Source organism: Micromonospora sp. CNZ303 (genome assembly GCF_004345505.1).
On sequence record NZ_SLVT01000013.1, the window covers coordinates 1 to 57,671 of the forward strand.

Here is a 57,671-nt window from a genome sequence, read left to right on the forward strand (position 1 = left end):
CTACACCGGCATCACCTACGCCAAGCTGCGCGGCGGCTCCGGCGTCCAGTGGCCCTGCACCGACGAGCACCCCGACGGCACCGAGCGCCTCTACACCGACGGGCGCTTCCACACCGACCCCGACTACTGCGAGACGTACGGCCACGACCTCGCCACCGGCGCCGAGTTCACCGAGCCGGAGTACCGCGCCAAGGAGCCGGGCGGGCGGGCGTTCCTGCACACCGTCGACTACCAGCCCTCCCCCGAGGTGCCCGACGACGAACACCCCATGCTGCTGACCACCGGCCGCACCGTCTACCAGTTCCACACCCGCACCAAGACCGGCCGGGCCCCACAACTCGACCGGGCCGCGCCGGACGTGTGGGTGGAGCTCAACCCGGCCGACGCGGCCCGGCTCGGCATCGCCGAGGGCGATCTGGTCGGCGTCGCCTCGGCGCGCGGCGGCATCCAGGCCCGCGCCCGCCTCTGCGGCATCCGCCCCGGCGTGGTGTTCCTGCCGTTCCACTACGGCTACTTCGACCAGGACCCGCACGAGCGCACACCCCGCGCCGCCAACGAGCTGACCGTCACCGCCTGGGATCCGGTCTCCAAGCAGCCCCTCTTCAAGGTGGCCGCCGTCGCGGTCGAGAAGCTCGCCGACGGCCACGGGGTACCCTCTCCGGCGCCGACGGTGGGCGGCAGCGCGCCGCCCCCGGACGCCGGCATCCCCCCGACCGCGGGCGGACCGGCGGCGCAGGCCACCAGTGGGAAGGAGTGAACCGTGCACCTCGCCCACTACCTCGGCCTGCTGCACCGCGCCCAGGTCAACCTCGCCGACGCGTTCCGGCAGGTCGCCGACGCCCACGCCGAGGAACCCGACATCCGCCACCTGTGTGAGCGGCAGGCGAAGCGCTGCGACGCGCACGCCGAGGGCCTGCGCCCGTTCGCCGCCCGCTACGCCGAGGACGCCCCGACCGAGCCCGACCGGCTGCACTCGCAGCTGTTCACCGGCACCCGCACCGGCGGCATCGGCCTGCTGCGTGACCTCCAGGACCTCTACCTGATGGCCGCCGAGTGCGACATCGCCTGGACCGTCGTCGGCCAGGGCGCCCACGGCGCGCGCGACGAGGACCTGCTCGCGCTCGTACGGCGCTGCGAGGGTGAGACGGCCATCCAGCTCAAGTGGCTGCGCACCCGGATGAAGGCCGCCGCGCCCCAGGCGCTCGTCGTCGCCGACTGACGGTACGGCCGTCGAAGAGAACGGCGCCCGCCGCGTTCCCGGCACCGACCTGGCCTGGCTCGCCGAGGGCTACGCCGCCGTCACCGCGGTCCGGGCCCTGGGCGACCTGCCCGACCTGGTGGTGCCGACGGCGGGAGCCGGAGGCCCTGCCGTCGGCTGATCCGCCCGACACCGGCCACCCGTGACGCCGCCGGATGGGCGGCGGGGCGGGTGGCCGGTGCTCGTCAGGTCGGGTCGCGCCGGTGGTGGGAACCGTCGGTCAGCTGTTCAGCCTGGCCAGCAGCGCGTTGGCCATGCCCTGCTCGCCCCTGGCGTTGGGGTGGAAGGGGGCGGCGGCGTTCTGCGGGACCAGCCCTTCGACCCAGCGGGTGCCGCTGCTCTTGCACGTGTCGCGGCCGACCGACGGGGTGTAGACGTCGGCGTAGGTGGCGTTGTTCGCGGCGGCGGTGCTGGCGAGCATCCCGTTCAGCGACTTGTGGACGCTGCGCAGGTACGGCACGTCCTGGTAGGCGATCGGGACCACCGGCCAGCAGCCGTAGCCGCTGTCCGGCACGATCGCCGGGTAGCCGAGCACCACGACCCGGGCGCCCGGCGCGGCGCGGTGGACGGCCTGCAGCACGGCGGTCACCTTCGGCGCCGTGGCGGCGATCCTGGCCTGCAACTGGTCGACGCCACCGGCGGTGTACCGGTTCTTGCACGGAGAACCGAGCGGGCTGCTCAGGCTCGCCTCGGCGCAGTCGGTGATGATGCCGGAGAAGCCGATGTCGTTGCCGCCGATCTGCACGGTGACCAGCGTCGTGTCCGGGGTGATCGCGCTGAGCTGCGGGGGCAACGAGATGCCCAGTGCGCCGCTGCCGCCGACGAGGATGTCCTCGGTGGTGGCGCCGGAGCAGCTCACGTCGGCGAGCGCCGACGAGCCGACGGAGGCGGCGACCAGCGACGGGTAGTTGCGGTTGGAGCGCAGGCAGTTCAGGTTGACCTGGGTGGGGATCAGCGGGCCGGAGGTGTACGAGTCACCCAGGGCGACGTAGCGCCCGGTGGGCGCGGCGGCGTTGGCCGGTGCGGCGAGGGTGAGCAGCACACCGGCGGTGGCCGCGGCGAACGCGGCCAGCCGGCTGGCGGCCCGGAGGAACGGCAGGCGGGGACGGGTCATGGCATCTCCCAGCGGGGATCATGGTGGGTGCCGTGATTCTGTCCGCGCCGTCGTCGCACGTCAATATCGACGTCCTTTGTTGCCACCGGCCGTCGGGCGGAACGCGGCGACGGCTCGGCCACCCCTTCCGCGCGCGGGAAGGTCCGACGCACTAGCATTGCCGCAGTCCGGGACGGCTCTGCTGAAACGAGGCGAAATGCGTTGGCTCCAGCGACTGCTGGGCGGCGGGCGGGTCCAGCTCGACCCGGAACGGCAGCAGGCTCTGCTCCGCGACGTCCAGCACCGGTACGGCGCCCACGCGCAGCTCCGGTTCCCCGAGCAGGTCCAGGCCGTCGCCGGGATGCTCAACGGCGACGACGACGGCGTGGTGGTGGCGGCCCGGATCGTGAGCCAGGTCGCCGACGAGGCCTACGTGGACCTCCAGGCCCAGGCCCAGGACGTCCACCGACGAACGGGCCGCCGGCTCCTGGTGCACCGCCGCAACTACCGGCCGCTGTGGTTGGAGGCGGGCCGGGCCCTGCGCTGGCCGCTGTTCACGTTGCCGAGCGGCTTGCACCCGTACGCGCAGGTGGCCGCCGCCGTCGCGGTGCTCGGCGGCCAGGCGGACCGGCTCGACCGGGTGACCGACCCGAATCCTCTCGTGACCCGCGTCTTCGAGGTGCTCGACCTCACCACCGCCGGCTGGGAGTACGGCCGGGTGCGGGTGGACACCGACGCCGCCGCCCTCGCCGACGGACTGATCACGAGCGCCGGACAGATCCTCGCTGCCATGGACGACCCGCCCCGGCTGCCGCCTCCGGTGCGTGAGCTCATGCGCCGCAACAACACCCTCGACGTGCACGATCCGGCCAGCCCTCGGGTGGTGGGCGGGTTCAACCCGGGCGCGAGGATGCGCGAGCGACTGCTGGCCTGAGGACATCGTGGCGTGGCCCCGCCCGGGCCCACGCCCCGGGGCCGGGCGAACGCCGATCACCTGTCGGTGCTGGCTCCACCTCGGCCGCAGCGGACGGACGCGCGCGGCGGATCACACGTTGACATCTGACGTCCCTCCACTCCAGACTGGCGCCACAACTCCACCAACGCGCGTACGTGCGGGGGAAGTCCGGTCGAATTCCGGCGCTGGCCCGCAACGGTAGGCCGTCGAGATGCATCTCCGACGGCAAGCCCGAATACCCCACGTACGCGCAGAATCCGCTCCCCACCCGTCGTGGCCCACGGGTCGGAGTCCCGGTCGACACCCGCGCTGCGGCGGTCGTCCGGGCTTCTGACGACCGCCGGGCCGGAAAGGCGCTTCCGATGGTCGTCCGCCTGAGCCGGCACCGCCTGCTCACCCTGTTCTGCGGTGTGCTCGCCGCCCTCACCCTCGCCACCTTCACCCTTGCCGCACCTGCATCCGCCCGCGTCTCCCCCGCCTCGACTGCCGGGGTCGGCCGGTCGGAGGCCGCGGCCGGCTGGCTGGCCCGCCAACTCGTCGACGGCGAACGCCTCGAGGTCGTCTTCGACGGCGTCGCGTACCCCGACCAGGGCCTCACCCTCGACGCGGTGTTCGCCTTCGCCGCCGCCGGCGTCGCCGACGACTCGGGGGCCCGGGCGCTGGCCTGGGTCACCCGGCCGGACATCCGCGACGCCTACCTCGGCGACGGCGCGACCGAGGCGTACGCGGGCGCGACCGCCAAGCTCGCCCTCGCCGTCCAGGTACGCGGCGGCGACCCCACCGACGTCGGCGGCGTGGACCTGGTCGCCCGGCTGCGCTCGCTACAGGCCCCCACCGGCCGGTTCACCGACCGGTCGGCGTACGGGGACTACAGCAACACGTTCAGCCAGTCCTTCGCCCTGCTCGCCCTGGACCGCACCGCGCAGGGCACGCCCCCGGCGGCCGCCGCCTGGCTGGCCGCCACCCGCTGCCCGGACGGCGGCTACCCACTGCTGCCCGCACAACCGGTCTGCACCTCCGACGTGGACGCCACCGCGCTCGCGGTGCAGGCGCTGCGGGTCACCGGCCGCCCGATCGACGCCGCCGCCGGGCTGCGCTGGCTGTTGTCCGTGCAGCGCGCCGACGGCGGTTTCGCCAACGCCGCGGGCGTCCCGAACGCCAACAGCACCGGCCTCGCCGCGCAGGCGCTGCGCGACGGCAACCGGCCGCTGGCCTGGGCCCGCGCGCGGGTGTTCCTCGCCGGACTACAGGTCGGCTGCCCCGGGGCGCCGGCCGACCGGGGCGCGGTCGACTTCGACGGCGGCGCCTTCGACCCCGGTACCGCCCCCCGGGCCACCGGCCAGGCCGTCCTCGGCCTGACCGGCGCCGGGTACGCCCGGCTGTCCGCGGCCGGCGCCACCCCGGGCGCACCGGTTCCCGCCTGCCCGTGACCCGTCCCGTCGCCCCACCGATTCCAGGAGGAACCGTGTTCCGTCACCGATCCACCGTCCGCACCCGGCTCGCCGGCCTGTTGGCAGCCGCCGTCGCCGCCGTCGCCCTCACCGCCGTCGAACCCGCCCCCCGGGCCGGGTACGCCGCGGCCTGCACCGGCACCTCCGGTGTCACCGTCGTGGTCGACTTCGCCGCGCTCGGCGGTGGCGTCCAGGTCGGCTGCGCTCCGGGCGACCCGGCCACCGGGCTGGCCGCCCTCCAAGGCGCCGGCTTCACGGTGACCGGCACCCAGCGCTGGGGGCTGGCGTTCGTCTGCCGGATCAACGGCAAGCCGACCGCCACGGCCGATCCGTGCGTCAACACCCCGCCCGCCACGGCGTACTGGTCGTACTGGCATGCCCCCAGCGGCGGCGCCTGGTCCTACAGCACGTCCGGCGCGAGCAGCTACAACCCGGCCCCGGGCACCGTCGAGGGCTGGTCGTTCGGCGCGGGCGCCCCGCCGAGCATCGCCGCGCCCTGACCGTGACCGCGCACCGGGTGTGACCGCAGTGGTGCACCGGGTGCCGGCCACCTCCCCTGGCGTCGCGTGACGTGCGGGCGGTACGGTGTCGGCACCCGGTGCACGCCGGTCCACAACTGCATACGTCCCGAGTGGGGGGAAGCCGGTGCGAAGCCGGCGCTGACCCGCAACCGTGAGCGAGGCCCCGGCCTCGCGAGCCGGAATGCCTCGCCCGGGACGAGCGGCTTCCACTGTCGAGGTTTACAGGGTGAAGTCCGGGCCACCGAGGTCCGTTCCACCCCGCTCATCGCGTCACGCGAGCGGGGTGTCGCTGTCCCCGGGTGCTTTCCGGAGCTTCCACCGACCGCTCCGCGAAAGGCACCCCTCATGTCCCGGTCCCGTTCCCGGCGTCTCGGCGCCGGCGTCGTCGCCGCCACTGCGACGACGATCGCCGCGCTCACCGCCGTACCCCTGACCGTCGTGGCCGCACCCGCCCCGACCCATGCCACCGCCGCCCGCGACGCCGCCTCCTGGCTGGCCGGCGAGTTCGCCGACGGGGTGCTGCCCGGCCCGTTCGGGGGTCCGGACTGGGGTCTGACCATCGACGGGCTCCTCGCCCTCTCCGCCACCGGGGTGGACGCGCCGGTCCGTCAGGCCGCGACGGCGCAGGTCGCGGCACACGTGCGGTCCTACAACAGCCTCGACGACTGGGGCATCCCCGGCTTCATCGACGGCGGGTCGACCGCGAAGCTGCTGTACGCCGCCTCCGCCGCCGGAGCCGATCCCACCGACTTCGGCGGCTTCGACCTGCGGGCGGAGACCCTGTCGCTGGTCGCCGGGGCGGACGCGGGACACCAGCGGGGGCGGATCACCAGCCGCACCACCGCCGACACCGGTCCGGACGCCAGCAACGCCTTCGACCAGTCCTTCGCCGTGCTGGGCCTGGCTCGCAGCGGCGACGTACCGCAGGACACCGTCGACTTCCTCATCCGCCAGCAGTGCGCGGCCGGTGGGTTCCGGCTCTACCCCGACACCGCCGACGGCCCGTCCCCGTCCTGCGACGAGCAGGCCGGCGCCACCCTCGACGTCGACTCGACCGCGATGGCCGTGCAGGCGCTGCTCGCCGCCGCTGCCGACGGCGCCACCGGCGCCACCGCGGCGGCCGCCAAGGGCGCGGCCTGGCTGGTGGACCAGCAGCGCGCCGACGGTTCGTTCGGCGGCTCCGGACCGACCACCGACGCGAACTCCAACAGCACCGGCCTGGCCGGACAGGCCCTCGCCGCCGCCGGCCGCGACGCCGAGGCCGCGCGGGCCGCCGGCGCGTTGGCCGCACTACAGCTCACCACGGCAAACGGCGGCGCGGCCGCCGCCGACGCGGGCGCCGTCGCCTACAACAGCGACAGCCTGACGAAGGCCGTCGCGTCCGGGATCACCGACACCGACCGGGACCAGTGGCGTCGAGGCACCGCACAGGCCGTGCTCGGCCTCGTCCAGGTGCCGCTGGGACGCATCGGCCTCGACCCGCCGCCGTCGTTGCCCGGGCCGACCCCGACCGGCACGGCCCCGCCCACCGCCTCCCCCAGTGCCACCACCTCCCCCACGCCCACCGGGTCACCGACGCCCACCGGGACGGCCGTGCCGACACCGAGCCCGTCCGCGACCACCGTGCCGTCAACCCCGTCCGCCACGGCATCGACGACCGTCGCCCCGGGCGCGACCCCGACCACCCCGGGCCTGGGCGGGCTGCCGACGACCGGCGCGGCGATCACCAGCTACGTGCTGATCGCGTTCCTGCTGGTCGGCGGCGGGGTGCTGCTCGTCGTCATCGGCCGTCGGCGGGCGGCGTGACCGTCCGGGCCGCCCGCGCCGGACTGGTCGTCGCCCTCACCGCCGCCGGCACGATGGTCGGACCGGGCACCCCCGCGAGGGCCGCCGGATCGGCCGGCTACTGCCCGGACGCCTCCGGTGTGACCGTGGTGGTCGACTTCAACGAGCTCGGCGGCGGGACCGTGGTGCGGTGCGCCCGGGGCGAGCAGTCCACCGGGCTGGCGGCGCTCAAGAACGCCGGGTTCCAGATCACCGGCACGCTGCGCTGGGGCGAGGGGTTCGTCTGCCGGATCGAGGGCAAGCCGTCGACGGCCTCCGAGAAGTGCGTCGACACGCCTCCCGCCAGCGCCTACTGGTCGTACTGGCACGCGACCAGCGGCGGCAGCTGGACGTACAGCGACAAGGGTGTGCTCAACCGCAAGCCGCCGGCCGGCAGCTTCGAGGGCTGGTCGTTCTCCCTCAACCGCAACGCCAACGACGCGCCCCGACCGGGCGCCACGCCGAAGCGTCCCGCGCCACCGCCACCACCCCCGTCCCCGCCGCCCCCGGCACCGCCCACCCGTGGTGCCCCGGTCGCCCCACCGCCGGCAGGAGACGGTCGGCCGGTCGCGCCACCACCCGCCACCGCGGGCCGGCCCGGCGCGGCAGGACCGGTGCCGGGCTCCGCCGGGCCCGCGCCGCTCCCCACCGGTACGCCGACGGCCGGCAGCCCGGTCCCGACAGCGGGCGCGGGCGTCGCCACGCCACCCGCGAGCGCTGCCGTCGGCCCACCGGCGGGCGGTTCCGTCGACCAGCCGGTGGTGACCGAGGTCGCCGCGCCCCGTGCCGCTCGCGGGATCCCGCTGGGGACGGCGGCCGGCGTGCTGCTGCTGGTCGCGCTCGGCGTGGGCGGCCTGCTGGCCGCGCGGCGGCGGCGGACCGTCGAGCCGGATGACTGACCGGAGCGCCCGCCGGGTGGCGGGGCCCGCCGGAGCGGACCGGGCACGGGTGACGCGCCTGCCCCGGGCGCTGCACCCCGGCGCGTGGTGGCTGTGGGCGCTCGGCCTGGCCACCGCGGCCAGCCACACCACCAACCCGTTGCCGCTGGGCCTGCTCGTGGCCGTCGCCGCGCTGGTGGTCGTCCGGCGGCGGGGAGACGCGCCGTGGGCGCTGGCGTTCCGGATGTACCTGGTGCTCGGCGCGGTGGTCGTGGCGATGCGGGTGCTCTTCCGGATCGTGTTCGGCGGCGGGCAGGGCGACCACGTGCTCGTCCGGCTCCCCGAGATCCCCCTGCCCGCGTGGGCGGCGGGAATCCGGCTGTTCGGGCCGGTCGCCGCCGAGCAGCTCCTCGGCGGGTTCTACGACGGGCTGCGGCTGGCCACGATGCTGGTCTGCCTGGGTGCGGCGAACGCCCTGGCCAACCCGAAGCGGCTACTCAAAGCCGTGCCCGGGGCCCTGTACGCGGTGGGCACGGCCGTGGTGGTGGCCCTGTCGGTAGCCCCGCAACTGGTGGAGAGCGTGCTGCGGGTCCGCCGGGCGCGGCGGCTGCGGGGCGCCTCCGGCCGGGGCGTACGGGCGTTGCGGGGCATCGCGCTGCCGGTGCTGGCCGACGCGCTGGACCGGTCGCTGGCACTGGCCGCGGCGATGGACTCCCGGGGGTACGGGCGTACCCCGGCGGTGCCGGCCGGGCAGCGCGCCGTCACCGGTGCGCTGGTGCTCGGCGGGCTGGTCGGCGTCTGCGCCGGCACGTACGGGCTGCTCGACGCCACCGGACCCGGTTACCTGGGTCTGCCGATGCTCCTCGTCGGCCTGTCGACCGCCGTGGCCGGCATGCTGCTGGCCGGCCGTCGGGTGCGGCGCAGCCGCTACCGGCCGGACCGCTGGCGGGGCGCGGAACTGCTCGTGGCCGGTTGCGGGGTGGGCACCGCCGCGCTGACGGTGCTGGCCGGTTCGGTCGATCCGGAGCTTCTCTATCCGCCGGTGAGCCCCCTCACCTGGCCCGAGCTGACGCCGCTGACGCTGCTCGCCGTCCTGGTCGCGGCGGCGCCGGCCTGGTTGGCGCCGCCTCCCGCGCTCGCGCGGACGTCCGCCGCGCGCGACTCCGGCCCGCCGACCGCACCCCGCGGTCCGGTCGGCGCCGCACCGGCGGACGGAGCGGGTCGGCTGGCGTCGTCGTCCCCCGCGCAGGGAGGCCCTTCGTGATCGACTTCGACCGGGTGACCGTCCGCTACGCCGAGAGCGACCGCCCGACCCTGCGGGACGTGACGCTGCGCATCGACGAGGGCGAGCTCTGCCTGGTCGTCGGTCGCACCGGCACGGGCAAGTCCACGCTGCTGCGGGCGATCAACGGGCTGGTCCCGCACTTCACCGGTGGCACCCTGCACGGCAGCGTGACGGTCGACGGCCGGGACACCCGCCGTCATCCGCCGCGCGACCTCGCCGACGTCGTCGGCGTGGTCGGGCAGGATCCGCTGTCCGGGTTCGTCACCGACACCGTCGAGGAGGAACTCGCCTACGGGATGGAGCAGCTCGCCCTGCCGGCGACGGTGATGCGCAAACGGGTCGAGGAGACCCTCGACCTGCTGGGCATCGCCGAGCTCCGCGACCGGCCGCTGCGGACGCTGTCCGGCGGGCAGCAGCAGCGCGTCGCCATCGGGGCCGTCCTCACCGCCCACCCGCGGGTGCTGGTGCTCGACGAGCCCACCTCCGCGCTGGACCCCACCGCGGCGGAGGACGTGCTCGCCGTGGTGACCCGGCTGGTGCACGACCTCGGGGTGACGGTGGTGCTGGCCGAGCACCGGCTGGAACGGGTCGTGCAGTACGCCGACCGGCTGCTCTACCTGCCCGGCGATGGTCGGGTGGTGGACGGGAAACCGGCCGCCGTGCTCGCCGACGTCGACATCGCACCGCCGCTGGTCGAGCTGGGCCGTCTCGCCGGCTGGACGCCGCTGCCGCTGTCCGTACGCGATGCCCGCCGGCGGGCGGCCGCCCTGCGCCACCGGCTCGCCGACGCCGCCGTGCCGGCCGCGGCGACGGTCCCGGGCGGGCCGCCCGTCCTGACGGCCCGCGACGTCGTCGTGCGCTACCCGGGGACGGTCGCCGTGGCCGGCGTCGACCTGGAGCTGTTCCCCGGGCGGATCGTGGCGTTGATGGGGCGCAACGGCTCCGGCAAGTCGAGCCTGCTCTGGGCGGTGCAGGGCAGCGGCCCCCGCCAGGGCGGGACGGTCGCCGTCGTCGGCGCGCAGGGCACCGTCGACCCGAAGGCCCTGCCGCCGGGCCGGGCCCGCCGGCATGTCGGTCTGGTCCCGCAGACCCCCGGTGACCTGCTGTACCTGGAGACGGTGGAGGCCGAGTGCGAGCAGGCCGACCGGGAGACCGGGGCACCGGCCGGCACCTGTCGGGCGATGCTCGACCAGCTCACCCCGGGGCTACCCGCCGACCGGCACCCCCGTGATCTCTCCGAGGGGCAGCGGCTCGCGCTCGCGCTCGCCGTCCAGCTGACCGCCGCCCCGCCGGTGGTCCTGCTCGACGAGCCGACCCGCGGCCTGGACTACCGCGCCAAGCGGCAGTTCACCGCCGTCGTCCGACGGCTGGCCGCCGACGGCCGGGCGGTGCTGATCGCGACGCACGACGTCGAGCTCGTCGCGGCCCTCGCCGACCAGGTCGTGGTGATGGCCGAGGGGGAGATCGTCGCCGCCGGCACCACGGCGGAGGTCATGCTCGCCTCGCCGGCGTTCGCCCCGCAGGTGGCCAAGGTCCTCGCCCCCGCGCCGTGGCTGACCGTGGAGCAGGTCGCCGCCGCACTGGCCACGACCGGGGAGCCGGCGTGAGCGTGCTGCGGGTCGCCCCGCGTACCGCCGTCGTGCTGGTGCTGGCCTCGGCCGCCGCACTGGCGACCTTCACCTGGCCGTTCTTCGTCCCCGCCCATCCGGAGAGCACCGCCCGCACTGGCGAGGCGCCGCTGGTGTTCCTCGTGGTGCTGCCGGTGCTCGTGGCGCTGGTGCTGGCCGAACTCAGCTCCGGCGGCATCGACAGCAAGGCGTTGGCGATGCTCGGGGTGCTCGCGGCCGTCAACGCCGCACTGCGCCCGCTCGGCGCCGGCACCGCGGGCATCGAGACGGTGTTCTTCCTTCTCGTCCTCGCCGGCCGGGTGTTCGGGCCCGGATTCGGCTTCCTGCTCGGCTCGACGTCGCTGTTCGCCTCCGCGCTGCTCACCGCGGGGGTCGGGCCGTGGCTGCCGTTCCAGATGCTGGCCGCGTCCTGGATCGGTCTCGGCGCCGGCCTGCTACCGGCGAGGCTGCGGGGCCGGGCCGAGATCGCTGCCCTGGCCGGCTACGGCGTCCTCGCGGCCTACGGCTACGGACTGCTGATGAACCTGTGGTTCTGGCCGTTCAGCATCGGCGCGGACACCCAGCTCTCCTACGTCGCCGGAGCGCCACTGCTGGAGAACCTGCACCGCTTCGCCGTGTTCACGGCGGTCACCTCCACCTTCGGCTGGGACACCGGACGCGCGGTCACCACCGCCGTGGCGATCGTCCTCGCCGGCCCCGCGGTGCTCGCCGCGCTGCGCCGCGCCGCACGGCGGGCCGCGTTCGACGCACCGGTCACCTTCGCCGCGCCCGAACCACAGCCGGACCCACCCCGCACGGGTGGGGACGACCGGGCCGGTCCGTCCCGGCCGGTGGCCGGAGCCGCGACCACCGACCCACCGGGCGACGTCGTCTGATGTGGCCCTAGACCGCGCGGGCCACGCAGATCCTGGCGTCGAGGCGGGGCCCGGCCTCGTAGAGCATGTACTCCACGCCGCCGTCGGTGCCGAACGTCGGCGACGCCACCCGGCCGTTGTCCGACGCGATCGGCCGGTGGAACACGCCGAGGTGGACCTCCCGGTCGAAGTTGTTGCCGACCTCGGTCAGGTACATGTTGCCGCTGCTGCCGTGGTACGCGAGGTAAGCGGTGCCGTTGCGCTTCAGCAGGTGCGGCGCGGAGATGTCGGTGAGCCCGTCGCCCGACGGCGACACCAGCGGGTTCGGCGAGAACTGCCAGCCGCTCCACCCGTTCGGCGACCAGCCCCAGAAGATCTTCCGGGTGCCCGGCCGGATCGTGTGGGCGCCCATGAACACCATCACGTAGCGGTTTCCCTTGCCGGCCACCGGGTGCTCGAAGACCCGCGCGTACGAGGTCTCGGTCGTGTTGGGCACCAGGTTCGTCGACAGGATCGGCGTCTCGTTGGTGAAGCGGACGCCGTCGCTCGACCGGGCGACCCGGGTCGTGTGGTTCTCGCCGTGGAAGTACAGGTAGAACTGCCGGGTCGGCGCGTCCCACACCACGTGCGGCGACGACACGTGGCTCACCGTCGTGGTCGGCAGCACCCGGTCGACGACGGGATTGCCGGCGTACTCGGTGTAGGGGCCCTCGAGCCGGTTGGCGTAGGCGAGGCAGATCCCGCCGGGCGCGTCGTGCGGCGCGTAGTAGAGGTAGTAGCGGCCGAGGGCGCCGCTGATCTTGTCGTAGACCCCGCGCACGCAGGGGAAGATGAACTCGCCGGTCGGGTTGTACCGCAACGGCCTGTCGAACGCGTCGCGCACGTACCGGTAGTTGGGGAAGCCGGCCGGTGCGGCGAGCGCCGGCGTGGAGGTCGCGGCAAGGCCGGCGCCGGTGGTCGCGGTCGCGACACCGGCGGCCGCCGCGCCGCGCAGCAGCGTGCGTCGGGAGAAGGAGCCTTCCGGGGTACGCGTCATCGCGTTCCCTCCGTTCGTGGGGCCCGCCGACGGGGGCAGGGGGGGTGCGGGCAGGCGTCACTCGACCCCGCGCGGAGCGACCGGACGGTGTGGACGCTCGGCGCGGAACGGGTTCGTTGATCGATGAGTCTGCGCGCGCCGTCTCGGCGGCGTCAAGGTGCTAATACGAATTAGCAAGCGCCCTGGCGGGCCTTGTCCGCGCCGGCCGGATCGGTCACCTGACGGGAGACCCACCGTCGACCGGGATGGTGTGGCCGTGGATGAAGGAGGCGTCGTCGCTCGCGAGGAAACAGACCGCCCGGGCCACCTCGTGGGGTTCGCCGTACCGGCCCGCGGGGGCCTGCATGGTCAGGTCGTAGAACGGGAAGTCGCTGGTGATCTCCGCGCCCTCGAACGCCGCCGTCTTGATGACGCCGGGCCCGATGCCCACGGCGCGGATGCCCCGGTGGCCGTAGTCGTAGGCGATCTGCTTGGTCAGCCCGATGACGCCGTGCTTGGCCGTGGTGTATTCGGCCCGACCTCGCTGGCGACCAGACCGGAGGCCGACGAAACGTTGATCACGACGCCGCTGCCGCGCTCCAGCATGTGGGGAAGCACGGCCTTCGTCGCGAGGAAGACGCCCTTCAGGTCGACGGCCATGACGCGCTCCCACTGACTGGTCTCGATCTCGAGCAGCGGGAGGTAGGCGCCGAACACGCCGGCGTTGTTCACCAGCACGTCGACGTGGCCGTACGCGTCGACGGCGGCCCGCGCCATGGCGTCGACCGAAGCCTCGTCGGTGACGTCCGCCGCCACCCCCGTCGCGTCTCCCCCGGCGTCGCGAATCCGCTCGACCGTCGCGTTGGCGCGTTCCAGGGAGAGGTCGGACACGACGATCTTCGCCCCTTCCTGGGCGAGCTCCACGCACATGGACTGGCCGAGACCGGAACCGACCTGCTCGGGGCTGTATCCGCCCCCCGTCACGAGCACGACCTTGTCGGTGAGTCCACGCACGACCCGTCTCCCGTCCGTTTTCGACCATTCGGGTTCAATCTAGTCCCGCGTCACTGACGTCCACCGGGTTTCCTCCGATGTGCGCCCGAGGATCGCCCGGCGGGCGGGTCGTGACGCGCACGGTCGCCACGCGCGCGCTCCCCTCGCCCGAGGGCCGGCACCCGCCCGGGTTCGGACGGGTGCCGTGGCCCCGGCGGTGGGGCGTCGGTGGCGACCGAACCATCCACCGCCACCGGCCCGGGTTCCAGCAGTCAGCCGAGCGGCGGGGCTGTCCAGGAGGACCGGATCAGCTCCCGCTCGGCGGCGGCGAGGTGGGCGGTCGCGGCGAGCCAGGCCCACGCGTACCGGTCCGGGTCGGGATCGGTACGCCGGCCGAACGCGTCCCGGCCGCGCCGGTCGGACTCGTCGGCCAGGGCGGCGATGAGGGCGGCGGCGGTGGTGAAGCCGGCGCGGCGCAGCGGGCCGGCCAGGCCGGTGCCGTCGCCGCGGGCCGCCTCGGCGACGGCGCGGCGACCGCCCGAGACGGCCAACTCCACCAGCCGGCGGACCCGCCACAGCGGGGACTCCGCCACCGCGTCGGCGCCGACGGCCAGCACGGGTCCGGCCGTCTCCGCCGGGTCGCGCGGCGGCAGGTGGCCGCCCTGGAGCTCGTCGTAGCCGAGGTCCGCCCGGCCGTGCCAGTCCGCCGGCAGCCGCAACGTGGCGGCGGCACCGGGCACCGGGCCGACCGCGAGCGGTCGCAGCGTGCTGGCCCGGTCCGGGTCCAGCCGGCCGACCACCCGCACCCGCAGGCCGGGCCGGGAGGCGAGCCGCCGCAGGTTGGCCACGTGGGCCAGCATCGGGTGGGAGTCGACCGGCACCAGCCGGATCAGCGGCCCGTCCGGCACCGGCGCCCGCTCGCCTCCTTCGTCGGTGGCGGGGGCCAGCTCGCGGGCCAGCACCTGGTCACCGACGGCGCCCACCACCATCAGGTCACCGCCGACCAGCGCGGTCCCCGCCCGGGCCGGGTCCTCCGGGTCGTCGGTGGCGAGTTGCGCGGTCACCACCTCCGCGAGCGGGCGGGCGAACAGTCGCGCCAGCGGCCCGGTGGACCAGTCGGCCCCGGTGAGCGGGGTGGCCCGGACCCCCTTGCCGGCGCCGAGCCGGCCGTCCGGGGAGACGGTGGTGCCGGTGATCCGCAGGCCGCCACGGGCCAGCACCGCGTGGTTGACCGCGACCGCGCCCATCTCGGTGACCGCCCGGGCGCAGTCGCGGGCCCGGTCCGGACCGCCCGGCTTCACGTCGCCGAAGGAGAGCTGGCGCCCGTCGGCGGCGACCAGGTGGGTGACCACCCCGGCGTACCCGGTCGCGCTGATCACCGGTTCCCGGCAGACGCCGTGGACCTCCAGGGTGCCGTCCGGCTGGTAGGCCCGCCGCAGGACGCCGACCAGCGCCGGGTCGGCGTCGCCGGCGGCCAGCCGGCCCGCGACGTACAGCAGGTCGTGCAGCACCTCGACCAGCTCGGCCAACCGGTGGCCGTTCTGCCGTCCCCGTTGTGCGCGCAGCCCACGTACCGTGCGCAGCGCGGCGCTCTCGGCCCGCGGCAGCCCGGCCAGCCGGGCGCCGTGGGCGGCCCGCAGCAGTTCGGCCTGGGGCACCGCCCCGGCCGCCGGCACGCCGGCCGCGAGCACCGCGGCGGCCGCCCGCCACAGCGCGCCGGCCGCGGCCCGCTGCGCCTTCGTCGGAGCCGCGCCAGCCGACTTCCTGGTACGCGCGGTGCGGCCGGTCCTGCCGGACGCCGTGCCGGCGCTGTCCGGCGTCGACGACGCCGCGGCGGTGGACGCCGGATCGGGGTGGGCGGCCGGGTCGGCGACCGGGCAGGCGAGCAGGACGGCGGTGCGGTGCAGGCAGCGGGGCGCCAGCAGGCAGCTGCACCGCGCCTGGTGCGGGTCGGTGACGGCGCCCGTCGCTCCGGGCGTCAGGGTGACCAGCGACTCCGGGCCGCAGTCGACCGACACGCCGCCGTCGACCGGACCGACCGGTACGCCGGCCAGCCGTTCGACGGCGGCGTCCAGCCGCTTGTGCAGCCGGGGTGGCAGGGCCGCCACCGCCGCGGCGGTGACCGCCGGCAGCACCGGCGGCAACCGGTCGGTGTCCACGGCGGTGGCTGTGCGGTCCGTCAACGTGATCCTCCGCGGATGCGGTCGCCCACCCAGCGGGCGAGTTCGAGCGGGCTGAGAGCGGCGACCGGCATCCCGGCCGCGACGAGCTGCTCGGCGACCGGCACCGAGTAGCAGGGCGCTCCCCTGTCGTTCAGCGCGGCGCAGCCGAGCAGATGCACGCCGGAATTGACCAGCGTGCGGACCTCACCGAGCAGCCCGGCCAGCGCATATCCCTCCTCGAAGTCGCTGACGACCGCGACGATGGTGCGGCTCGGCACGGTCACCAGCGAGCGGGCGGCGGCCAGCCCGGCGGCGATGTGCGTACCGCCGCCGACGCGCACCTCCAGCAGCAGCGACAGCGGGTCGTCGACCCGGTCGGTCAGGTCGACCACCTCGGTGGAGAAGGCGAGGAAGTGGGTGGAGAGGGTGGGCACCCCGGCCAGCACGGCGGCGGTCAACGCCGACCACACCACCGACGCCTCCATCGAGCCGGACACGTCGACCACCAGCACCAGCCGCCAGTCGGCCTCCTTGCGGGTGCGGCTGTTGAAGACGGGGCGTTGCGGCACCACCACCGTCCGGCCGTCGCCGAGCCGCTGGGTGTGCGCCAGGTTCGCCCGCAGCGTACGGGCCAGGTTGATCCGGCCACCGGGACGGCTGGTCGGACGCGGGTTGGTCAGCCCGGTCAGCGCCGGACGCACCTGGGTGGCCAGCTGCCGGGTCAGCTCCTCGACCAGCCGCCGCACCAGTGGCCGCAGCTTGGCCAACTGCCCCTCGGGCAGGCCACCGGCCAGCGACAGCACCGAGGTCAGCAGCTCCATCGAGGGGCGTACGGCGGCCGGGTCGAGTTCGGTGAGCACGTCGGTACGGCCGCTCTCGGCCGCCCGGGCGATGACCTCCTCGCGTACGGCGGTGCCGAACAGCGCCTCTAGTTCGTCGGCCCACTCGCGGGCGGTCGGGAAGGAGGCCTCCTGGCCGCCGCCGACCGCCTGACCGAGGTCGGTGGCACCCTCGCCCTGGCCCGCCCCGTACAGCTCGTCCAGGGCGCGGGCATAGCGGCGGGCGTCGGCCGGCAACCGGTCGGGCTGGCGGCCGAGCAGCAGCCGCCACCGGTCGGCGGCGGTGAGCCGGGCGTCCGGGGTGTCCGGCCCGGGCGTGGCGCCGGCATCGGCGTCGACCTCGGTGGGGCCGGTCGGCGCGCCCGGGACGGGCAGGTGGCGGGCGAGCAGGGCGGCCCGACCGGCCGCGTCGGCGGCGGCCCAGCGGGCCAGCAGCTCCGGCGGGGCGGACAGGCTCAGGTCGAGCCGGTCACCCAGCCGTTCGGTGACGGTGTGCAGCAGCCGGTCCCGGGCCGCCGGGGTGAGCACGTCGAACCCGCCGCGCAGCGCGGGCAGCCGGTCCAGGAAGTCGGCGTCGGGGAGCCGCTCGATCCGTTCCAGCAGCGGGTCCAGCGCGGCCGGGGCGGACTGCAACAGCGGGTGCGCCCCGGTGAGCAGGCCGCCCAGCAGCCGGTGCAGGTGCCGGCGGGTGTCCGGTCCGGTCGCCGCGTCGATCCAGCCGGCCACCCGGGTGCCCAGGGTCTCCAGGTCGGTCAGGTCGAGCAGCACCCGGGCGGCCAGGGCGGCGCCCTGGATCAGCGGCGAACCGGCGCGGGCCAGGTGGTCGAGGGCCTCGTCGAGGCGCAGCCCGATGCGGTCCTCGCCGGCCCGGACCGCGAGGTCGACAAGCGCGGCGGCGTCGGCCGGGGTGTCGCTGCCGGCCAGGCCGGGCAGCCCGCGTACCGCCGCGTCGAGCAGCACGACGGCCAGCTCGGCCGCCCGGGCCCGGCCGTCGGCGGTGGTGCCGGGCAGGTGCTCGCGGCGGAGCGCCTCCAGCAGGTCCAGTGCGGCCAGCAGCTCGGGCAGCGTGCCGGTGCCCGGCAGCACCGTGGCGGCCAGGTCGAGCCGGTCGCTGACCAGCTCCGGCAGGTCGCACCGGGCGGCGTCGCGCAGCCCGGTGAGCAGCTGCGCGGCGGTGGGGCCACCGTCGGCGGCCTCCCGGCGGAACCGCTCCCGCAGGGTGCCGGCCGCGGCCAGCGCGGCGGTCACCCCGCGTACGCCGACCAGGTCCAGCCGGGCCGCCACCGACGGCGTCCAGGCCAGCTGCCAGCGGGTGGTCAGGGCGGCGCCGTCGCCGGTGCCGGAGACCGCGACGGGCTCGCCGTAGCCGACGCCGCAGACCTGGAGGCGTTGCAGCAGGATCTCCCGCCGCCCGTCCAGCTCGGTGCGCAGCGGGTCCAGGCGGACCTCGCGGGCCTTGGGGCTGACCGGGTCGGGCAGCCGCAGCGTGGCGAGTTCCGCCTCGACCGCCGGGCCGAGCCCGGAGCGCGGCGTGCCGGGGGCGATGCGGCCCCGCTCGGCGCCGACCAGCACGTGCTCCAGGGCTCTGGCCAGCGCCCGGCCCCGGCCGAGCAGCTCGCCCTGGCCGAGCACGGTGGTCACCGCCTCCAGCACCTCGCCCCGGCCGGGGGCGGGCAGGTTCCGCAGCCGGGCCAGGTCGTCGGCGAGCCGTACCGTCTCGGTGGCCTCGCCGGTGCCGGCGGTGTGACCGGCCGCGCGGAGTTCCCGGCACACGTCGGTGACCGCCCGGGCGGCGGCGGCCCGGATCCGTTCCGGGTCGCCCTCGGCGGTGAGGACGGACTGCTGCCAGCGCGGGTCGCGGATCCCGGCCGGGTAGCCGGACCGGGAGTCGAGCAGGTCGAACGCGTACGGCACCAGCGAGGTGACCGCCGTGCCGCCACCGTCGGTGTCGGCCGGTCCGGGCGGGGTCGTCACGGACCGGACCGGACCGGCCGGGGCGGCGCCGGGCCGGGTGGACGCGACAGCGGCGTCGGCGGTCGACGGGGCGGCGACCAGGGCCGGGGCGTGGAAGGCGCCGACGACGGCGGCGACCCGCCGGCCGTCGACGCCGGCCTCGGCCAGCACCCGGCGCATGTGCCGCTCGCGGGCCAGGTCCCGGGCCGGTACGCCGTCGCGGTGGGCGCTGTCGGTACGCATCGCCCAGCCGACGCCGAGCGCGGCCCGGCGGACCGCCTCGGGCGGGCAGCCCGGGGCCCGCACCTCGACCACCCGGTCCCACAGGTCGTCGCCGTCGCGGCCGGTGCCGCTGGCGCTGAGCGCGGCGGCGTAGGACCGGCGCAGGCCGGGCACCGGCTCCCCCGCGTCCGGTGCGGGCTCGGCACCGGCGGCCGGCTCGGCACCGGCAGTCGGGTCGGAGCCGGTGGCGCTCCAGTCGGGGTCGGCCAGCGGCAGGTCGCAGCAGACCACCTCCACGCCGTGCCGCCGGGCCCAGCGGATCGCGGCCAGCTCCGGCGAGAAGTCGGCGAACGGGTAGAAGCCCATCGGCCCGTCCGCGCCGTGGCTGCCGACCAGGGCCAGCGGGGCCCGGGCGGCCGGATCGGACAGGTACGGCAGCCAGCGCTGGAAATCGGCCGGCAGCTCGATGCAGACCACCTCGGCCCCGGCGGCGTCCAGCAGCGCCGGCACCACCGCCGCCAGCGCCGGGCTGTGGTGCCGCACCCCGATCAGGTACGGCCGCACCGAACCGGCGAGCGCGTCGACCACGGCGCGCGGATCGGCCGACGTCGCATCGACCCCCGCCGAGTCGGCGGCCGGCGGGGCCGCACCGGGCGTCGTGCTGGAGAGGATCGTCACCGCAGGCTCTCCCGCAGGTCCCAGAGGCGGCGCCACATCGCCGAGCCGTCCTCGGCGCGGCGACGGACCGGCCCGTCCCAGTAGCCGAGCAGCCGGGCGTGGTCGTTCTGGTCGTCCTTGCGGACCACGCCGAGCAGGTGCCCGGGCACCAGGTCGAGCGTGTCCCCGTCGGGCAGGTACGCGGCGGCCAGGCCGAGCGACACCGCCACCTGCACCGCCTCGGCGGTGGACATCACCGTGCCGGGCCGTTCCACGTCCCAGCCCTCGCCCGACCGGCCGGAACGCAGGTCGCGGAACACGGTGACCAGGGCGTCCAGCACCGCGTCGTCCACCGTGTACGCCGCGCCGGCACGCTGCACGGCGGCGGTGGCCTGCTGGCGGACCAGGTCGGTCTCGACGTCCGCGTCCGAGATCGGGTGGATGGTCTCGAAGTTGAACCGACGCTTGAGGGCCGAGGACATCTCCGACACGCCCCGGTCCCGCAGGTTGGCGGTCGCGATGACGGTGAACCCGGGCACGGCGCGGATCAGCCCGTCCTCGGTGCCGGACAGCTCCGGCACGTTCATCCGCCGGTCGGACAGGATGGATACCAGCGCGTCCTGCACCTCGGGCAGGCAGCGGGTGACCTCCTCGATCCGGACCACCCGGCCGGTACGCATCGCGGTCAGCACCGGCGAGTCGACAAGCGCCTGCGGGGTCGGGCCCTGGGCGAGCAGCAGGGCGTAGTTCCAGCCGTACCGGAAGGCGTCCTCGGTGGTGCCGGCGGTGCCCTGCACGGTCAGCGCGCTGGTGCCGCAGACGGCGGCGGCCAGCAGCTCGGAGAGCATGGACTTGGCGGTGCCGGGCTCGCCGACCAGCAGCAGGCCCCGTTCGCCGGCCAGGGTGACCACGCACCGCTCGACCAGGCTCCGCTCGCCGACGAACTTCGCCGGGATGGTCATGCTGGCCGGCAGGTCGGTGCCGTCCGGGCCGGTGCGCCGCTCGGCGGGCAGCTTCAACGCCTCGCCGTCGCTGCCTTGGATGAAGGTGACCACGGCGCGCGGGGTCAGCGCCCAGCCCGGCGGCCGGGCCCCGTCGTCGTACGCGGCCAGGAAGGCCAGCTCGTCGGCGTACCGCTGCTCGGCGGAGAGGACCTGGGCGGCGGTCTCCGGCGCCACGGTGGGGCGGACGTGTTCCGTCACGGTCACGGGCGTTCCTCGATCTCTTTCGGTTCGGATGGGGGTGGTCAGGGGTGGGTCAGCGGGAGGTGGGCAGGTGGTCGAAGCGGGGCCGGTCGCCGTCGCGCAGGCGTTGCCAGGCGCGCCGGTGGAGTTCGGCGGCCGGTGCGAACGGCACCGTCACGCCGAGCGCGGCCGTGCCGTCGGGTGCGAGGTCGAACAGGGCAACCTTCCAGCCCTCGATCGGTGCCTGCCCGCTGCCGCGCTCCAGCCACGGGCCGGGCAGGAACAGCGACCGGCCGGCCCGGGACCGGCTGGCCTCGACGACCAGGTCGGTGCCGGCCAGTTCGGCGCGGGCCGCCTTCAGCCGCGCCGGCTTCCAGCCGGTCCACTTCGCCGTGTTGCGGTCGGTCGGGTCCGGCATGGCCAGCAGCATCAGGTACACCGCCGCCGCGTCCGCGCCCAGGCCGTGCGCCCCGGCCACCTCGGCGACCAGGTCCGGCACCGACCGGGTCGGGTCCTGCGGCCACCAGGTGCCGTCCGCCGCCCGCGCGCCGCCGGCCGGCTCCCCCGGATCGCCGAGCAGCGCCACGAAGCGGGGGTCACGGACCAGGCGCAGCGCCACCTCCACCGGGTACGGCTTGGCGGCGTCCCCGCGCAGCGCCGGCAGGTACGGGTCCGTCCCGTCGGCGTCGAGCAGGTCCGGCCGCAGCGCCGGTGACGGCTGGCTGTCGTAGGTGGACAGGACGATGGCGCCGTAGCGTTCCCAGCCGGGGCCGGTCTCCGACGGGGTGCCCGCCACCTGCCGGAACGCGGGCAGGGAGACGTACTGGTCGAGGTCGAGCAGCAGGCCGGGGCTGGCCAGCCGGTTCCGGATCGCGTCCAACGCGGCGGGCAGCGCGGCCCGGCACGCGTCGCCGGCCGGCGTGTGGTGGGCGACCCAGGCCGCCAGGGCGACCGTGGAGCGCAGCACGTGACCGGTGAAGCCCGCCGCCCCTGCGTCGACCGGCCGGGCCCGGTCGCCCCTCATCTCGAAGGCCAGGTCGGTGCTCAGCTCGGCCGAACGGGCCGGGTCGAGCAGCGCCGGCAACGCCTTCGCCGGTGCCCAGCCGGTGCGGACCGCGCGCGTCGCCTCGGCGAGCAGGTGTTCGGGCACCACCACCCGGCGCCCCAGGGCGGCGTTCCACACCGCCGCGGCGGCGGCCACGTCCGGGCCCTCGGTCCACAGCCGGGCCGGTTCCTCCGGCAGCAGCGCCGAGACCACGGCCCGCCGCAACGTCGCCCTGGCCTCCCGCAGCACCCCGAACGCCAGCTTGACCTCCCCGACCTGCCTGATCCCGAGCGCCTTGCGCAGCTCGGCCGGCACCGTGTTCGCCGAGTCCGCGTACGGCAGGCCGGCCAGCACCAGCTTCGCGGCGGTGGGGGTGACGCCGGTCAGCTCGGCGAACTGTTCGGCCGCCTCCGGCCGCCAGGGCAGCGGGCCGCGCGCGGCCGACTCGGCGAGGAACCCGGCCAGCCAGCCGGCCGGCCGGCCGTCACCGACCGGTTCCGAGGAGTGCACCGTGTACGGCTCGGGCACGGCGAACACACCGGCCGGGTCGTGGTGCAGCGCGTCGAAGAAGTAGCCGGTGGCCGTACCGCTGGAGTTGAGGACGGCGACGAACGCCCCGTCGGGCAGCGGCAGGATGCCGGGTCTGGGGTAACGGCGCGAGCCGTCCGGGTTCTTCAGGTCGTCGTCGAGCAGGTGCAGCCTGCACCTGCGCCACCGCCCCGGCTCCGCCGTCGTGCTCAGGTCGAGCCCGTCCAGCTCGGTGAGCAGGGCCCGCAGCGTCTCCCGGTCCTCGTCCGGGGTGACCGCCGCGACGGCCCGGTAGGCGACGGCGGCGACGCCCCCGAGCAGGGACCACCAGTCCAGCGTGGACGGCAGCGACGGCCCGTCGAGGTGCAGCCGCACGGCGGAGTTGTTCCCGCCGGTGGCGGAGCCGTTCCCGCCCGTGGCGGAGCCGTTCCCGCCCGTGGCGGAGCGCCGGATGGTGAACGCCTGGAACTGGGTGAAGACGCCGGTCGCGGTGCCCGCGCCGTGGACCGAGCCGCGCAGGCCGTCCAGCGCCGCGCTGAGCTGCCGGTCGGTGGGTCCGGTCACGGTGGCCGTCGGCGCCACCGCGACCGGGGCGGACATCGACCTGGTGAGCCGCTCGGTCACCGAGTCCAGGTCGGTGCGGACCCGGGCGGCCAGCCGCAGCGCCCCGGCCACCCCGGCCAGCAGGGCGTCGTGGCTGAGCGCCGGCAGCGTCGAGCGGACCAGCTCGACCAGCGCGTCCGCCTCGTCCTCGTCGGCGGTCGCGCCGGTGGTGGCGGGGGCGGAGCCGGCGCCGACCGTGGCGGCGGGAACGGCGACGGGAAGGCCGGTGACGGCCTGGGTGGCCACGGTCGGCCCGGTCTGCGCCGCCGCGCGGGCCGCAGCCCGCGCCGCCTCTTCGGCCAGGACGGCGCGACGCTCGTCGAGGGCGACCTTCAGCAGTGCGGCGGCGGTCTCCCGGTCCATCCGGCGCAGGGCGGTGGAGCCGGCCGGGTCCCGGGGCAGCAGGTTGCCGAGGAACTGCCGGGCCGGCAGCGGAACCCGGCCGGAGCGGTAGTCCCGGCTGGACGGCGCTCCGACGGCGGCCGACACCACCCCGTCCGGGTCGACCAGGACGAGACCCTCGAGCACGGCCCGGGGCCGGTCGTCGCCGGGCAGCACCAGCGCCGCGATCGGCGCCTGGCCCGCGGCGACGGTGACGGTACGACCGGCCAGGTCCGTACCGCGTACCGAGCCGTCCGGCAGCGTGACCACCTGCCAGCCGAGCAGCCCGTCCACGGGTACGGCGGCCGGGGTGGCCCGCTCGGACAGGGCCGGCCGCAGCCAGCTGGACGGTTCCTGGAGGCGGCTCCCGTCGACCGGGAGGTCGGCCAGGAACCCGGGCAGGCCGCGCTGGCCATGGGTGTTGGCGACCGGGTCGTACTCGCGCCAGCCGTGGGTGTCGTCGTCCTCGCCGTGCCGGTACACCCAGTGTGAGGTGCCGTCGGTGATGACCGGCAGCTCGGACGGGACAGCGCTGTCACCGGCGTGCAGCACGCCGTCGCCGGTGGTCCGGCCGCCGCCGGCCAGCGGCAGGGTGATCTGCTTCCCGCGCGGCTGGCTGCCGTGGTGACGGCCCTGGATGGGCTGCGGTTCACCGGGCGACGAGTGCCAGTAGCCGCGCAGGTCGTAGTTGAGCGCCTTGGAACGCCAGTAGACCAGCAGCTGGCCGTCGACGTAGTGGTAGCCGGGCTGGCCCCACATGTCACCGGCCGGGATGCGCAGGTCGTGGCGGAGCACGATGCCCTCGGCGCCGATCACGCGCACCGTGGTCGGCCCGCCCAGGATCGCGTACGGCCAGGCCTCCAGCCGGATCACCTCGACCTGCCGGTCGCCGCCGGTCACCTCCTGCCAGGCCAGCTCCCAGTCCGGCCAGCCCAGCTCGTCGAGGATCCCGCCGCGCAGGCTGCCGGCGACGCGCTCGGCGAGGTCGACGCCGAGGGCCTGCCCGAGGTCGCCGCCCCGGCCGGGCTCGCCCGGTCCGTCCAGCTCGTCGGAGACCAGTCGCAGCGCCTCGACCGGGAGCCTGCCCAGCCAGTCCACCGACGCCGGCAGGTACGGCAGCCCGGCGGCGAACCGGTCGCGGATCCGGGCCCGCAGCCAGTCGATCAGCATCGGCCGGACGCCCGGCGTCTCGACCATCCGGCGCAGGGCGGCCTGCTGGTCGTCGAGCTGGTCGAGGCCCCGGCGCAGGGCACCGGTGAACCGGTCGTCGCCCGCCACGGCGAGCAGGTCGCGTTCTCCCCCGCGCTTGACCCAGTTCGCCAGGTCCAGGGCCTCGTGCTCCTTCGGCGCGGCCACCGGCAGGTCGAGGGCGAGCAGCAGGTCGAGCAGTTCCAGGTCCCCGTCCGCGCCGAGGGTCTCGCCGCTGTCGGCCAGCTCGACGCGCAGCCGGTCGGCCATCCGCTCGACGAGCGGGTACAGCTGCGGCAGCCGACGGCGGTGGTGGCCGGAGTTGGCCCGGCCCACGAAGCGGCGCAGCCAGCCGACGGAGCCGTCCTGCGGGCGGGCCGGGTCCGGCACGTCCGGGTCGGAGAGCCCGGCGAGCGCGCCGGTGTCGGTCAGCAGGGCCAGCCACGTGACCAGGTCGTCCCGGTCGGCGGGCATCAGGTCGAGCAGGCTGCCGCGGATCGCCGGGTCGCGCCCGGCCAGCGCCGTCACCGCCGGCAGGTGCGCCTTCCACCAGCCGGCCGGCGCCTCGGCGGCCACCGGCAACCGGAGCAGCTCGGTCAGGTAGGCCGCCTCGCGCTCGACGACGGCGGCCGCGCCGGCCTTACCGGCGGCCTTGGTGGCGGCCCGGACCAGCCGGTTCACCACGCCGGCCGACTGGGTGGACGGAACGACACCGGCGGTCGCGGCCCGCAGCGCCAGCCGGCAGAACCGCTCCAGCGCCTCGCCTGCCGGCAACTGGGCGGACAGTTCCTTGGCGTAGCCCGCCAACGCGGTCGCGGACACGACCTTGGCCGAGGCGAACTCCACGTAGACCTCGTCCAGCCGGTTCAGGTCGACCGGCAGGCCGTGCTGCGCCTCCGCCTTGCGCGCCTTGTTGAACAGCTGCGTCGCGTACGCGCCCTGCCCGGCGGCCAGGAACACCCGCGCCGCCTGCTCGAAGAACGTCGGCAGGAAGTGCGGCAGCGTGCGGGCGAGCCGGTCGGCGATGCTCTGGTGCCCGTCCAGGGCGGCCTTGGGCCGCGACCGCACCTGCTTGGCCAGCTTCTGCAACTCCGGCACCACCGCCAACGCGTGCCGGCCGTCCGCCGGGTGGTGCACCAGCACCCACTCCGGGAACGCCAGCGGCCGGCGGGGGCCCAGCCCGACGACGACCGGCTCGGCGCCCGGCGTCAGGCCGAGGAACTCGACGGCGATGTCCTCGCCCTCGCCCAGGGCGGCGTCGACCAGGCGGACCACCGGCCGGTCGCCGAGGACCGGGTGCCGGTAGGTGCGGGCGGTGAGGGGCACCGCCCGGTCGCCGGCCCCGGCGGTGTCGGCCGGCAGCACCGCGCCGGCGGTCAGCAGGCTCTCGACCGAGCCGTCGCCGGCGGTCGTCGTCATCCCGGTCACGCCTTGTTCCCCGTTCCGGTCACGGCGCCGGACAGGGCCGTCGCCATCCGCATTCCTTCCGACCAGGCCACCGGCCCGACCTCGGTCAACCGCAACGTCGGGCCGTCCACGGCCGACCAGGAGAGGTTGCCCAGGGTCGCCTCGGAGTCCCAGTAGTCCTCGTCGAACCACATGGCGGCCTCGACCGCGCGGCCGGCCTCCCAGACCCGGCACCTGATCTGCGAGCCGGAGACGCGGAAGCCGAGCGTCGCGGCCCGGGCGGCGAGCCGGTTGGGAACCGTGGTGCCGCGGAAGTCGGTGATGGTCGTGTCGCGCTGCTTCAGCTCGTCGGGCTTGCCCCAGGTGCCCCGGTGCAGTTGCTCGATCCGCTGGGTGACGTCCAGTTCGTCGGCGAACTCGCGCAGGTCGGGCAGGTCGGGCAGGCGCACCGGGTGCGGCAGCGTGGCGGTCGCCGGCGAGAGCCGGACGGTGTCCCCGTCGAGGTTGACCACGCGGAGGTCGCCGGTGTCGGTGACGTCGCGCAGGAAGCCGGGCTCGGCCGGGTCGTCCCCGAGGACCACGAGGTCGCGCAGCGCGTCCTGCCAGGCCGGGTCCGGCCAGACCCGGGCCAGCAGCCCCGTCGGCACCGGCAGCGAGGACACCACCCAGGCGTCGACCCGGGCCAGGCATTCGGCGGCGTGCCGGTCCAGCCACTGGGCGAGCTGGCGCAGCCGGTCCACCTCGGGGTCGTCGCGCAGCGTCTTCGGCAGCGTCTTCAGGGGACGGCCACCGGCGCGCGGGCCGGTGGACCGGGCCGCCACCTTTCCGTCCACGAGGGAGATCTCGTACGAGTCTCCCACCGGTAGCCAGGCCATCAGGAATACCCTCCGCAGTGGCAGAACAGCCAGATTTCGTGAGGAATCGGCCGTGATCGACAACGAGGGCACGCTAACAGTAGTGACCGACACGACAGCGACCCATCGGCCGAGCAGCCGAGGCGCGCGGTCAGCGGGACGAGCGGACGCGATCCGCGGAAGCCGCAGGTCCGGCCCGGCCGGGCGCGCCGCGAACGGTCAGTCGTGGCGCCGACGGGAGACGAGGCGATGATCTAGGTCACACCGGCCGGCCGACGTTGGCGCCCGCGTCGAACGTCGGCCGGATCGGGAGCGCGACCGGCGGCCGGCGGCGGGTGCGGCCCGGCGGCGCTCGGGCCGGATCACGACGTCGGCGCGCCGCCGTGGTGGTCGAGCACCTTGCCGAGCAACGCGACCAGGGCCTGCCGTTCGGTGGCCGACAGCGGGGCGAGCAGCTCGTCCTGCACGTCGTCGAGCGCGCGGTCCAGCCGCCGCAGCTGCCGCGCGCCCGCCTCGGTGCTGGTGACGATGTTGCGTCGGCGGTCCGTCGGGTCGGCGCTGCGCTCGACGAAGCCCGCCCCCTCCAGCTCGGTCACGGCCGCGACGACGTCGCTGCGGTCCATGCGGCAGCGCCGCCCCAGTTCCGCCTGACTCGCCGGACCGAACTCCCGCAACGCCGCGAGCACCCGGTAGTGGTAGCCCCGCGCGCCCGCGGTGGCGAACCCCTGGGCGACGAGCCGCCGCGCGTGCACCGCGGTCTGCGTGATCAGCCAGCTCGCCTTCGTCGCGAAACGATCCGGTGTCGGTTCCACGGGTGACCATGCTAACAGGCCGTTGGCGTCGCCAACGATCCTCCATATCGTTGGCGGCACCAACGACATGGAGGATCGAGATGTCACCCGTGACCGACCGCGCCGAGATCGTCGAACTCGTCGCCCGGCTCGCCCAGGCACTGGACGAGCGGCGCTTCGAGGACCTGCGGAGCGTCTACGCCCCGGACGCCGAGACCAGCAGCCCGCGCGGGGCCCTGCACGGCATCGACGACATCGTCGACGTCCTACGGCGGACCAGCCCTGCGGAGGAGTCGACCCAGCACCTCAACACCGACGTGGTGGTGGATCTCGACGGCGACCACGCCGAGGTCGGCACCCATCAGCTCGTGTACTTCTTCCGTCGCGGCGAGGCGCCACACCGGACCGCCGGTGTCCGGGCCAGCTACACCGCCATGCGTACGCCGACCGGCTGGCGCTTCGCGCGGGCCCGGATCTCTCCGCTCTGGCAGTACGTCTCGTGACCGCCGCGAAACGGACCGCCGGGCCGCCGGCGGCGGGACGGCCGGCGGCCCGGCGGCCGTCGAATACTCGGCTGCGCCCGACGCGGCCCGCCCCTAGGCTCCCGAGCTACGCGCCGGCAAGGGCGTGCCGTCGACAGCGGTCACACCGCCGATCGGAGATGCGCAGGAGATGACGAGTCAACTGTTCGCGCTCAGCTTCGATGCGAACCAACCCCTGCGGCTCGCCCGGTTCTGGTCCGGGGTGCTGGGCTGGGACCTGACCGACGACCCACCCGACGGTGTCGCACTGCTGCCCACCGACGACACCGGGTTCCGGATCCGCTTCCTGCCGACCGAGAGGCCGAAGGTCGGCCCGAACCCGATGCACTTCGACCTGACGAGCGCGTCCCTCGAGGACCAGCGGCAGACGGTGGCCCGGGCGCTGGAACTCGGCGCGAACCACATCGACATCGGCCAACGGCCCGAAGAGGGTCACGTCGTGCTCGCCGATCCCGACGGCAACGAGTTCTGCGTCATCGAGCCGGGCAACGACTTCCTCGCCGACTGCGGATTCGTCGGGGCGCTGGCCTGCGACGGCTCGCAGGAGGTCGGCTACTTCTGGAGCGAGGCGCTGGGGTGGCCCCTGGTCTGGGACCAGAACCAGGAGACCGCGATCCGTTCACCGCTCGGCGGCCCGAAGATCACGTGGGGTGGCCCACCGCTGGATCCGAAGACCGGCAAACAACGACTGCACTTCGACCTCGCTCCGCCTGCGGACGGCGATCAGCAGACGGAGGTCGACCGGCTGCTCTCCCTCGGGGCCACCCGGATCGACATCGGCCAGGGCGAGGTCAGCTGGGTGGTCATGGCCGACCCCGACGGCAACGAGTTCTGCGTGCTGACGCCCCGGTAGCCACCCCGCGACGCCGGTCGCCTTGTCGGCCGCCCGGACGACCGGGGATCGGCATGGTCAGCGGCTTTCGGCTGCCACCGTGCGCCGGGACGGCCGCGGTCGGCGGCCGTCCCGGCGGAACTGCCGGTTCAGCAGGTGGTGTTGCGGGCCGGAACCCAGCCGTCCACTGACGGGTACTCAGCGCCGTGGCCGTAGATCCAGGTGTCGTCGTCGACCGCCGAGACCTGACCGTGCCAGCGGAACCCGCGGCCGGCGGTCAGGGTGAGCAGCACGTGGCCGTGCGGATCGGTGCGCAGCCAGGTGTTCTCCCGGAGGTTGCAGACGATGCCCCACGCGTCGCTCGCCGAGGCCGGCGCGGCCACCACAGCCGTACCGGAGAAGACGACGGTCGCGACCGTCAGGATGTGCAGAAGGCGGCGTTTCACTCGTGTCCCTTCGACCGTGGATGATGACGGCCTCCGATTGTGGTCGATGGGTACGCCCACGACGCCACGGGGGCGGCGTGGGCGCACCGCTCGGCAGCCGCCCTCAGTGGAAGGAGTCGTAGAAGTCGTTCAGCACGTCGTGCACGTTGTCCCGGTCGAACTTCTCGATGCCCAGGATCAGGGCCAGCAGTTGCGCCCCGTCCTTGGGGATCTGGCACTTCGCCTCGGCGACGAGTTCGTCGAGCATCCAGTGCAGGAGCTGGGCGACGGGCGTCCGGGCGGCGAGGTCGGAGTTGATGGTGAACCGGATGGTGCCGTCCGCGTTGACGACCGTCGAGTGGTTCAGCACCTTCGGCTCGGCCCGCACCACCAGCCGTCCCTCCGCCCGCATCAGCGCCAACATGGCCGCGTGCAGCGCCTCCATGTACGCCCCGATCAACGGCGCGTACGCCCGGTCCTGCGGCAGGTCGGTGAGCACGAGAGCGACCGGCTTGGGCAGGTCGGTCCTGGTGAAGTCGAGGCGGGTGAAGTCGTAGGTGCGCACCCACGCGCGGGTGATGCGGGACGCGAGCACGGTGTGCAGCGAGTCCATCCGGGGCGCGGTGCGTCCCCGCATGGCGGCCACCTGCGCGTCGGTGGGGAACGGGCCGCCCTGGCCCAACGCCTCGCAGACGGTCTGCTCGAAGTTGGCGGCGTTCTGCAGGGCGACCTGGCCCTGCAGGTAGTAGGCGGCGTTGCGGTGGCGGTAGACGATGTCGACCGTCGGATTGTCCGCCAGGATGTGCGTGCCCTCGTGAGCGAGCGTGGCGGCGAGCTCCCACAGGTGCATCGTCCCGTCGAGCGCGGAGCGACCCACGTTGATGATGGCGGTGTCACCCTGACCGCTGGCCAGTGCGCCCATCCCGTCGGGCAACGACAGGTTGCACACGAATCCCGACCGTCGGCCGTCGGTGCGCTTGAGCACTGCCTGCAGGGCCGTGACCGTCTGCGCGAAACGCGCCTTGGCCACCGACGAGGTGGACCCGAACAGACGCGCGAACGCGGTGTTGACGGCGACGTGCGTGGGACTCGTGTCGTCGTTCATGACGTCGACGATCCTGGTCTTCAGTTCGTCCACGGCGGCGATGAGGTACGGATTGCCGACGGCGGAGGGCACGACCCCGTCGAGCGAGTCCTGCACCTCCTTGAACAGGGTGGCCGCCTGGTGCATCGTCGCGCCGCGCTCCGAGATCTGTTGCAGCCAGGTCCCGACGGCCAGGGCGGCGACCTTGTCGAGCCGGGCGGTCAACTGGTCGCGGCGCAGCCCTGCCGGCAGTGCCCCGACGATGGGGCGCAGCCGCTGGAGTTCGCAGGCCATCAGCACCCGGTAGGTCTGGAACACCTCGCGCCGGCCGAGATCGAGTGCCTTCCTGGTCGCTTCGTCGGGAAACGGGAACATGGGGAGGGCTCCTTCGCTCTGCCGGCCCGGCCCGGTCGGCCGAACGCCCGCAGAGAGGTAGCACCCGGAAGGCCGTGGCAGTCAGTAGCGCGTCGGTCATCGGACAGTGAGCGCGCCTGCCGCGCCACATCCGAGCGCTCTGCGGCTTTCGCCGGTTTGACGGCAACTCCCGCCATCTGACATCACCCGTCGGTGCCAGATGTATCTACTTGTGTCGATCGGACTCCGTAAGGATGTCCACCCGCCCACGCCACCACCTCGGGGCGAACGGCGATCCCCCATCATCGGGAGGAAATGTGTCTACCAGACTCGCAGGAAGAGCGCGCCGTTCGACGCTCGCCCTGCTCACCGGCGCGGCACTGGCGACGCTGTTGTCCGTCACCGCGGCCGGTGCCGCACCACTGGCCGGCGCGGACGGCCCCGCCACCACCGCGGCGGTCGACGTGTACATGAAGGACACCACCGCCGACGTGGGCCTCGAACCGCACGCGCTGAACCCGCTCTGGCAGAGCCCGGACATCAAGGTCTGCCACACCGCCATCGAGTGCGCGACCAGCCAGAACCCGATCGTCGGCCAGCGGAACTACATCTTCATCAAGCTGCGCAACCCCGGCCCGTACGGCGACAGCGTCATGGAGGAGGGCACGATCTGGGTCTACCGGACCACGCCCGGCGGCGGGGCGGCCTGGCCGGGCGCGTGGACGCAGATCGGGGCGATGGCGGTGCCGGTCTACCCGGGCGTCACCACGGTCACCATCCCGTGGGACAACGTGCCCGGCCCGGGTCACTTCTGCCTGCTGGCCCGCTGGGTCTCCGCCAACGACCCGATGACCTTCGAGGGACCGGACATCGGCGTCAACACCCGCAACAACAACAACATCGCCTGGCGCAACGTGGACTCGGTGGCGGTGACCGCCGGCGGCCTGGCGCAGATCCGGCCGTTCGCCATCGGCAACACGCTGACCCGGCCGGCCCGCAGCAGCGTGGTCTTCAGCCAGACCGGGGCACCGTTCCAGGCCGCCGGTGGCCGGCTCGTCGCCGACCTCGGACCGACCCTGTTCGAGCGCTGGACCAAGGGCGGGAAGGCCGGCAAGGGTGTCCGCGAGGTGGGCCGCAACCAGGTCGAGATCGTCGACATCGGCCAGGCCAGCCTGGACAACCTGGAGCTCAACCCCGGTGAGCGGCTCGCCTTCTCGCTCAGCTTCACGGCGACCGTGCCGACCCGGGAGCAGATGGCCGTCAACGTGACCCAGATCGGCCCGGACACCACCGGCGCCGCACGGGCCGACCTCGGCGGCGTGCGGTACGACATCACGGTGGCCCAGCGGGCCAAGTAACGCCCTCGAGGGGCAGGGACGGAGGTCGCGGACGGGCCCGCGACCTCCGTTCCACCCGTCCGGCCAATCTCCGGGCCGGCCCGGTCGTCCGCTCAGCGCAGGGTGACCCAGGCGGTCGCCACCGCGTACCCGGCGGTGCGGGCGCAGAACTGGACCGGACCGGCGGGCGGCACCCCCATCGAGAAGTAGCCGACCGCGTCCACCGGCACCTCCTCGTACGGGCCGACGGCGGTCCGGGCGGCGACCCGCCCGCCCCGGGCCGGTGAGAGCTGCCCGACGATGCCGGTCGGGGTCAGCTCGATCTCGACCACCACCGCACCGGCGCGGAACGTCAGTGTGCGGGCCGAGCCGGCGGAGCGGGTGGGGCCGGCCGGTTCCGGGTCGCAGACCGAGTCGAAGGTCAGCTCGGCGAGGGCCAGCTCGGCGTCGACGGTCCGCCAACTGAACGCGGCGAGGGCTGCGGCCAGGAACTCCTCCGGCACCGGGCCGGAGTCCCGCAGGGCGGCCCTCAACTCGGCCAGCAGGGCGTCGTCAGCGGCTGGCGGCCACGGCTCCATCCCGGTCACCTCCGCTCCCCTCGTCACCCGGGCGCGCCCTGAGGAAAGGGGCGAGTGCCGGACAGTTCCGCAGCTTGTGCAGGCACCGGGCCTGGCTCGGACCGACGCTACCCACCGGCATGCCCAACCGCGCGCCGATCTCGCGGTAGCTGACCGGCGGATCGGCCAGCAGCAGGGCCAGCAGGTCCCGGCAGCGCGGCGGCAACTGCGCGAACGCCTCCCGCAGCGCCTGCTGCCGCTCGGCGCGCAACAGGTCCTCGTCCGGGGTGACCGGGTCCACCAGCAGATGGGCGCCGACGTGCCGGTCGACCGAGTCGTCGTACGGGTCGAACGGCTGGGTCCGCCGGCCGAGGCGAAGCAGCCGGTAACACTCGCGTCGGGTGGTGGTGACCAGCCAGGCGGGCAGGGCGTTCGACTCCCGCAGCCGTCCCAGGTGCTCCACCGCGCGGAGCCAGACGGTCTGGTTCACGTCCGCCGCGTCGACCTGGTCGAGCCCGTGGGACCGGATCACCGAGAGCACCAGCGGGGTGTAGCGACGCACCAGTTCGCCCCACGCCCGCTCGTCACCGCAGGAGGCGGCGGCGACCAGCCCGACGGTGCTGCGCTCGCTCACCGGTACGACGCTCCGCGCGCCGGTGCCGACGACCTCACGCGACGAGTACGCCGTAGTCGGGATGCCAGCGGGGGCCGGCGACCAGTGCGGCCCGGGCCGCCTCCGCGCCGAGCCCGGCACTGGTCATCAGCGCGGCCAGCCGGCCGGCGACGTGGCCGGTGGCGAACGAGGTGCCGGTCCAGGCCGCGAAGCCGTCGAAGTACCGGATCGGCTGGCCCGGCAGTTGCAGCCGACCCCTGACGTAGGTGCTGGTCCGGTCCCCCAGGGCACAGGCGTCCACCCACGACCCGTAGCTGCTGTACGACGCCGGCACCGGGCCGGTGGCGCCGGCACTCACCGCGCCCACCGCCAGGACCCGGTCCAGGGCGGCCGGCCAGGCCCGCCGGCTGGTGCCGGCATTGCCCGCCGACGCCACCACCGCCCTGCCGGGCAGCCCGGCCAGGGCGTTGACCAGCGGAAGCGGAGGCTGGTCGTCCTGGGTGAAGTAGCCCAACGAGAGGTTGACGACCGACACCTGCGGGCCGAGCCGACCGAGGGCGGCGACCAGCATCTCCTCGTCGCCGACGCCGGTCGCGTTCAGCGCGGCCTCGGGATCGAGACGTACGCCCGGTGCGGCCTGCCGGACCACTCCGGCGACGAACGTGCCGTGGCCGCCCTGGAGTGCGAGCACGTCAGCGCCGACGTAGAGGGCGTCCTCGTCGTCGACCTCGGGAAGGTAGCTGCCGGCCAACCACTGCGGATGCCGGGAACCGGCCAGCCGCCAGATACCGGTGTCGCAGATCCCGACCGTCACCCCCGCCCCCTCACCCGCGCGCGCCGGATCCGGTGCGGGCAGGGCAGCGGCGACCCGGGGCGGGCCGCCCGGGTTGCCCATGATGTTGCCGAAGCCGAGCAGGGCGTGGTGCGGCTGGACCAGGGGCGCCGGCTGCCCGGGCCACTGCTTCGGGTCGCGGAGCCTGGTCACCACCGACGGGATGTCGGTCTCGGTGGCGAAGAGGAGTCGGGCGACCCCGCCGAAGCCGACGCCCTCGGTGACCGGGTGGCCGTAGCTGCGCAGCCGACCCACGACCCGCTGCACGTCCGGGTGGGCCACCAGCAACTGCCGGGGCCGGTAGAGGAACTCCCGGCCCGCGACGCCGTGGCGGCGCAGGTCGGGGTCGGCGGCCAGGGTCTCCAGGAAGACCCGCTGGTAGGTCTCGTCGGGCGACTCGCCGGCGGCGGCCGGCGCGCCGCGCCCGACGAGACCGAGCGGCGCCGCCGCGGCGGCCAGGGTGGACCAGGCCATGACCTGCCGGCGGGACAGCCCGGGCGGGCGCGACGCGAAAGAGTCGTCAGGCGGCACCGGTCCTCCAGGCGGTCGAAGATGCGTGGTCGGCGGCGGGCCGGGCAGCTACGGAAGCGCTCTCCGAGGCACCGGACGATTATTTCAAAGGATAGTCGGGTGTCAATTGATCGTCGGTCAGGCGACTGATGTCCGATCCGCCTCGATGCGATTGACCGGGGAGCGCGACTGCGGGATTCTTCTTGGCATGGCCGACAGCACCGATCCCGGTGCCGTCCAGGCCCAGGCCGCGCTCGACGCCGTCCAGCGCTACCCCCGCGAGGCGATCGCGATCGCCCGGCAGGTCCTCGCCGCCGGGCAGCCCGACGCCGACGAGCGGTCCACCGCCGAACGCGCCATCGGGCTGGCCCTGCGGGAACTCAACGACCTGCCGGGCGCCCTGCGGCACCTGCGCCGGGCGGTGCGGGTCACCGACTCGCCCCGGGCCCGGGCACTGGCCCGGATGAGCCTCGGGTACGTCCTGGCCAACGCCGGGCGCACCGGCGCGGCGCTTCACGCGGTGACCCTGGCACTGCCCCGACTGACCGGTGCCGACGCCGGCCGGGCCCGGATGCAGCGAGGCGTGGTGCTGCACTACCGGGGACGGTTCGACGAGGCGGTCCGGGACTACGGCATCGCGGTGGAGATCGCCCAGCGCGAGGGCGACCTGCTGCTGGAGGCGCGGGCGCGCAACAATCGTGGGCTGCTCAACGCCCACCGGGGCACCAGCCGGGACGCCGACGACGACCTGTTCCGCTCCGCGGCCATCTTCAGCCGGCTCGGGCTCGACCTGGCCGCCGCCGACGCCCGCTGGAACATCGGCATCGCCGCCGGCCAGCGCGGCGACGTCGCGGGCGCGCTGCGCAGCTTCGCCGCCGTCGGCGACGAGTACCGCCGGTTGTCGGTGCCCCGGCCGGCGCTGCTGTTGGACCGCTTCGAACTGCTGCTCTCCGTACCGCTGGTCGACGAGGCGGTCGAGGTCGCCACGTCCGCCGTGACGGAGCTGCGGCGGCGCGGCATGGCCTCGGATCTCGCCGAGGCGCTGCTGGCGCGGGCCCGGGCGGCGCTGCTCGCCGGTGACCTGGACACCGCCGCGACCGCCGCCGCCTCGGCCCGGGCCCGCTTCCGCCGCCAGGGACGCCGCATCTGGGCCGCCTTCGCCCGGCACGTCGAGCTGCGCGCCGAGTTCGCCCGGGGCACCCGGTCGACGGCCCTGCTCACCGCCATGGTGCGCACCGCCGGGCAGCTCGACGCCACCGGCTGGCCCTCGCCGGCACTGACCACCCGGATCGAGGCCGCCCGGCTGGCCGAGGCGATGGGCCGGCCCGACCGGGCGGCCGAGCTGCTGGCGGTGGCGGCCCGCGCGCACCGCCGGGGCACCGCGCCCCACCGGGCCCAGGGCTGGTACGCGCTCGCGCTGCGGCGCCGGCTCGACGGTGACCTGCGCGGGGCGGCCCGGGCCCTGCGCCGGGGGCTGGGGGTGCTCGACGGCCACCGGGCCTCCCTGGGCGCCACCGAACTGCGTGCGCACAGCGGAGCGTACGGGCACGAACTCGCCGCCGAGGGACTGGACATCGCCGTGCGCACCGGCACGCCCGCCCAGGTGCTGGCCTGGGCGGAACGCTGGCGGGCCAACGCCCTGCGGATGCGCGCGGTGCAGCCGCCGCAGGACCCCGAGCTGGCCGCCGCCCTGGCCGAGCTGCGGATGATCAGCACCGCCCTGGAGGACGCGCTGCTCGCCGGGCACCCCGGGTACGCGCTGCGGCGCAGCCAGGGCCGACTCGAACAGCGCATCCGCGAACTGGCCCGGGGCGCGCACGGCGGGGCCCGGGGCGCGCACGGCGGCGACCTGGTGGCGCCGCCCACGGTTGGCGCCCTCGCCGCCGCGCTCGGTGACGCCGTGCTGCTGGAGCTGGTGGCGCACGGGCCACGGCTGCGGGCGGTACTGGTCCGCGACGGCCGGACCAGCCTGCACGACCTCGGCCCGCTCGACGAGGCGCTGGGCCGGGCCCGCCTGCACCGGTTCGGCCTGCGCCGGCTGGTCACCACCGGCGACTCGGCCAGCGCCCGGGCCGGGGTCGAGTTCGCCACCACCGCGCTGGACCGGCAGCTCTTCGACCCGGTACGCCGGCTGCTGCGCGACCGGCCACTGGTGATCGTCCCGATCGCCGCACTGCACGCCGTACCCTGGTCGGGCCTGCCGACCTGCGCCGGCCGGCCGGTGACGGTGGCGCCCTCGGCGACGGTCTGGTTGCGCGCCGTCGGGCGGATCGTCCCGGCCGGCCCGCCGGTGCTGGTGGCCGGGCCCCGGCTGCCCGCCGCCGAGACCGAGGTACGTCAACTCGGCGCGGCCCTGCCCGGCTCCCGCCCCCTCACCGGCCGCGCCGCCACCGCCGACGCGGTCACCGACGCGCTGAACGGGGCCGGGCTGGCCCACATCGCCGCACACGGCGCCTTCCGCGCCGACAACCCGCTCTTCTCCACCCTCGAACTGGCCGACGGTCCGTTGACCGCGTACGAGTTGGAGCGGTTGACCCGCCCACCGGGCTGCGTGGTGCTCTCCGCCTGCGACTCCGGCCTCTCCGGCGTCCGGCCGGGCGACGAGGTGATGGGCTTCACCGCCGTGCTGCTGGCCCTGGGCACCCGCAGCCTGATCGCCGCCGTGTTGCCGGTCCCGGCCGACCTGACCACCGCGCTGATGCTGGACCTGCACCGGCGGATGCGTGCCGGTGCTCCGCCGGCGGTGGCGCTCGCCGAGGCCCAGGGCGCGTTCGACACCGCCGGTGGTGGTGCCGCCCATGCCACCGCCGCCGCCTTCGTCTGCTTCGGCGCCGGCTGAGAGAGGCAGTCGTACGCCTGCCGCGCGAAGACGGTCCCCTACTGCCGGGCGGTGAAGTCCTCGACGTGGTCGCGAGCCCACTGCGCGAACGTCAGTGCGGGCCGGCCCAGCAGATGCCGGACGGTGTCGGTGACCGGCTCGGGTTGCGTGATCATCGCCGCGTGGCCGGCGATGATCGCGGCGGCTACCCCCGTCGGCATCGTGGGGAACAGCTCGGCGGCGGCCTGCGCGGAGTCCATCTCCTCGTAACGCAGCGTCCGGCCGAGCGCGGCGCCGATCGCCGCGAGCTGCTCGACCTGCGTCAGTTGTTCGGGGCCGGTCAGGTGGTGGGCCGCGCGCTGGGGCCGGTTGTCCGTCAGCAGTCGCGCCGCCACCGCCCCGAGGTCCGCCTCGTGCACCAGGGCCCGTCTGGCCTGGGGAGCGAACCACCGCAGTACGTCCGACTGCTGGATCTGCGGCGCCCACGCCAGGGTGTTCGCGGCGAAGCCGCTGGAGCGCAGGAAGGCGTACTCGGCGGCCGATCCTGCGAGCAGGCCCTCCAGATGGGCGTGGGAGCCCAGGATGGTCCCGTCCGGCTCAGCGGCGTCGTCGGGGTCGTCCGGCACGCCGTGGGCGGACAGGTAGACGATGCGCCTGACCCGCTCGGCCAGCGTCGCCACCAACCGGCCTGCCGCCCGGTCGGCGGTGACCGACGGGAAGACGAGGAACAGCCCGTCCACATCGTCCAGCGCGGCGCTCAGGCTGTCGGGCGCGGCGAGATCACCGCCGACCACCTCCACCTGCGGCCCCAGGGCGCCCGATGCCCTCGCCGGATCGCGGGACAACACGCGCACCCGCACGCCCTCGGCCTCCACGAGCCGGGCGACGACCTGCCCGCCCACTCGCCCGGTCCCCCCGGTCACCAGTACCGTCCGCTGCACGCTCATACCAACCACGCCCTGATCCGCTCGACCGAAGCTGCCGTGTCGACGGTAGAAGTTGAAGTGGACTTGAGGGCAAGTGTCGGAGGACGGCCCACAGTGGTCGGCTGGGACTCCGGCAGCCCCGACGACCGTCCAGGCGGAGACCGCAGAGCCCGTGCGGGCGGGAGGTGCGTACGACGTCGGCGGCCCGGCGCGGGGAACCACCCGCGCCGGGCCGCCGGCCAGGTCAGCTCGCGGTGCAGGTGGGCGTGCCGGTCGGGCCGGTCCCGGTGCTCTGGAAGCCGAACTCGGTGGTGGCTCCGGCGGAGAGCCGGCCGTTGTAGTCGACGTTGCGGAACGTCACGGCGCCGCTGGTCCCGGTGGCGCGCGCGCTCCACGTGTTGGTGATCGTCGCGCCGCCCGGCAGGGTGAGGGCGACCGCCCAGCCGTTGAGCGCCGCGGCGCCTGCGGTGACGCGTACCGTGGCGACGAAGCCGCCGTTCCACGAGTTCAGCGACACCGTCGCGGCGCAGTCGCCGGACGGCGGCGGGGTGGTCGGGGGCGCCGTGGTGGGCGGCGGAGTGGTGCCGCCGTTCAGGGCTTCGAGCGTGGCGGTGTACGCGGGCTTCTTGTTGCCGCTGCCGTCGAAGAGCAGCGGGGTGCCGCTGGCCCGCCAGGAGTCCGTGTCCCGGATGCCCCACACGGTGATGCCGGTGCAGCGGGTCACGGCGAGGCAGTCGTTGACCACATTGCGGTACGCGGTGGCCTGGCTGTCGCCGGAGCCCTCGATGTCCAGCTCGGTGATCTGCACGTCGACGCCGAGCGCCGCGAAGCTGGACAGCGTGGTGCGGTAGTTGCCCGGGTAGGGCGAGGCGCTGTTGAAGTGCGACTGGAGGCCCACGCAGTCGATCGGCACGCCCCGGGTCTTGAAGTCGCGGACCATGTTGTAGACAGCCTGGGTCTTCGCGTGCGACCAGTCGTCGGTGTTGTAGTCGTTGTAGCACAGCTTCGCGGTCGGGTCGGCGGCGCGCGCGGCGCGGAACGCCACCTCGATCCAGTCGTTGCCGGTGCGTTGCAGGTTCGAGTCGCGGCGGGCCCCGCTGCCGCCGTCGGCGAACGCCTCGTTCACCACGTCCCAGGAGTGGATCTTGCCACGGTAGTAGGTCGCCACCTGGGTGACGTGGTTGACCATCGCCTGGCGCAGCGCGCTGCCGCTGAGGTTCTGCGCCCACCCCGGCTGCTGGGAGTGCCAGGCCAGGGCGTGGCCGCGCACCTGCATTCCGTTGGCACGGGCGTGGTTGACGATCCGGTCGGCGTTGGCGAAGGTGAACTGGCCCTGGGACGGCTCGGTGGCGTCCCACTTCATCTCGTTCTCCGGGGTGACCGAGGTGAACTCCCGGTTGAGGATCCCGACGTACGTGGCGTCGGAGAGCTTGTGGGCGGCGACCGCGGCGCCGAAGTAGCGCCCCTTCTCGGCGGCGGACGCCCCCAGGGTGGTGCCGGCGCTGGCGCCGGACGCCACCGCGACCGTCGCGGCGGCGACGGCGAGACCGACCACGGCCGACGCCAGCGCGACGCGTGGCCGCCGGCGGGTCACCGGGCGCCCGCTGGCACGGGCGAGCATGTTGTCCATGGCAGAGCCTTTCGATGAGCCGAATGGATGAGAAGACCGCCTCGGCAACCGCCCGCCACGGCGTGGGGCCGGTGGAGTGGTCGCCCGGAGACCACGCCGCCGTCAGCATCCTCGACACCGTGAGTTGATCGAAGCCCTTCCATCGGACCGTATCGGAACATGTCCGGAACCTCAACGCCCGGTTATCGGATTCTTTCGATAGTCGCATGCCGCATCGTCACCTCGGAAAGGCTCACAGGCTGCCCGCGAGTCGGGCCGGCGTCGATCGGAGCACCGGAAGTTTCGGAGGTCAGGATCCGCGGCGCAGGACGTCGACCAGGGCGGCCGACTCGATGGTGGACGGTCGGTCGCTGACCTGCCCGTCCCCGAGTTCGACGATCCGCCAGACGCCGTCCGCGCGCAGTGCCAGGTCCACGGTCACGAACGGCAGCCCCAGCGCCGCCACCGCACCGCTCACCGGGCCCGCGTCGAACGCCTCCGGCGGCGTGTCGTGCGGACTGTCGGGGTGGGCGCCGACGAGGACGCAGACGCCGTCGACCCACCACGTGCGGACCTCGGCGGTGGTGAACCGCTCGAACCGGCGCAGGACCAGGCCGCCGACGAGATCGTCGCCGCGCAGGTCGAGAAAGCGGCTGGCGACCCGCCAGGCGGCGTCGCCGTCGTCGAGATCCGGGATGAACGCCGCCTCGTGCCAGTGGTGCTTCATCGACTTGGTGAAGTCGCGCAGCACCGCCGCCCCGCCCCCGAGCGCGCGCCTCGCCCGGTCGAACTCGGCACGCTCGGTGCCGACCGTCCACGCCGAGCGTGGCGTCAGCTCGACCAGGTCCGGGTACCAGCCCGGCAGCTCGTGGGCGCGCCGGTACTGTTCGCCGCTCGTCCGCAGGTCGACGCCCCGTCGGGCCAACGCGTCCGCGAAGGCGGCGTACTGCTCGCTGCGCAGCATCCAGCCGCGGTAGACCGCGGCGCCCTCGGTCGTCACCCGCGACACCGCCCGTGACACGTCGCCACGGGTCAACGCCTCGTGGTCGACGACGGCGACCTCGACGCCGGCCTCCCGGGCGGCGCGTGCCTCCGGCGCGAAGTGGGCGTCCGGGTGGCGCGGTCGTAGCGGGTCCGAGGCGACGATCAGGAGCACGGGTGCATGCTGCCTCATCGGCGCTGACGATGCGAGCGCCGATGGGGCAGCGCGGGACCGGCCGGCGGCAATCCGCGCGTTCCCGCGGAAGTCGGTCCCCGCTCCTATGCTGAGCCGATGGACCTGGAGTTCGATGGTGAGCTGTGGTTCTGGCGAGGCCCTGCGCCGTGGCACTTCGTCACCGTCCCCGAGGACGGCTGCCAGGAGTTGGCCGCGCGATCCGCGGGCGTGAGCTACGGCTGGGGCATGATCCCGGTCGCGGCCCGGATCGGGAAGACCGGCTGGAGCACGTCGCTGTTTCCCAAGGACGGGCGCTACATCGTGCCGGTGAAGGCGGCCGTGCGACGGGCCGAGGGGCTGGCGGTGGGAGACACGGTGACGGTCCGGCTCATCGTCGACGGGTGACCGGCCCACCCCCCGAACAGCGCGGCCGGCGCAGTGCCCCACGAGATTCCACCCTGATCGCGGCGGCGCAGCAGTAGCGCCGGGGCGGATCGACAGGGTAGAAACATGCCAACCCTTCTTTCACGGCGTGATAGAAGTCGCGATGGCGAGAGAGCGCTCTCACGAAGGCGCCGTCCCCCGCCGCCGCCCCATGAGGCAGGTCGACGACGACCGCGAGCCGGCCATCGGCGCGCCCACCCGCGCCGTGCCGGAACACCTCCCCCACCACGTCGCCAGCCCGGTGCCCGCGCCCGGCCGGCGGAGAGGACGAACGATGAGAGTGCAGTCCCCCGACGCGCGACGGCGGCTCCGCCGGACGCTCGCCCTCGGCCTGGTGCTGACGGCCGTCGCCAGCACCACCGGCACGGCCGCCGCCGCCGGACCGGCCCGGCACGGCGCCCCGGACTTCGGACCCAACGTGACGATCTTCGACCCCGACACACCGGTCGCCGAGATCCAGGCGACCCTCGACGCGGCGCACGCCCGGCAGGTCGACGCCGAGATGGGCACCGCGCGGCACGCGTACCTCTTCAAGCCCGGCAGCTACGGTACGGACACGCAGCCCCTGCACGTGAAGGTCGGCTACTACACCGAGGTCTCCGGCCTGGGTGCCTCCCCCACCGACGTCACCGTCAACGGCAAGATCGAGACCTACAACCGCTGCCTCGAGGGCGGCGGGACCGGCAACTGCATCGCCCTGGTCAACTTCTGGCGCACCCTGTCCAACCTGTCGCTGTCCGTCAACGCCACCGGCCAGGACGACTGCCGCTCCTCGGCGAACTTCTGGGCGGTCTCCCAGGCGGTCTCCATGCGCCGTCTCGACATCAGCGGCGGCGGCCTGTCCCTGATGGACTACTGCACCGCCGGCCCGCAGTACGCCAGCGGCGGCTTCATCGCCGACTCCCGGCTGCCCGCCACCACCAACGGCTCCCAGCAGCAGTGGCTGACCCGCAACAGCGAGGTCGAGAGCTGGTCCAACGCGGTGTGGAACCAGGTCTTCGCGGGCACCGTGGGCGCCCCCGACGACGCCGACTTCCCCGACCCGCCGTACACCACGCTGGACACCACGCCCCTGAGCAGGGAGAAGCCGTACCTGTTCGTCGACGACCGGGGCCGCTACCAGGTCCGCGTCCCCGCCGTCCGGCGTGACAGCCGGGGCATCTCCTGGGGCGACGGCATGACGCCGGGGCGCACCATCGGCATCCGGGACTTCTTCATCGCCAAGCCGTCCGATCCGGTGCACGTCATCAACAGCCAGCTCGCCCGCGGCAAGCACCTGCTGCTCACCCCCGGCGTGTACGACATCGCCCGCAGCATCGAGGTCCGGCGGCCCGACACCGTGGTCCTCGGCATCGGGCACGCCACGCTGACCGCCGTGAACGGCGCCGTACCGCTGGACGTCGCCGGCGTGCCCGGCGTCGTCGTCGCCGGGGTGACCGTCAACGCCGGCCTGACCGAGTCGCCGGTGCTGCTGCGGGTGGGGCGCGAGCACGGCCGTAACGCCAGCACCCCGCGCAACCCGATCACGCTCGCCGACGTGTACTTCCGCGTCGGCGGGCCGCACATCGGCAGGACGCACACCGCGCTGGAGGTCAACGCCGACCACGTCCTGATCGACCACACCTGGGTATGGCGCGGGGACCACGGCGTCGAGGGCTTCACCGAGGGCGTCAACGGCGACACCGACCGCTGGCGGACCAACACCGGTCGCTACGGCGCCGTCATCAACGGCGACCACGTGACGGCCACCGGCCTGTTCGTCGAGCACTTCCAGCGGTACAACACGGTCTGGAACGGTGAGCACGGCACGACGATCCTCTACCAGAACGAGCTGCCGTACGACCCGCCGACGCAGGCCGACTGGATGAACGGCGCCGTCGAGGGCTGGGCCGGGTACAAGGTCGGCGCCCGGGTGCGCCACCACACGCTGCACGGCGGCGGGGTGTACGTGTTCAACCAGAACAACCCGTCGATCCGCACCGAGAACGGCTTCGAGGTCCCTGTCGCCCCGGGCGTCAGGCTGCACCACGTCATGACCGTGAACCTGAGCGCCGGCACGATCGACCACGTGGTCAACGGCGTGGGCGCGGCGGCCGACACGACGCGGGTCGGCGAGCCCGTCTACGTCACGCGGTATCCCGCTGGGTAACCCCTGCGCGAGTCCGGGTCGGACGGGGCGCGCACCCCGCCCCGTCCGACCCGGTCTTCAGCCGGCGCAGTTGTTGTTGCGCGCGGGCTGGGTCAACTTCTCCTGGGTGCCGAACTTCGCGTAGACCCGCAGGTAACACGGCAGCTCGACGTCGCCGTAGTAGCTCTGCACCTGGTTGGCGTAGTGCGTGGTGCCGCTCTGCGCGACCTGCCAGCCGCCGGCGTCGCCCGACTGGATCTCCCAGTAGACGTCGCCGGAGCAGCCCTGCAGGCCCTGCGACCAGGCGATGATGTTGGCCCCGTTGTAGATCTCGGACTGCACGAGCGTGCAGCTCGCCGCCTGGGCCGGGCTCGCGCCGGCGAGCAGCCCCACGGTCAGCATCGCTCCGGCTCCGACCGCCGACATCAACCTACGCATGCTCGATCTCCTCCACGATGGACGGCAGGTGTCCACCGGAGGGTATCCCGTACCGGAGATTAGCTCCACGACCATCGTCGATATTGGCGAAAAGTTTTACCGACTCCCCTCCGGCAGACGCCGACCGCCCCGCGACGGCCACACCGGCACGCCGCCTCCACCCTGTGGCTTACATTTAACAAAGTTAATTGATAGCCTCCCGCCATCGACGAGGAGGAATGCCATGCGACTTCGACGTACGATGCCCGCGCTGCTGGCCGGCGCGGCGCTCACCGCCACCCTGGCGGCCATGCCCGCCGTGCACGGCCGCGCCGCCGCGGAGACCGCCCCCGATGTCGCCGTCGCGGCCTGCACCGCGCCGGCCTGGGCCGAGGGGACCACGTACGCCGCCGGCAGCCGGGTCAGCTATGCGGGGCGCTCCTACCAGGCGCTGGTGACGCACACGCCCCCGCCGGGTGCCGGCTGGAACCCCGCCGCGACGCCCTCGCTCTGGACCGACCTCGGCGCCTGCGACGGCGGTGGCACGCCCTCGCCCACCCCGCCCGCCACGTCGGGGCCCTCCCCCACCGCGACCCCGACGCCCACCGCGACGCCCACCCCGCCCGGCCCGGGCACCTGCGCCGGCAAGCCGAAGCCGGCCGGAAAGGTGCTCCAGGGCTACTGGGAGAACTGGGACGGCGCGGCCAACGGCGTGCACCCGCCGCTGGGCTGGATCCCGATCACCGACGCCCGGATCCCCGCGCACGGGTACAACGTGATCAACGCGGCGTTCCCCGTCATCCGCGCCGACGGCACCGTGCTCTGGGAGGACGGCATGGACGCCACCGTCAAGGTGCCCACTCCCGCCGAGATGTGCCGTGCCAAGGCGGCCGGCCTGACCATCCTCCTGTCGATCGGTGGCGCGACCGCCGGGATCGACCTCAGCTCGGCCGCGGTCGCCGACCGGTTCGTCGCGACCGTCGTGCCGATCCTCCAGCGGTACAACTTCGACGGCATCGACATCGACATCGAGACCGGGCTCACCGGCAGCGGGAACATCTCCCAGCTCTCCCCGTCGCAGGCGAACCTGATCCGCATCATCGACGGGGTGCTCGCGCGGATGCCCGCCGGCTTCGGCCTCACCATGGCGCCGGAGACCGCGTACGTGACCGGCGGCAGCGTCACCTACGGCTCCATCTGGGGCGCGTACCTGCCGATCATCAAGCGGTACGCCGACAACGGCCGGCTCTGGTGGCTGAACATGCAGTACTACAACGGCAGCATGTACGGCTGCTCCGGCGACTCCTACCCGGCCGGGACCGTGCAGGGCTTCACCGCCCAGACCGACTGCCTCAACGCCGGGCTGGTCGTGCAGGGCACCACCATCCGGGTCCCGTACGACAAGCAGGTCCCCGGGCTGCCGGCGCAGCCCGGCGCCGGGGGCGGCCACATGGCCCCGGCGACGGTGGCCCAGGCGTGGAACACCTACCGGGGCGGCCTGAAGGGCCTGATGACCTGGTCGCTGAACTGGGACGGGTCGAAGGGCTGGACCTTCGGCGACAACGTGCGGGCTCTCCAGGGCCGCTGAGCCGCCGCGCACCCCGTCCGCCGACCGCGCGGTCGCACCCCTCCGTCGAGCAGGGGCGGACGCGCGGTCGGCGGCGACGCCATGCGCTCAGCCGGCCAGCCAGTTCCGGATCTCGTCGCCGTGCTCGTCGAGGCCCGGCGGCGGCAGGTCGTAGCGCGCCGGGGTGGCGCTCAGGCCGATCGGGTGGCGGATGCCGGGCACGCCGCCGGTGGTGACGACCGGGTCCAGCCCCAGTTCCCGCGCCAGGTCGACGCCGCCGGCGACCGTGTTGATCGGGGCGCACGGCACGCCCGCCGCGCGCAGGTCCCGGAACCACTCGTCGCGGCTGCGCAGGACCAGTCGCGCGACCAGAAGGGGCCGCAGTGCCTCCCGGTTGACCGTGCGGTCCTGGTTGCGCCCGAAGCGGGGGTCGTCGGGCAGGCCGGGCAGACCGAGGACCTGGCACAGCTTGCGGAACTGGCCGTCGTTGCCGGCGATGACGACGAGGTCGCCGTCGGCGGTGGGCAGCGGCTCGTACGGGAACAGGCTCGGGTGCCCGTTGCCCATCCGGAACGGCGTCGCGCCGGCGGCGACGTGGCCGCTGGTCTGGTTGACCAGGCCGGACAGCGCGGAGGAGAGCAGGTCCACCTCGACGTGCTGGCCGGTGCCGCAGCGGTCGCGGTGGTGCAGCGCGGCGAGGACGCCGACGGCGGCGTGCAGGCCCGCGATCACGTCGAACACGGCGACCCCGGCCTTGTAGGGCGGACCGTCCGGCTCGCCGGTGAGGCTCATCAGGCCGGACGCGGCCTGGACCACGAGGTCGTAGCCGGGCAGGTTGGCACCGGCACCGGCACCGAACCCGCTGATCGAGGCGTAGACGATCCGCTCGTTGCCGGCGGCGACGCTGTCGTAGTCGAGGCCGAAGCGCCGCAGGCCACCGGGCCGGAAGTTCTGGATCATGACGTCGGCGCGGCGGGCCAGTTCCCGGGCGACGGCCAGATCGTCGGGGTCGGCGAGGTCGAGGGCGATGGACCGCTTGTTGCGGTTGACGCCGAGGTAGTAGGTGGAGGTGCCCTCCCGCACGGGCGGCAGCCAGGTCCGGGTGTCGTCTCCGCCGGGCCCCTCGACCTTGACCACCTCGGCGCCGAGGTCGGCGAGGAGCATGGTCGCATACGGTCCGGCGAGGATCCGGGAGAAGTCGGCGACGAGAATGCCGCTGAGCGGCCCGGACCGGTGCTCCCCCATCGCCGCTCCCCTTCCCGGTCGACGCCACGGCCGGCGCAGCGGTGTCGTGGCACCTGCCGGGGGCGCGTGGCGATGGCAGGACCACGATGGCACAGCGGGCGCGACGGACCTCGGTCGCCCCGACGGTCCGGGCCGGGGGCGGATGGCGACGGGTCGCCGCCATCCGCCGAGCAGGGGTCAGCCCTTGCGCCACTTCTGGTTGGCGCTGCCCGCGCAGTCCCAGAGCTGGAGCTTCGCGCCGTCGGCGCTGTTCCAGTCCCGGATGTCGACGCACCTGCCGGCCTGGGTGTTCACCAGGTCACCGGCCGCGGTCAGGGTGAACCGCTGCGCGCCCGTACCGTTGCACGTGTAGAGCTGGACGACCGCGCCGTTGCCGGTGGCGCCGCCGTCGACGTCCATGCACTTGTCGTTCTGGCTGCGCAGGGTGTCGCCGGTGAACGTCCACTTCTGCGCGGCGGTGCCGTTGCAGTTCCACATCTGCAACTGCGCGCGGTCGACGAAGTTCGAGTTCGGCACGTCGATGCACTTGTTGTTCCAGTTGCTCAGCACGGGCACCGCGCCGCCGGGGTTCCCCGGTCCGCCGCTCCCGGCGCCGAACGGGCTCAGGACGATTCCGGCCGCGCGGGGGTCGCCGTCGTGGACCAGGGACTCGAACGCGCCGACGTCGTCGAAGGCGAAGGCGTACGCCCTGCCGTCGGTCATGTTGGCGTGGATGACGCGGGCGTAGTGGTTCGTCGGGTTGTTGCGGTAGAACTGGGCGGCGTCGGTGCTGGGCTGGGTGTCGATGGTGCCGAGCGTGCCCCGGTTCAGCGCGGCGCAGAGCGTCCGGGAGATCGGGCCGACGACCGGGTCGTTGGGTGCGGGCAGGTCCCCGTCGCAGCCCCAGACGCTCGCCGAGGAGGGCCGGTTGAAGGAGGCGACCCGCTGGCCGGCGCTGTTGGTGAACGTCATGACGTTGCCCGAGGTCCGCCCGAAGTAGCGGGTATTCGGCTGGTCGGCGAACGGCACCACGGTCAGCGTCCTGGTCGTGTACGCGTTCCAGGCCGACGCGATGTAGGAGTCCAGGTAGGTGGCGCTGAACAGGCCGGCGCCGGCCGCCTTGCCGGGCGCGAGAACCCGCAACACGGTCCCGTCGGAGCGGGTGTGGACCGTGTTGGCCCAGCCCGGCTGGGACCGGATGCCCTCGATGATCGCGTTGCGGCCCCCGGCGACGACGTCACCGGTGCGCTTGGTGACGCCGGTGGCACCGGTCACCGTGACAGCGTGCGGCACCGCGAACATGTCGACCTGCGAGCTGTTGAGCCACAGTCCGGCGTCGTTGTAGGTGAACTCGCTCCAGTCGAACAGGATGTCGCGGTTGGCGTCGCCGGCCGCCCACGGGGCGGGTTGCACGAGGCCGTCCGGGGTGAGGAAGAACTTGAGCTTCTCGCCGAAGGAGAAGTAGACGCGGCCGGAGAACCCGCGCGGGAACCGGATGGTCGTGCTGCCGCCGTTTCCGGGCCCCGGGATCGACGCGTCCGGCGCGGGCGACGGCGGGAGCTGCCCGCCCGACCACGGAACGAAGGTGCCGCCCTGGTTGACGTAGCCGAGGCGGCCGCTGGAGAGCTGCACGCCGATCACGTACAGGTGGACGGTCTCGCCCCGGCCGGTGCTGTTGGTGACCGTGACGGGCAGCAGCGCGGGGCCGACGGCGTGGGCGGGTGCTGCGGCGAGGGTCACCGGGACGGCGGCGACCAGCGCGGACACGGCGGCGAGCAGCCTTCTTCGAAGCTTCACGAAGGTCCTCCTCAGGGTGGTGGGCGGCGCGAGAGAGCGCTCTCTCAGCGTCGGGCCGAGGCGGCTCTCCTGTCAATAGACACAAACCAATGCGACCCGCACGCCGGCTCGTGGGACCGCCTACTCCAGGTGGAAGGTGGCGGAGGCTCGGTCGGCGCTCGAACTCACCGTCTCCAGCTGGAGCAGTCCGGCCGTGACGGTGGCGTTTCGCGTCACGGAGCACCAACAGCAGTGCTGGCCTTGACATTGATGACTGCCAAGGGCTTCCGGTCGGCTCGCGTCGGCCGAACCGCACCGCCGGGACGACCGGCGTGATCAGCGCCGTGGCGGGGCGGCGACGCTGCGACGGGAGACCAGGGAGGGCGCGACCGTCTGCCGCAGCGGGCCGGCGACCTGCGACGACTCGATCTGGGCGAGCAGCAGGTCCAGGCTCGCCCGGGCGACCGCGGCGAAGTCGGGCCGCACGGTGGTCAGCGGCGGGATGAAGTACGCCGCCTCGGGCACGTCGTCGAAGCCCACCAGGCTGATGTCGTCCGGCACCCGCAGTCCGTGCTCGTGCAGCGCCCGCAGCACACCGAGCGCGAGGTGGTCGTTGGCGGTGAAGACCGCGGTGACCTCGGGCATCCGGGCCAACATCTGCCCGCACCGGTACCCGGCCGCCGCCGACCAGTCCGCCGGCAGCAGCGGTGGCAACTCGGCGCCCGCCGCCCGCAACGTCTCCCGCCAGCCCTCGATCCGGCCCGCGCTGTCGAACCAGTCCGGCGGCCCGGACACGTGCCAGACCGTCCGGTGCCCGGCGTCGAGAAGATGCTGCGTGGCGGCGCGGGCACCGGCGACCTGGTCGACCGTCACCAGCGGCACGGGCCGCTTCGGGTCGCCGTCGACGGTGACCAGCGGAACGTCCTTCGGAAGCCGTCCGAGCGCCTCCCCGGCCGACTCGACCGGCGCGATCACCACGATGCCGGCGACCCGGTGCGCGAGGTGCCGCTCCACCGCCGCCGAGATCGACTGGTCGTCGAGGTCGCTCACGCTGCCGACGCTGACCGCGAACCCCGCCTCGGCGGCCGCCTGGTCCAGGGCCGCCAGCAGCGAGGCGGGGCCGTAGAGGGTGGTGTTCTGCGCGACCACGCCGATCACCTGGGACCGGCCGGTGACCAGCGCCCGCGCCGCGCGGTTGGGCCGGTAGCCCAGCTCGGCGATGGCCGCCTGGACCCGCAGCCGGGTCTGCTCGCGCACGTTGGGGTGCCCGTTGAGGACCCGGGACACCGTCTGGTGCGAGACGCCGGCGAGGCGAGCCACGTCCGTCATCGCAGGACCGCGCACGGCCACCTCACCTCTCCCGCCCGCCCCGTCCGGCGACCGCGCCACGTCCGACCTCGACGGAGCGCCTTCGTGATACGGAAACACGCTCGCCGCCGCCAGCCGGTGCGTGCCGGTTGGCCGGCTCCGGACCGCCGACAGTCTACGCCAGCAGTACCGCCGGCCTTGTTCAGCGTGGATCCCGCCCGGGCAGGCACCCGGGACGGGTGCGGTGGACGCGTGCGCACCGAAAGTAGGGTGTCGCTGTGACCTTGACCCCTGCCACCGCCCCGTCCGCCCCCGGCGACATGTTGCTCGCCGAGGTTGAGCGGGTGACGGCCGACGAACCACTCGACGCCGCGTACCTCGAAGGACTGTGCCGGGAGATCGACGGCCGGGTCGTGCGCGGGGACGTGATGATCGGGATCCTGCCGGTCCGCGCGCACGAGGTGCTGGTCCGGGGCTACCTGGCCGCCGCGCGGGCCGGCCGGACCGACGTGTGGGTGTCCCTGGGCCGGCGGCTGCTCGACCTGCCGGTCGCGCAGCCGCCGGCGTGGCCGTCGCCGCACCCGTTTCCCACCAGCGGGAACGACGTCCTGGACGCGACCCTGCGCTGCTTCGTCGAGGCCGCCCGGCACGGCAACCGCCAGGGCGCGTACCTGTTCGCCGCCGTGGGCCGGGAGGCCGTGGGCCAGGTCGGGCGGTACGCGCTGACGTTGCTGGAGCCGCTGCGCGCCGACGACCCGACCGGGGAGGCACGCTACTGGTCCGGCATCGTGCACTACCTGCTGGGCGAGGGCGAGGCGGCGGTCGCGTACCACCGGCAGGCCGCCGAGGCCGGCAGCGCCGACGCGATGTTCGAGCTGCACGTCCTGTACGACACCGGTGACATGGTGGCACGCGACGAGGCGGTGGCGCGGCAGTGGCTGCTGCGCGCCGCCGAGCGGGAGCACCCCCGCGCCCTGTACAACGTCGCGGCCGGGCACGCCAGCGGGCGGGGATTCCCCCGGGACGAGGCCGTCGCCGCCAGTTGGTACGAGCGGGCCGCGAACGCCGGGAACCCGCGGGCCACAGCCACCCTCGGGGTGATGTACCTGCTCGGCTCCGGCGTACCCACCGACCCGGCCCGCGCCGCCGAGTGGCTCGACCGGGCCGAGGCCCAGGGATTCGACGTGGACGGCTGGCTGGACCAGCTCGGCATGCGCCGGCCCTCCTGACCGGGCGGGTCCCGGCCGGGCGGTTGTCGCACCGGACGCGCTCTCCCGCGCGTCGTCACGCCGGATCGGCACCCCAGGCGGCGTGCACGAGGGCGGGTAGCACCTGGGCGGCCGGACCGCGCAGGTTCACGTCGGACACGGCGTCCAGGGGTGTCTCCTGCGGGTTGACCTGGAGCACGGTGGCGCCGAAGCGGGCAGCCACCTGAGGGATCTCGGCAGCGGGATACACCAGGCCCGAGGTGCCCACGGTCACCAGCAGGTCGCACGTGGACGCTGCCTCCACGGCGGCCTCCAACGCGGCGGTCGGCAACGCCTCGCCGAACCACACCACCCCGGGCCGGACGGGGCCGGCGCAGCGCGCGCACCGGGGCGGAGGCACGCGCCGGCCGTCGTCCGGTTCCTCCGCCGCCTCGTCCGGCACCGACGCCGGACGGGCGCAGGCCGAGCAGCGCGGCGCGAAGAGGCTGCCGTGCAGGTGGATCGGTGCGACCGAGCCGGCGCGCTCGTGCAGGTCGTCGACGTTCTGCGTGACGACGACCGCGCCGGGCAGGCGTGCCTCGATCGCGGCCACGGCCACGTGGCCGGCGTTCGGGCGGGCCCGCCGCACGGTGGCGCGTCGCCACTCGTACCAGCCCCAGACCAGCGCGGGATCCTCGCGGAACGCCTCCGGCGTGGCGAGCCGCTGCGCGTCGAAGCTGCGCCACAGGCCGGTGAGGGCGTCGCGGAAGGTCGGCACACCGCTCTCCGCGGAGACGCCCGCGCCGGTGAAGATCACGACGCGGCGCGCCTGCGCCAACAGCGCTGCGGCCTCCCGCATCGACCGCTCCCCCATCGCCCCTGCCCCCTTCGACCCGGACTCGTCGGGCAAGACTAGTGCGGCCTCGATGACGGTCGGGCGGCGCAGCGCCGGTGTCGAAACCGGGCGCCGAGGGCGGCGCGGGCTTCTTCGATGATGCGCACTTCGCCGGCTACGCCCGCCCCGTTTCCCGGCACGCGGACCGGCCGGGCGTCGAGGGCGAACCGGCCGACCTGCGCAATTGCTCCACCGGCCGGCGCGAATCGCCGGAATGGTCACCGAAATGGGAATCCCACGACACCGGGTGGAGGCTGGTGCGATCGCGTACGGCCCGACAAGAATGGTCCAGGCGCTCCAGCGGAAAGGCGTGTCGCCCATGATTGCACCGAAGGTCGTGTCCCGGGACGAGTGGGTCGACGCCCGCAAGGAACTGCTGGACCGCGAAAAGGAGATCACCCGCCTGCGGGACAGGGTCACCGCGCTCCGGCGCGAACTGCCGGCAGTCGCCGTCGAGAAGGACTACTCCTTCACCGGCCCCGCCGGCGCCGTCCGGCTGGCCGACATGTTCGAGGGACGACGACAGTTGATCGTCTACCATTTCATGTTCGACCCGGAATGGGCCGAGGGATGCACGAGCTGCTCGCTGCTGGTCGACAACTTCGGGCACCTCACGCACCTGCACGCCAGTGACACGACACTCGCGGTGGTCTCCCGCGCCCCGTTCACGACCCTCGCGGCATTCAAGAGCCGGATGGGCTGGCGCTTTCCCTGGTATTCCTCGCACGGCAGCGACTTCAACTACGACTTCCACGTCACCATGGACCCGGCCGTCGCCCCGGTGGAATACAACTACAAGGACGCCGAGACCCTGGCGGCTCAGGGCCTCACCCACCACCTGCAGGGCGAGGCCCACGGCCTGAGCGTCTTCGTCCGCGACGGCGACCGCATCCTGCACACCTACTCCGTGTACGGCCGCGGCCTCGACCCGCTGCTGAACACGTACAACTACCTCGACCTCACGCCGCTGGGCCGGCAGCGCTACGTCAACGAGTTCCCCCACCACGACACCTACGACACGGACGCGGCCGGCAGCCACAGTCACTGACCACCCGCCGCCGACCGGCGGCGTCGGTCATCCGGGCACGCAGTTGTTGCTCTTGCGCCTGACCGTGTACTCGGTGTCGTCGTGGGTGATGCCCGACGGCACCCCGTCGAAGTACGCCTCGACCTTCTCCCAGCCCCGGCGCTGCTCGTAGTGCAGGTGCGGCGCCCCGGAGTTGCCGGTGCTGCCGACCCGCCCGATCTGCTCGCCCTGGGCGACCCGCTGACCGACCCGGACCAGCGGCGGTTCGAGCAGGTGCAGGTACTGCGTCTCCCACTTGCCGCCGTGGTCGATCTTCACCCAGTAGCCGCCGCCGCGGCCACGCGGCCCGTCCGGGTCGTCGGGCGTACGGCCACCGAGCGATCCGTTGATCCCCGCCACGGTGACCTCCCCCGCGTAGGACGCGAGCACCGGCCGTCCCCACGCCCTGCCCTCGGTCGGGAACAGGTCCACGTCGTAGTCGTCGTGACCGGGATAGGTCCCCAGCTGCCACGTCTCGCCGCACGCGACGGGAAGCTGGAACAGCGGGCGCGGGCCCGCCGGCCGTACCAGCGGCACCACCACCGCGACGACGAGGACGGCGACGGCGAGCAGCACCGCGACCGCGCCGGAGACGAGCACGATGCGGGTGCGGCGGCTGCGGACGCGGCGGTGGGTGCGGGGGGTGGTGGGGCGACCGGTCGTCACCGGCCCGAGCATGGCAGACGCCGGCAAGGCGCCCCTCCCCGATCCCGCGTGGCGCCCGCCCGCCGGTGGGGAGAGTGGACGGGTGGCGATGAGCGCGCTGCTCTACCTGCTCGGGCTGCTGGCCTTCGAAAAATGCGGGTTCGACCTGGTGGGGCGCAGTGTTGCGCCCGGCATCGGGCTGCTGCTGGCCGCCACACCGGTGGCCCTGGACACGCCGGCGCTGGGATCGGCGGTCGTCGGCAGGCGCCGGGCGGATGACGGGTCGGCGGGGTGGCCCCCCGACCGCCACAATGGTCGGCGTGCGGAGATCAACGCGACGCCTGCTCGGCGACCTCGACGCGCTGGCCCACCGGGAGCGGATGGCGACGCTCGCCCGCCGCGCCCGCGAGGCGGCCGCCACGGGCGAACTGCCGGAGATCCTGGCGGACCTGCGCGCCGAGGCGTCGTCGTACCACCGGTTCCTGGCCGTCACCGCCGCCGAGATCGTCGGCGACCACGCGGCGGTGCGGGCGGCGCTGGGCGACCGGCACGGCACGATCCGCGCGGTCGCCGTGAAGGCGGGCCTGCGCGCCGGCTGGCTCGCCGGCGACGACCTGCGCGCGCTCGTCCGGGACGCGCCGGCCGACCTGCGCCACCTGGTCTACCGGTCGCTGCGGCACCTGCACCGACCGGCGGTCGCCGACGACCTGGTCGACGGCGTGCTGGGGCGCTTCGGGGCCGTCGAGGCGGTCGCCCTGCTGCCCGCCTGCGGGGCGGACACCGTCCGCCGGCTGCTGCCGGTCGTCGAACACGCGTTGCCGGGCTCGGTCTGCCTGGCCCGTCGCCACGGCGACGTGGTGCTCGACCACGCCGAGTCCACGCTGCCCCACCTCCAACCCGACGAACGGGACCGCTGGTGGACGACGCACGGCAAGAGGGTCCTGGTCGCCGGCCGGCGCCGACCGGAGCGCGCGCTGACGCTGCTCGAACGGTACGCGCCCACCGGGCACCTCCCCGGCGACCTCGCGCACTACGGGCCGCTCGCCGCGTCGGCGCCGCGACGGATGCTGGCCCTGCTGACCGCGCCGTCCCGCGCGGACTGGGTGGCTTACCAGTGGCTGCCCCCGGCGCTGCTGCGTCGGCTCGCCCGGCTGCCGCAGGCGGACCTGGTCACGCTGGGCCGGCGGGTACGCGGCCGCAACAACGCCCTGGACCGGCTGTTGGGGGCGCTGCCCCCGGCGCGCCGGGGCGACCTGTACGACGCCGTGTTCGCCGACGTCGAGACGGCCACCCTGATCCCCGACGCGCCGCTGATGGAGGTGCTGCCGCACGACTGGCGGGAGCGGGAGGCGCGCCGGGTGCTCGCCCTCGACGACGTCCGCCACGACGAGGCGCAGGTGCGGTCGTGGAGCGCCCTGCTGCCCTGGCCGGCGGCGTCGGCGGCGCTCGCCCCCGCCCTGCGCGCCGCCGACGCCCACGACCGCGCCGTCGCGTACCAGCTGCTCCTGGCCGCCGCCGGGCGCAGCCGCCACCCCGCGGCGGCGGCCGAGGCCCTGACCAGGCTGGATCGGCTGCGCAACGAGCAGGACCCGGTCCGGGCAGTGGCGCTGACGGAGCTGGCGAACCTGGCCCCGTTGCTGCGCGCGGACGCCGTCGAGGCGCTGACCCGGATCACCGTCGACGCCACGACCACCCGCGACGCCTCGACGCGCACCCTCGCCGCGCTCGGCACCCTCGCCGCCCGGGTGCTGGGTCGGCACGTCGACGAGCCGGCCCTGCTGCGGTGGGCGCTGGACACCCTCGACCGGCTCTTCGGCGGGCACCGGCTGCCGCCACTCGGGCGGCTCGACGAGACGCTGCGGCGCGGCCAGGAGACGCTGGTCTTCGCCCGGCTGCGCGGATGGGTCGAGGCCGGTGTGGCCCGGGGGCAGTTCACCGCGTTGTTCGCGGTGACCCGGGCGCTGGGGCGGCGGGCCTGGCAGCTGCCCGAACTCCAGGAGCTGCTGCGCCGCGCGACGACCCCCGGCACCGTGGCCGCCGTCGTGCGGGAGGCCGTCGAGCTGTGGCTGGCCGACCCGAGGACCCGGGCGCAGCGCGTGGCGTACGTGCTGGACTCCGACAGCTCCACCGTCACCATCCCCGTGGTGTGGCGGACCGTCAGCGCCCGACGTACCGACCTGCTCGACCGGGTGCTGCGTCACCCGCCGAAGGGGGCCTTCCTCACCGCCGGCACCCGCTGGATCCCGGGCCGGCCGGTGCACGTCGAGCGGTGGCTGCCCCGCCAGCAGGAGGCGTTCGTGCGGCTCCAGGCGCGCCTCGCCGCCGACGCCGGCACCCCGCTGCACCACCGGGCCGCCGCCGTACGGGCCGCCGCGCGGGTGCCCGACGCCGGGCGGGAGCTGGTGCTGCGCCACGTCGGCTCGCCGAACGTCGCCCTGGCCGAGGCGGCCCTGGAGTCGCTGCCGTGGACCGACCGGCCCGCCGAGGCGCTGCCGCTGCTGCTGTCGCACGCCGACGACGATCGGGCCAGGGTCGCCCTGTACGCCGCCACCCGCGCCGTCCGCTTCACCCGCCCGGCCGACCTGGTGGCCCCGCTGTCCGACGTCGCCCTGGGGCGGGGCAAGGTGACCAGCCGCAAGCAGGCGGTCCGGCTGCTCGGCCGCTTCGGTCCCCCGGAGGCGATGGCGGTACTGGTGTCGGCGTGGCGCCAGCCCGGCCAGCACCGCGACGTACGGGCCGCGATCGTCGACGCCGCCCGGCAGCGGCTGCACGCGCCGGAGAGCTGGCCGATCCTCGAGGAGGCGATCGTCGGGAGCCGGGAGGAGTCGCTGGCCGTGCTGGCGACCCCGCCCGGCGGAATCGCCGCACCGGATCGCCCCCGCTACGCCGCCCTCGTCGCCCGGGCCTGCGCGAGCCCCGACCGGGAGCTCAGCCGGCTGGCCTGGCCCCGGCTCGTGCACTGGCTGCCCTGGGCACCCGACCTCACCGACCTGCTCACGGCGGCGCTCACCGACCTGGACGGGCAGTACGACTGGCAGTCGGTGCGCCCGATGCTGACGGCGGTGCTCCGTCACCCGGACCGCCCCGAACGGGAGGTGCCCGTCACCGCGCTGGACGCCCTCGTCCGGATCGACGACGCCGACGCGGACCTCGGTGGCCCCGCCGGGGACCGCCCCGCCCGCCGGCGGATCGACGACATCGTGGCCACGGCGGCCTGGACGCTCGGACCACTGGCCGACCCCGCGCCGGTCCGGCGGGCGGCGGCGGAGTTGGGCCGGCACCGCGCATACGTGGCCCAGGCGGGCACCCTGCTGACCAGCGCGCTGCCGCTGGGGGACACGACGTCGGCGCGGCTCACCGCCGAGATCCTCACGATCGCGGAGCTGGTGGCGGGTCGGCCGGCGCTCGCCGCCCGGCTCGCCCACCTCCTCGCCCAGCGCACCGGCTCCCCGACGGCCCTGGACGCCGCGCCGACACTCGACACGGCCCGCGCCCTCGCCGCGCGGGGCGAGGCCACCACCGGCCTGTTCGCGGTGGCACTGGCCGGCGCCGGTAGGGCGTTCGGCTGGTCCGCCCCCTGGCGTGACGTGCTGCACCTGCTGCGCCGGCACCCGGTCGCCGACGTCCGCGACGCCGCCTTCGACATCTCGATGCAGGCGACGTGATCCTCTGAGGCTCGCCGGGACGACGCCCGTACGGCGATGTCCGCCTGGCCCGGTGCCCGCCGCCGGAGCGGGGCAACGGCCGTCCATCATGGCCGGTAGGGTGTCGTGGCCATCTACACGGGGGATCACGAATGAACGTGCGTAGGAATGCTCGTCTCGTCCTGGGCGTCGCCGTGCTCGGCGCC

43 protein-coding genes, 1 pseudogene and 2 riboswitches (1 of these 46 running past the window's edge) are annotated in these 57,671 nt (G+C 74.6%); of the genes and pseudogenes, 21 read left to right on the forward strand and 23 right to left on the reverse strand.

What is annotated here, in order from left to right; translation table 11 throughout:
- Nucleotides 1–757: molybdopterin oxidoreductase family protein (locus EV374_RS20505; RefSeq protein ID WP_486485870.1), on the forward strand; the 757-nt coding region annotated here is incomplete at its 5' end.
- 3 nt (nucleotides 758–760) lie between these two features.
- Nucleotides 761–1,219 (forward strand): ferritin family protein, encoded by a 459-nt coding sequence (locus EV374_RS20510; RefSeq protein ID WP_132237785.1) that lies wholly within the window; start codon nucleotides 761–763, stop codon nucleotides 1,217–1,219.
- Between the two features lie 259 nt (nucleotides 1,220–1,478).
- Here EV374_RS20510 and EV374_RS20520 read toward each other — a convergent pair whose 3' ends face one another.
- Nucleotides 1,479–2,372: an SGNH/GDSL hydrolase family protein gene (locus tag EV374_RS20520; RefSeq protein ID WP_132237787.1), complete on the reverse strand. Its 894-nt coding sequence runs from the start codon at nucleotides 2,370–2,372 to the stop codon at nucleotides 1,479–1,481.
- Between the two features lie 196 nt (nucleotides 2,373–2,568).
- On the opposite strand from EV374_RS20520, the gene EV374_RS20525 reads away from it, so the two are divergent.
- From EV374_RS20525 to EV374_RS20560, 8 genes are all read left to right on the forward strand, one after another.
- A complete protein-coding gene (locus EV374_RS20525) occupies nucleotides 2,569–3,285 on the forward strand; it encodes a hypothetical protein (protein WP_132237789.1) in 717 nt (238 codons plus the stop codon).
- 158 nt (nucleotides 3,286–3,443) lie between these two features.
- A riboswitch (cobalamin riboswitch) is annotated at nucleotides 3,444–3,567 on the forward strand.
- Nucleotides 3,568–3,668: 101 nt separating this feature from the next.
- Entirely contained in the window at nucleotides 3,669–4,736 is a 1,068-nt protein-coding gene (locus EV374_RS20530; protein WP_132237791.1) for a prenyltransferase/squalene oxidase repeat-containing protein, read from the forward strand.
- A gap of 35 nt (nucleotides 4,737–4,771) precedes the next feature.
- Nucleotides 4,772–5,257, forward strand: coding sequence for a hypothetical protein (locus EV374_RS20535; protein WP_132237793.1), 486 nt, complete (start codon nucleotides 4,772–4,774; stop codon nucleotides 5,255–5,257).
- A gap of 112 nt (nucleotides 5,258–5,369) precedes the next feature.
- Nucleotides 5,370–5,486, forward strand: a riboswitch (cobalamin riboswitch).
- A gap of 137 nt (nucleotides 5,487–5,623) precedes the next feature.
- A complete protein-coding gene (locus EV374_RS20540; protein WP_132237795.1) occupies nucleotides 5,624–7,084 on the forward strand; it encodes a prenyltransferase/squalene oxidase repeat-containing protein in 1,461 nt (486 codons plus the stop codon).
- Entirely contained in the window at nucleotides 7,081–8,001 is a 921-nt protein-coding gene (locus EV374_RS20545) for a hypothetical protein (RefSeq protein ID WP_486485871.1), read from the forward strand. Before EV374_RS20540 ends, EV374_RS20545 begins: the two co-directional genes overlap by 4 nt.
- Nucleotides 7,994–9,244, forward strand: a complete 1,251-nt coding sequence (locus EV374_RS20550; protein ID WP_486485872.1) for a CbiQ family ECF transporter T component — start codon at nucleotides 7,994–7,996, stop codon at nucleotides 9,242–9,244. Before EV374_RS20545 ends, EV374_RS20550 begins: the two co-directional genes overlap by 8 nt.
- On the forward strand, nucleotides 9,241–10,872 hold the full coding sequence (locus EV374_RS20555) for an ABC transporter ATP-binding protein (protein WP_132237797.1): 1,632 nt from the start codon (nucleotides 9,241–9,243) through the stop codon (nucleotides 10,870–10,872). Before EV374_RS20550 ends, EV374_RS20555 begins: the two co-directional genes overlap by 4 nt.
- Nucleotides 10,869–11,768 carry an ECF transporter S component gene (locus EV374_RS20560; RefSeq protein ID WP_486485873.1) on the forward strand — a complete coding sequence of 300 codons (900 nt, stop codon included), beginning with the start codon at nucleotides 10,869–10,871 and terminating at the stop codon, nucleotides 11,766–11,768. Before EV374_RS20555 ends, EV374_RS20560 begins: the two co-directional genes overlap by 4 nt.
- A gap of 7 nt (nucleotides 11,769–11,775) precedes the next feature.
- Here EV374_RS20560 and EV374_RS20565 read toward each other — a convergent pair whose 3' ends face one another.
- The 8 genes and pseudogenes from EV374_RS20565 to EV374_RS20600 form a co-directional block, all read right to left on the reverse strand.
- Complete coding sequence (locus tag EV374_RS20565; protein ID WP_132237799.1) at nucleotides 11,776–12,783, reverse strand: glycoside hydrolase family protein; 1,008 nt, start codon at nucleotides 12,781–12,783, stop codon at nucleotides 11,776–11,778.
- Nucleotides 12,784–12,997: 214 nt separating this feature from the next.
- A pseudogene (locus EV374_RS20570) lies at nucleotides 12,998–13,776 on the reverse strand (SDR family NAD(P)-dependent oxidoreductase).
- A 251-nt stretch (nucleotides 13,777–14,027) separates the two neighbouring features.
- A complete protein-coding gene (locus EV374_RS20575; RefSeq protein ID WP_207914403.1) occupies nucleotides 14,028–15,938 on the reverse strand; it encodes a hypothetical protein in 1,911 nt (636 codons plus the stop codon).
- Nucleotides 15,935–19,609, reverse strand: coding sequence for a DUF5682 family protein (locus EV374_RS33545; protein WP_486485874.1), 3,675 nt, complete (start codon nucleotides 19,607–19,609; stop codon nucleotides 15,935–15,937). Before EV374_RS33545 ends, EV374_RS20575 begins: the two co-directional genes overlap by 4 nt.
- A complete protein-coding gene (locus EV374_RS20585) occupies nucleotides 19,606–20,796 on the reverse strand; it encodes an ATP-binding protein (protein WP_207914405.1) in 1,191 nt (396 codons plus the stop codon). Before EV374_RS20585 ends, EV374_RS33545 begins: the two co-directional genes overlap by 4 nt.
- 49 nt (nucleotides 20,797–20,845) lie before the next feature.
- A complete protein-coding gene (locus EV374_RS20590) occupies nucleotides 20,846–25,936 on the reverse strand; it encodes a DNA-binding protein (protein WP_132237801.1) in 5,091 nt (1,696 codons plus the stop codon).
- A gap of 5 nt (nucleotides 25,937–25,941) precedes the next feature.
- Nucleotides 25,942–26,799 carry a DUF4132 domain-containing protein gene (locus tag EV374_RS20595; protein WP_132237803.1) on the reverse strand — a complete coding sequence of 286 codons (858 nt, stop codon included), beginning with the start codon at nucleotides 26,797–26,799 and terminating at the stop codon, nucleotides 25,942–25,944.
- A 341-nt stretch (nucleotides 26,800–27,140) separates the two neighbouring features.
- A complete protein-coding gene (locus EV374_RS20600; RefSeq protein WP_132237805.1) occupies nucleotides 27,141–27,590 on the reverse strand; it encodes a MarR family transcriptional regulator in 450 nt (149 codons plus the stop codon).
- Between the two features lie 80 nt (nucleotides 27,591–27,670).
- On the opposite strand from EV374_RS20600, the gene EV374_RS20605 reads away from it, so the two are divergent.
- Together EV374_RS20605 and EV374_RS20610 are read left to right on the forward strand one after the other, a co-directional pair.
- Complete coding sequence (locus tag EV374_RS20605) at nucleotides 27,671–28,072, forward strand: nuclear transport factor 2 family protein (RefSeq protein WP_165947851.1); 402 nt, start codon at nucleotides 27,671–27,673, stop codon at nucleotides 28,070–28,072.
- A 169-nt stretch (nucleotides 28,073–28,241) separates the two neighbouring features.
- Entirely contained in the window at nucleotides 28,242–28,964 is a 723-nt protein-coding gene (locus tag EV374_RS20610) for a VOC family protein (RefSeq protein WP_132237809.1), read from the forward strand.
- Nucleotides 28,965–29,092: 128 nt separating this feature from the next.
- On the opposite strand, the gene EV374_RS20615 is transcribed toward EV374_RS20610, so the two are convergent.
- Both EV374_RS20615 and EV374_RS20620 read right to left on the reverse strand, forming a co-directional pair.
- Nucleotides 29,093–29,389 (reverse strand): hypothetical protein, encoded by a 297-nt coding sequence (locus tag EV374_RS20615; RefSeq protein WP_132237811.1) that lies wholly within the window; start codon nucleotides 29,387–29,389, stop codon nucleotides 29,093–29,095.
- Between the two features lie 103 nt (nucleotides 29,390–29,492).
- A complete protein-coding gene (locus EV374_RS20620; RefSeq protein ID WP_132237813.1) occupies nucleotides 29,493–30,827 on the reverse strand; it encodes a M35 family metalloendopeptidase in 1,335 nt (444 codons plus the stop codon).
- Between the two features lie 296 nt (nucleotides 30,828–31,123).
- Between EV374_RS20620 and EV374_RS20625 the strand changes: the two genes are divergently transcribed.
- Entirely contained in the window at nucleotides 31,124–32,164 is a 1,041-nt protein-coding gene (locus EV374_RS20625; RefSeq protein ID WP_132237815.1) for a hypothetical protein, read from the forward strand.
- A gap of 92 nt (nucleotides 32,165–32,256) precedes the next feature.
- On the opposite strand, the gene EV374_RS20630 is transcribed toward EV374_RS20625, so the two are convergent.
- Genes EV374_RS20630 through EV374_RS20640 form a run of 3 tightly spaced genes read right to left on the reverse strand, consistent with a single transcriptional unit; the run spans nucleotide 32,257 to nucleotide 34,676 of the window.
- Nucleotides 32,257–32,721: a hypothetical protein gene (locus EV374_RS20630; RefSeq protein WP_132238096.1), complete on the reverse strand. Its 465-nt coding sequence runs from the start codon at nucleotides 32,719–32,721 to the stop codon at nucleotides 32,257–32,259.
- Nucleotides 32,696–33,334: an RNA polymerase sigma factor gene (locus tag EV374_RS20635; RefSeq protein WP_132237817.1), complete on the reverse strand. Its 639-nt coding sequence runs from the start codon at nucleotides 33,332–33,334 to the stop codon at nucleotides 32,696–32,698. Before EV374_RS20635 ends, EV374_RS20630 begins: the two co-directional genes overlap by 26 nt.
- A 34-nt stretch (nucleotides 33,335–33,368) precedes the next feature.
- The gene (locus EV374_RS20640) at nucleotides 33,369–34,676 is read right to left on the reverse strand and encodes a S8/S53 family peptidase (protein WP_486485875.1); all 1,308 of its coding nucleotides are present in this window, start codon (nucleotides 34,674–34,676) and stop codon (nucleotides 33,369–33,371) included.
- Nucleotides 34,677–34,863: 187 nt separating this feature from the next.
- Between EV374_RS20640 and EV374_RS20645 the strand changes: the two genes are divergently transcribed.
- A complete protein-coding gene (locus EV374_RS20645) occupies nucleotides 34,864–37,494 on the forward strand; it encodes a CHAT domain-containing tetratricopeptide repeat protein (protein WP_132237819.1) in 2,631 nt (876 codons plus the stop codon).
- Between the two features lie 38 nt (nucleotides 37,495–37,532).
- Here EV374_RS20645 and EV374_RS20650 read toward each other — a convergent pair whose 3' ends face one another.
- From EV374_RS20650 to EV374_RS20660, 3 genes are all read right to left on the reverse strand, one after another.
- Nucleotides 37,533–38,420, reverse strand: coding sequence for an NmrA family NAD(P)-binding protein (locus tag EV374_RS20650; protein ID WP_132237821.1), 888 nt, complete (start codon nucleotides 38,418–38,420; stop codon nucleotides 37,533–37,535).
- A 223-nt stretch (nucleotides 38,421–38,643) separates the two neighbouring features.
- Nucleotides 38,644–40,029 carry a glycoside hydrolase family 10 protein gene (locus EV374_RS20655; protein WP_132237823.1) on the reverse strand — a complete coding sequence of 462 codons (1,386 nt, stop codon included), beginning with the start codon at nucleotides 40,027–40,029 and terminating at the stop codon, nucleotides 38,644–38,646.
- 289 nt (nucleotides 40,030–40,318) lie between these two features.
- Nucleotides 40,319–41,182: an ATP-grasp domain-containing protein gene (locus EV374_RS20660; RefSeq protein ID WP_132237826.1), complete on the reverse strand. Its 864-nt coding sequence runs from the start codon at nucleotides 41,180–41,182 to the stop codon at nucleotides 40,319–40,321.
- A gap of 99 nt (nucleotides 41,183–41,281) precedes the next feature.
- Here EV374_RS20660 and EV374_RS20665 point away from each other — a divergent pair, with 99 nt between their 5' ends.
- Both EV374_RS20665 and EV374_RS20670 read left to right on the forward strand, forming a co-directional pair.
- Nucleotides 41,282–41,569: a DUF1905 domain-containing protein gene (locus EV374_RS20665; RefSeq protein ID WP_132237828.1), complete on the forward strand. Its 288-nt coding sequence runs from the start codon at nucleotides 41,282–41,284 to the stop codon at nucleotides 41,567–41,569.
- A gap of 313 nt (nucleotides 41,570–41,882) precedes the next feature.
- Nucleotides 41,883–43,757 carry an adenylyl cyclase gene (locus EV374_RS20670; RefSeq protein WP_132237830.1) on the forward strand — a complete coding sequence of 625 codons (1,875 nt, stop codon included), beginning with the start codon at nucleotides 41,883–41,885 and terminating at the stop codon, nucleotides 43,755–43,757.
- Nucleotides 43,758–43,814: 57 nt separating this feature from the next.
- On the opposite strand, the gene EV374_RS20675 is transcribed toward EV374_RS20670, so the two are convergent.
- Entirely contained in the window at nucleotides 43,815–44,174 is a 360-nt protein-coding gene (locus tag EV374_RS20675; protein ID WP_132237832.1) for a hypothetical protein, read from the reverse strand.
- Nucleotides 44,175–44,397: 223 nt separating this feature from the next.
- Here EV374_RS20675 and EV374_RS20680 point away from each other — a divergent pair, with 223 nt between their 5' ends.
- Nucleotides 44,398–45,741, forward strand: a complete 1,344-nt coding sequence (locus tag EV374_RS20680; RefSeq protein WP_132237835.1) for a carbohydrate-binding protein — start codon at nucleotides 44,398–44,400, stop codon at nucleotides 45,739–45,741.
- 87 nt (nucleotides 45,742–45,828) lie between these two features.
- On the opposite strand, the gene EV374_RS20685 is transcribed toward EV374_RS20680, so the two are convergent.
- From EV374_RS20685 to EV374_RS20695, 3 genes are all read right to left on the reverse strand, one after another.
- Complete coding sequence (locus EV374_RS20685; RefSeq protein WP_132237837.1) at nucleotides 45,829–46,965, reverse strand: CoA transferase; 1,137 nt, start codon at nucleotides 46,963–46,965, stop codon at nucleotides 45,829–45,831.
- A gap of 177 nt (nucleotides 46,966–47,142) precedes the next feature.
- Nucleotides 47,143–48,741 carry a beta-1,3-glucanase family protein gene (locus EV374_RS20690; protein ID WP_132237839.1) on the reverse strand — a complete coding sequence of 533 codons (1,599 nt, stop codon included), beginning with the start codon at nucleotides 48,739–48,741 and terminating at the stop codon, nucleotides 47,143–47,145.
- A 315-nt stretch (nucleotides 48,742–49,056) separates the two neighbouring features.
- A complete protein-coding gene (locus EV374_RS20695; protein ID WP_207914413.1) occupies nucleotides 49,057–50,049 on the reverse strand; it encodes a LacI family DNA-binding transcriptional regulator in 993 nt (330 codons plus the stop codon).
- 257 nt (nucleotides 50,050–50,306) lie between these two features.
- Here EV374_RS20695 and EV374_RS20700 point away from each other — a divergent pair, with 257 nt between their 5' ends.
- Nucleotides 50,307–51,257: a tetratricopeptide repeat protein gene (locus tag EV374_RS20700; RefSeq protein WP_132237843.1), complete on the forward strand. Its 951-nt coding sequence runs from the start codon at nucleotides 50,307–50,309 to the stop codon at nucleotides 51,255–51,257.
- A gap of 55 nt (nucleotides 51,258–51,312) precedes the next feature.
- Here EV374_RS20700 and EV374_RS20705 read toward each other — a convergent pair whose 3' ends face one another.
- Nucleotides 51,313–52,074: an SIR2 family NAD-dependent protein deacylase gene (locus EV374_RS20705; protein WP_486485876.1), complete on the reverse strand. Its 762-nt coding sequence runs from the start codon at nucleotides 52,072–52,074 to the stop codon at nucleotides 51,313–51,315.
- 355 nt (nucleotides 52,075–52,429) lie between these two features.
- Here EV374_RS20705 and EV374_RS20710 point away from each other — a divergent pair, with 355 nt between their 5' ends.
- A complete protein-coding gene (locus EV374_RS20710) occupies nucleotides 52,430–53,158 on the forward strand; it encodes a DUF899 domain-containing protein (RefSeq protein WP_132237847.1) in 729 nt (242 codons plus the stop codon).
- Between the two features lie 27 nt (nucleotides 53,159–53,185).
- Here the strand turns inward: EV374_RS20710 and EV374_RS20715 are convergent, their stop codons facing one another.
- On the reverse strand, nucleotides 53,186–53,854 hold the full coding sequence (locus EV374_RS20715; RefSeq protein WP_132238100.1) for a M23 family metallopeptidase: 669 nt from the start codon (nucleotides 53,852–53,854) through the stop codon (nucleotides 53,186–53,188).
- Between the two features lie 278 nt (nucleotides 53,855–54,132).
- Here EV374_RS20715 and EV374_RS20720 point away from each other — a divergent pair, with 278 nt between their 5' ends.
- Nucleotides 54,133–57,486: a hypothetical protein gene (locus EV374_RS20720; RefSeq protein WP_132237849.1), complete on the forward strand. Its 3,354-nt coding sequence runs from the start codon at nucleotides 54,133–54,135 to the stop codon at nucleotides 57,484–57,486.
- Nucleotides 57,487–57,617: 131 nt separating this feature from the next.
- Nucleotides 57,618–57,671, forward strand: the start of a protein-coding gene (locus EV374_RS20725; protein ID WP_132237851.1) for an LPXTG cell wall anchor domain-containing protein. 810 nt of this gene lie beyond the right edge of the window; 54 of the gene's 864 nt are visible here — the first part of the coding sequence; its start codon is at nucleotides 57,618–57,620; its stop codon lies off the right edge, out of view.

Coding starts and splice junctions, on each gene's coding strand:
- EV374_RS20685 (WP_132237837.1), bottom strand. CDS start 46,965: ATGGGGGAGCACCGGTCCGGGCCGCTCAGCGGCATTCTCGTCGCCGAC.
- EV374_RS20670 (WP_132237830.1), top strand. CDS start 41,883: ATGAGAGTGCAGTCCCCCGACGCGCGACGGCGGCTCCGCCGGACGCTC.
- EV374_RS20660 (WP_132237826.1), bottom strand. CDS start 41,182: ATGAGGCAGCATGCACCCGTGCTCCTGATCGTCGCCTCGGACCCGCTA.
- EV374_RS20590 (WP_132237801.1), bottom strand. CDS start 25,936: ATGACGACGACCGCCGGCGACGGCTCGGTCGAGAGCCTGCTGACCGCC.
- EV374_RS20665 (WP_132237828.1), top strand. CDS start 41,282: ATGGACCTGGAGTTCGATGGTGAGCTGTGGTTCTGGCGAGGCCCTGCG.
- EV374_RS20530 (WP_132237791.1), top strand. CDS start 3,669: ATGGTCGTCCGCCTGAGCCGGCACCGCCTGCTCACCCTGTTCTGCGGT.
- EV374_RS20525 (WP_132237789.1), top strand. CDS start 2,569: ATGCGTTGGCTCCAGCGACTGCTGGGCGGCGGGCGGGTCCAGCTCGAC.
- EV374_RS20720 (WP_132237849.1), top strand. CDS start 54,133: ATGGTCGGCGTGCGGAGATCAACGCGACGCCTGCTCGGCGACCTCGAC.
- EV374_RS20620 (WP_132237813.1), bottom strand. CDS start 30,827: ATGTTCCCGTTTCCCGACGAAGCGACCAGGAAGGCACTCGATCTCGGC.
- EV374_RS20605 (WP_165947851.1), top strand. CDS start 27,671: ATGTCACCCGTGACCGACCGCGCCGAGATCGTCGAACTCGTCGCCCGG.
- EV374_RS20540 (WP_132237795.1), top strand. CDS start 5,624: ATGTCCCGGTCCCGTTCCCGGCGTCTCGGCGCCGGCGTCGTCGCCGCC.
- EV374_RS20610 (WP_132237809.1), top strand. CDS start 28,242: ATGACGAGTCAACTGTTCGCGCTCAGCTTCGATGCGAACCAACCCCTG.
- EV374_RS20645 (WP_132237819.1), top strand. CDS start 34,864: ATGGCCGACAGCACCGATCCCGGTGCCGTCCAGGCCCAGGCCGCGCTC.
- EV374_RS20705 (WP_486485876.1), bottom strand. CDS start 52,074: ATGCGGGAGGCCGCAGCGCTGTTGGCGCAGGCGCGCCGCGTCGTGATC.
- EV374_RS20680 (WP_132237835.1), top strand. CDS start 44,398: ATGCGACTTCGACGTACGATGCCCGCGCTGCTGGCCGGCGCGGCGCTC.
- EV374_RS20520 (WP_132237787.1), bottom strand. CDS start 2,372: ATGACCCGTCCCCGCCTGCCGTTCCTCCGGGCCGCCAGCCGGCTGGCC.
- EV374_RS20695 (WP_207914413.1), bottom strand. CDS start 50,049: ATGACGGACGTGGCTCGCCTCGCCGGCGTCTCGCACCAGACGGTGTCC.
- EV374_RS20565 (WP_132237799.1), bottom strand. CDS start 12,783: ATGACGCGTACCCCGGAAGGCTCCTTCTCCCGACGCACGCTGCTGCGC.
- EV374_RS20715 (WP_132238100.1), bottom strand. CDS start 53,854: ATGCTCGGGCCGGTGACGACCGGTCGCCCCACCACCCCCCGCACCCAC.
- EV374_RS20630 (WP_132238096.1), bottom strand. CDS start 32,721: ATGGAGCCGTGGCCGCCAGCCGCTGACGACGCCCTGCTGGCCGAGTTG.
- EV374_RS20655 (WP_132237823.1), bottom strand. CDS start 40,029: ATGGACAACATGCTCGCCCGTGCCAGCGGGCGCCCGGTGACCCGCCGG.
- EV374_RS20595 (WP_132237803.1), bottom strand. CDS start 26,799: ATGGCCTGGCTACCGGTGGGAGACTCGTACGAGATCTCCCTCGTGGAC.
- EV374_RS20710 (WP_132237847.1), top strand. CDS start 52,430: ATGATTGCACCGAAGGTCGTGTCCCGGGACGAGTGGGTCGACGCCCGC.
- EV374_RS20650 (WP_132237821.1), bottom strand. CDS start 38,420: ATGAGCGTGCAGCGGACGGTACTGGTGACCGGGGGGACCGGGCGAGTG.
- EV374_RS20675 (WP_132237832.1), bottom strand. CDS start 44,174: ATGCGTAGGTTGATGTCGGCGGTCGGAGCCGGAGCGATGCTGACCGTG.
- EV374_RS20550 (WP_486485872.1), top strand. CDS start 7,994: ATGACTGACCGGAGCGCCCGCCGGGTGGCGGGGCCCGCCGGAGCGGAC.